Source organism: Mycobacterium sp. NGS29 (genome assembly GCF_059812965.1).
Genome location: NZ_JCALDR010000011.1, coordinates 114,940 through 169,822, shown reverse-complemented (window position 1 = coordinate 169,822; position 54,883 = coordinate 114,940). Strand labels below are relative to the sequence as shown.

Here is a 54,883-nt window from a genome sequence, read left to right as displayed (position 1 = left end):
GCTGAGTCGGGCAGGGACGGACGCCATGCCCAGCGCCACACCGACCCAAATGGCCGGAGCCAGAACGCGGATTTCTCTATCGGGGAGCAACGTTTTATCTATTTACTGCACCGTCAGTCGCCGGATTTGGCGAGCTAGCCGGGTCTTTCACCGGCCGGCGGGCGGTTTCCATACCGGGTCAGCCGGCACACCGCAGACCGCGTAGGCTCGCTCGGAGCAAGCCGACTTACGACGCTATTCCGGGCGTTGACGGCATTCACGCGCCACGCACCTGCCCCTGAAGCGGGTGGCACTGCTGAGGTGCGACGAGCCCGGACACGATTGAGGTGCGAAAACTTGGATACGGTACTTGGGCTGTCAGTTACACCGACCACCGTCGGGTGGGTGCTGGCCGAAGGGCACGGCGCCGACGGCGCGATCCTGGGTCACCACGAGTTGCGTTTGCAGGACAGCGTTCAGGACGGCCGCACGGTGCGTGCGGTGAACACCGCCGAACAAGTGGCCGACGAGGTCATGCGGGCGCGCGACACGGCCACCGCCGGCGATCACCGACTGCGGGTGGTCGGCGTGACGTGGAGCGACGACGCCGCAGCGCAGGCCGCGCTGCTGCAGGAGGCGCTCGCCGACGCCGGCTTCGACAACGTGGTGCCGGTCCGGCTGCTCGATGCCGTCGAGACCCTGGCGCAGGCCATCGCGCCCGTCATCGGATACGAGAAGACCGCGGTGTGCCTCCTCGAGCGGGAATGGGCGACCGTGGTCATGGTCGACACGCACGACGGCCAGACCCAGACAGCCGTCAAGCACGTCCGCGGCGGCTTCGACGGCTTGACGTCCTGGCTGACCGGGATGTTCGATCGCAGCACGTGGCGGCCGGCCGGAGTGGTGGTCGTCGGCTCCGAGGGCGACGTGAGCGATTTCTCCTGGCAGTTGGAGCAGGTCCTGCCGGTGCCGGTGTTCGCGCAGACCATGGCCCAGGTGACGGTCGCGCGCGGCGCAGCGCTGGCGGCGGCTCAGAGCACCGAGTTCACCGACGCGGAGTTGGTCGCCCTGGTGGATGACGCCGTCGAACCGGACAGGGTCGCTGCCGGACAGTCACGGCGATATGCCGGGGCGGCCGGCGCGTTGGCCGCGGCCGCCGTCACGTTCGTCGCGTCGGCGTCCTTGGCTATTGGTCTGCAGCTGGCGCCCGGCAAGGACGCCGGACAGCACGTCGTGACCAAACCCCCTGTCGCCGAAGCCGTGGCGCCGCCGTCCCCGCCCGCGGTGCAGCCTCCGCCGCCGCAGCAGGAGCCGGTGCGTCTCGCGGCCGACGAGCAGCCCGACGAATCCGCGCCAGGCGCCCCGCCGAGCGCCGCCCCGGCGGCACCGGGCCCCGACGGCGGGCCATTCCGGTTGAGCAGGGCCATCGAGAGCCTTCCCGGCACGTTCGCCGAGCCCGGAAGCCCGCCGGAGTAAATCACTCGGGTTTTTGCCGAACCGCATGGAATGACACCGTCACCTCGTCGGCGACCTGCAGCGACCCCAGGAACATCGCGTAGGGCTTGATGCCGTAGTCGGTCTGACGCACCCTGGATTCGGCACCGAGTCGGTACGTATCGCCGAGATCTTCCACGCGTAGCTCGACCACGTGCTCGCGGGACTTGCCGCGGACGAACAGTGTTCCGGCGAGACGGTACCCACCGTCGGTCTGCTCGATCGTGTCGGCGGCGAAGCGTATTTCTGGAAACCGGTTGGCGGACAACGATTTCAGCGCATTGGTGCGCGCTATGACCTGCTCCGGCCCGGACAGGCCCTTGAGGCCCCCGACGCCCCCGGTCACCTCGAGCGAATCCACCTCGACCACCAGTTCAGCGGTATCCGGTTGGCCACCAACCCAATTCACCCCAGCCCGCCACCGGGTGACCGCGATGGTGAGCCGATGGCCCATCCGCGCCGCTCGCCCGGCCACCCCGGTGTGCACGGTCAGTTCGCCGTTGTCCGGACCCAGCGTCCACGCCGTATGTTCCTGCGAAGCCACGGCCGAACTCTACTTGGACTCACACGGTCAACACGGTGCGATAGTGCGCCCGGCCTTCCTCCAATGCCGCGTAGCCGTCGGCCGCCTGCGCCAGCGGCAGCTGCTCAACCCACGCCCGCACACCGGACACCACCGCGAAATGCATGGTTTCCTCGACATCTTTCGCGGTTCCGGCCGGATGGCCGATCACGCTCAAACCGGGAATGATCAACTGCACCGGGCTGATCGGCAGTGGTTCGGGGGTCACCCCGATGGTGACCAGTTCGCCCCGGGGGAGCAGCCCGCCGACGGTGTCGGCCATGGCCTTCGAATTGCCCGCTGTGGCAAGGACAACCGCGGCACCACCCAGGGCCCGCAGCGCTTCGGAGACGTTGCTGCTGGTGGAGTCGATGTAGTGGTGGGCGCCCAGACTCCGGGCGTCCTCTTTCTTCGCAGTACCCCGGGCAATGGCGATGGTCTCGAAACCCATTGCCCGCGCCCACTGCACTCCGAGATGACCGAGTCCGCCGACACCGAGAATCGCCACCCGGTCACCGGGCATGGCCTTGGTGTGACGCAGGGCGTTGTAGGTGGTGACGCCCGCGCACCCCATCGGTGCGGCTTCCACGTCGGTGAGCCCGTCCGGGATCCGGGCCAACGCGGTGGCGGGTACGGTCACGGATTCGGCGTAGCCACCGGGGTACTGCCAGCTGGGCACCTTCGCGTTCGCGCAGTGCATCAGAGCGCCTCTGCGGCACTGATCGCAGTGGTTGCAGTTGCCGCCGAACCAGCCCACCGCGACGCGGTCCCCGGCCGCGAATCCTTCGACACCCGCGCCGAGTTCGGCTATGGTGCCGGCTATCTCGTGTCCGGGGGTGAACGGCCAGGACATGTCGGGGAATTGGCCGTTGACGAAGTGGGCGTCGGTGCCGCAGATGCCGCATGCAGTCACGGCGATCCGCACCTCGCCGCGATCCGGTGCGACGGTTTCGACATCGGCGAACTCCAACGGCGCGCCCTCGGACCGTACCTGGACCGCTCTGTGTGTCGCCACCCGCTCAGCTACCGGATCTCAGTGCGAGACTGGGCATTTGGCGGCCGCCTCACCGTGATAGTTCACTTGCCAGTGTTTGATGCCGTTGAGCCAGCCTGAACGGAGCCGCTCCGGGGCGCCGATCGGCTCCAGGTCGGGCATCGCGTCGGCGATCGCGTTGAACATCAGGTCGATGGTCATCCGCGCCAGATTCGCCCCGATGCAGTAATGCGCACCGGTGCCGCCGAATCCGACGTGCGGGTTGGGATCGCGCAGGATGTTGAAGGTGAACGGATCGTCGAACACGTCTTCGTCGAAGTTGGCGGACCGGTAGACCATCACCACCCGCTGTCCCTGTTTGATCTGCACGCCGGACAATTCGTAATCCTGGAGCGCCGTCCGCTGGAACGAGGTGACCGGTGTGGCCCACCGGACGATCTCGTCGGCCGTGGTGGCCGGGCGGTCCCGCTTGTAGAGCTCCCACTGATCCGGGAAGTCGGTGAAGGCCATCATGCCCTGCGTGATCGAGTTGCGGGTGGTCTCGTTGCCGGCGACCGCGAGCAGGATGACGAAGAAACCGAATTCGTCGTCGGAGAGCTTGTGGCCGTCGACGTCGGCTTCGATCAGTTTGGTGACGATGTCTTCACCGGGGTTCTCGGCCCGGTCCGCCGCCATCTGCATGGCGTACATGATCAGTTCCACCGACGCCGAGAGGGCGTCGTTGCTCTCGAATTCGGGATCCTGGTCTCCGACCATCTGGTTGGACCAGTGGAACAGTTTCATCCGGTCTTCCTGGGGCACGCCGAGCAGGCCGGCGATCGCCTGCAGCGGCAGCTCGCACGACACCTGCTCGACGAAGTCGCCGGAGCCCTCGGCAGCGGCGACCTCGACGATCCGGCGGGCGCGCTGGTTGAGATCGTCGCGCAACCGCTCGACGGCCCGGGGGGTGAACCCGCGGGAGATGATCTTGCGTAGCCGGGTGTGGTGCGGGGCGTCCTGATTGAGCAGGACGAACTTGCCGCGCTCGATCTGCTCGCCGACGGTGCCGTCCTTGTAACGCGGCAGGGCGGTCTTGGCGAGGCTGGAGAAGATATCGCTGCGTCGCGAAATCTCCTTGACGTCTTTGTGTTTGGTGACCACCCAGAAGCCGCCGTCATCGAATCCGCCCGCCCCGTAAGGCTGCTCGTTCCACCAGATCGGCGCGGTTCGACGCAGCTCGGCCAGCTCCTCGACGGGCAGCCGCTCGGCGTGGATGTCGGGGTCGGTGAAATCGAATCCCGGCGGCAGGTTCGGCTGGGCCTGCGGTTCGGCGGCTGGGTGCGTAGTTGACAAGGCCCACTCCTTGAGAGTCCTGGTGGTCGTCTCGTGCCAATACTTCATTGCTACACCCCCATTGGGAAGCATCGGCGGAAACCGAAAAGAAAATGCCGGCGCCGCCGTGGCGCGGCGGTGGGAAATCCGCTGGTCATGCACGCGCACACCGGTATCGGATTCGGCCTTGTGGCTGCTGTGGCAATCGTTATGCTCTTGATGAATGCCGCTGCAGCGCCGCGCCGGCGCCAAGAAGGGAACACCATGATTCGCGAAATGCTCACCGCCACTGCGGTCACGGGTGCGGCGATAGCGCTGGCCCCGGTAGCCGGTGCCGACAACGGCCGCTGGGAGGGCGACGTCCCGGGGATGAACTACGACGCCTCGCTGGGCGCCCCGTGCGACAACTACGAGCGCTTCATCTTCGGACGTGGCCCCAGCGGCCAGGCCGAGGCGTGCCACTTCCCGCCGCCCAACCAATTCCCCGCCGCCACTACCGGGTACTGGGTCATCTCCTACCCGTTGCGCGGCGTCCAGCAGATCGGTTCCCCGTGCCCGAACCCCAAGGTCGCGGCACAATCGCCGGCCGGTCTGCCGATGTTGTGTCTGGGCGCCCAGGGCTGGCAAGAGGGGTGGTTCACCGGAGCCGGCTTCTTCCCGCCGGACCTCAGCGAGTGAGGCACGTCCATGCCGGGCAGCACCGCCCTCGAGTCCCCGATCCCACGGTGGCTGCGGTTCGTCCTGGCCTCTGACCGCGCCGGTTCGGCGTGGTACATCGGGGCCGGGTTCTTCTTCGCACCGGCACTCGCCGTATTGTCGCCGTGGCCGTTGCTGACCACGGTGCTGTGGTGGCTGATCGGGCTGGCCGGCTTATGGCTCGGTCTGCTCGGCATCGCGATGGCCGCCGGGCTCGCGCGAGTGTTGCGGTCCGGCAGGGAAATACCGGAAGAATACTGGCGCACCCTCGTCGACTACTGAACTTTCCTCGGTCGTCGGCCGCCTGCGCCAGGCTCTACAGTCAGATAACGCCGCCAACGAACAGGAGACGCACATGGCCTTCGATCCCAGAGACGCCGTCGACGCAGTCAGGGACATCGCGATCAATGCCGTCGAGAAGTCTTCGGACATCGTCGAGAACGTCACTGCCATCATCCGCGGCGACATCGCCGGCGGAGCCAGCGGCATCGTTCAGAGCAGCGTCGACATCGCCACCGACGCCGTTGACCGGGTCAAAGAGGTCTTCACCGGCAAGGACGACGAAATCCTCGACTAGCGGCGATCAGACCGCGGCGGCCTCGTTGAGCTCGTCGAGCCGCGAGGTCGCCTCGAGGTACTCCTGCACCCAGCGCTCGATCACCGTCGAGGTCTTCTCCACCTTCTGGAACTGCCCGACGACCTGCCCGACCGGGTTGAACGCCACGTCGACGGACTCGTTCGGGTAGCGATTGGTGGCCCTTACCGCCATGCCGGACACCATGTACTGCAGCGGCATGCCCAGCGGCTTCGGGTTGTCCGGCTGTTCCCAGGCCTCAGTCCAGTCGTTGCGCAGCATCCGGGCCGGCTTGCCGGTGAAGGACCGGCTGCGGACGGTGTCCCGGCTGCCCGCCTTGATGTATGCGGCCTGCTGCACCGGGGTGTTGGACGACTCCTCGACCATCAGCCACTGCGATCCGGTCCACGCGCCCTGGCAGCCCAACGCCAGCGCGGCGGCGATCTGCTGGCCGCTGCCGATGCCGCCGGCACCGAGCACGGGCACCGGAGCCACTTCTTTGACGACCTGCGGCCACAACACAATTGAGCCGACTTCGCCGCAGTGACCGCCGGCCTCACCGCCCTGGGCGATGATGATGTCGACGCCGGCGTCGGCGTGCTTGCGGGCCTGCGACGGCGAGCCGCAGAGCGCGGCCACCTGGCGACCCGCGTCGTGGATGTGCTTGATCATGTCGGCGGGGGGGGTGCCCAGCGCATTGGCGATCATCGTCACTTTGGGGTGCTTGAGCGCCACCTCTACCTGCGGGGTGGCGGTCGCCTCGGTCCAGCCCAGCAGCTGCAGGCTGTCACCGTCGCTGTCCTCGACCGGGACTCCATGGTCGGCCAGGATCTTCTTGCCGAAGTCCAGGTGCTCCTGCGGCACCATCGACCGCAGCGAGTTGGTGAGTTCCTCGGCCGACAGGTGCGAGTCCATGCCCTCGTACTTGTTGGGGATGACGATGTCGACGCCGTAGGGATGGTCGCCGATGTTCTCGTCGATCCAGTTCAGCTCGATCTCCAGCTGCTCGGGGGTGAAGCCGACGGCACCCAGCACACCAAAACCGCCGGCTTTGCTGACGGCGACGACGACATCGCGGCAGTGGGTGAAAGCGAAGATCGGGAACTCGATACCGAGTTGATCGCACAAGGGGGTGTGCATGCCTGCTCCTAGGAAGCTTGACCGAGCGGAAAAACTGCAACGTGTTCTAGTTTAGTACGCGGGTCTGCCGCTTGGCCAGCCAGGTCTGGCGCGTACCGACTAATGCCCGTCAGCGTGAAACGGTAGCGTGAGCCGGCATGGGACGCGTCGACAGCAAGGTTGCACTGATCAGCGGCGCCGCCCGCGGCATGGGCGCCTCGCATGCGCGGTTGCTGGTGGCCGAAGGCGCCCACGTGGTGCTCGGCGACATCCTCGACGACGAGGGACGCGCACTGGCCGACGACCTGGGCGCCGCCGCGCGCTACGTGCACCTCGATGTCACCCGGCCTGCGGACTGGTCGGCCGCGGTCGCGGCGGCGGTGGACGGGTTCGGCAAGCTCGATGTCCTGGTCAACAACGCCGGGATCATCAACTACGGCGCGCTGAAAGACTTCGACCTGGCCAAATGGCAGCGGGTGCTCGACGTCAATGTCACCGGCACGCTGCTGGGCATCCAGGCCGTCGTCGACCCGATGGTGGCCGCCGGCGGCGGCTCCATCATCAACATCTCCTCAATCGAGGGCCTGCGCGGCGCGGCCTGGGTGCACGGGTACGTGACGTCGAAATGGGCGGTGCGCGGACTGACCAAATCTGCGGCATTGGAATTGGCGCCCAACAACATTCGTGTCAACTCGATACATCCCGGCTTCATCCGCACCGAGATGACCGCAAAGCTTCCCCAGGACGCGCTCAACATCCCGTTGGGCCGGGCGGGGGAAGCCCAGGACGTGTCGTCGTTCGTGCTGTTCCTGGCCAGCGACGAATCGTCGTATGCGACCGCTGCGGAGTTTGTGGTCGACGGCGGATTGATCGAGGACGTGTCGCACAAGTCGTAGTCCCGCGAGCACCTTGATCTGGTGCGACGCCTCGGGGTAGCGTAATGCCGCAATTACGACACGTCGAGTAGCGTAATTGCCACCGCCACCGGAAGGAATCCGCTTCGATGCGCAGCAGGTACGCCGGGTTACCTTTCACCACGCCCACCGCCGAGATCGCGGCTGCGCTCGAGGACGTCAGCATCCCCACGTTGCTCCTCTCCCTGGTGCACATCACCGGCGATCCCCGGTTCATCCGTGATTTCAAACAGCTGGGACTGTTCCTCAACGAGGTCCAGGGGTTCATGTCCGAGGAGGACAAGGCCCGGGCCCGCGCCGAGGCGCTACCGGTGCTCACCGAGTACCGCGATCGCGGATGTCCCGAGCCCGCGCCACTGAGCTATGAGCTCATCCGGGAAATGATGGACTGGGCGGCCTGCGAGCCGGTCCCCGACGACTACCTACCGCTGGCGCTCGAAGAGATGGATCTCGAGGGCGTGGACCCGCGCCGGCCGGTCGCGCTGCCTGCGGCCGGCATGGCCGACTTCCCGGTCCTGGTGATCGGGTGCGGCGAATCAGGCATCCTGGCCGGAATTCGACTGAAGCAGGCCAACATTCCGTTCACGATCGTCGAAAAGAACGCCGGGCCGGGCGGAACGTGGTGGGAGAACAGCTATCCCGGCGCACGAGTGGACGTGGCAAACCACTTCTATTGCTACAGCTTCGAACCCAACAACGACTGGACCCACTATTTCGCCGAACAGCCGGAGTTGCGCGACTATTTCGTCGACGTGATGCACAAGCACGACCTGATGCAGCAGGTGCAGTGGAACACCGAAGTGCTCGCCGCCGAATGGGACGACGCCGAGGCCCTGTGGACCGTTTCGCTGCGCTCGGCCGACGGCGAGACCGGCACCACGCGGGCCCGGGCCATCATCACGGCTGTCGGCCAATTGAATCGGCCGCTCATTCCCGAGTTCGCCGGCGCAGACACGTTCGAGGGACCGTCCTTTCATTCCGCAGCCTGGGACCACTCCGTCGACCTCACCGGAAAGCGGGTCGCGCTGGTGGGCGCCGGCGCCAGCGGATTTCAGATCGCGCCCGCCATCGCCGGCGACGTCGAGCACCTGACTGTGTTTCAGCGCACCGCGCAATGGATGTTCCCGAATCCGATGTATCACGACGAGGTCGGGGACGGCGTTCGCTGGGCGATGCAACACCTGCCGTGTTACGGGCGGTGGTACCGCTTCCTGCTGATGTGGCCCGGTGCCGACAAGGGTCTCGATGCGGCCAAGGGCGACCCGACCTACCCCGATCAGGAGCACGCTGTCAGCGAGATGAACGCCGCGGCCCGGATGATGTTCAGCCAGTGGATCACCAGTCAGATTCCCGAGGGGGACGATCTGCTGGCCAAGGTGCTGCCCGATTACCCGGCCACCGGGAAGCGGACACTGCAGGACAACGGCAGCTGGTTGCAGACCTTGCAGCGCGTCAACGTCGACCTCGTGCGCACCCCGATCCGGCGCATCATGCCGCACGGCATCGAGACCGAGGACGGTGTCAGTCACGACGTCGACGTCATCGTCTACGCCACCGGCTTCCGGCACACCGATGTGTTGTGGCCGGTGAAGTTCAACGGCCGCAACGGAATCGACCTGCACGAGATGTGGGGGAGCCGACCCTACGCCTATCTGGGCGTCACCGTGCCGGGGTTTCCGAACCTCTTCCTGATCTACGGGCCGGGCACGCATCTGGCCCACGGCGGCAGCTTGATCTTCCAGTCCGAACTGCAGATGCGCTACGTCAACCTGTGCCTGCAACGCATGGCCGAGGAGCGCATCGTCGCCATGGAGCCCACCGCCGAGGCGGCCGCCGACTGGCACCGACGCACGCAGGTCGAGATCAAGAAGATGGTCTGGTCGCACCCGGCCGTCAAACATTCCTACTTCAAGAACGCCGACGGGGAGATCCACACCGTCAGCCCGTGGCGTCTCAATGCATACTGGGCCGCGGTCCGGCAACCTGATTGGTCCAAATTTATTCTCCGGCAAGGAAAGTGAGCGCGATGCGTACGGTGGTCGTCGACGGACCCGCGAGCATCCGGGTCGACACCCGGCCCGATCCCGCCCTGACCGGGCCGGATGGGGTGATCGTCGAGGTGAGTGCCGCCGGGATCTGCGGCTCCGACCTGCACTTCTACGAAGGCGACTACCCGCTGGTGGAACCCATCGCGCTGGGGCACGAAGCCGTCGGCACCGTGGTCGACGCGGGCCGCGAGGTGCGCAGCGTCAAGGTGGGCGATCAGGTGCTGGTGTCATCGGTGGCCGGTTGCGGAGCCTGTCCGGGGTGCGCCACGAACGATCCGGTCATGTGCCACTCGGGTCTGAACATCTTCGGCGGGGGTGTGCTGCCGGGGGCGCAGACCGATCTGCTCGCAGTGCACGCCGCCGACTTTCAGGTCCGCAAGATTCCCGACGGGATTTCCACCGAACAGGCACTGCTGCTCACCGACAACCTGGCCACCGGCTGGGCCGCAGCGCAACGCGCCGACATCCCGTACGGCGGCACGGTCGCGGTGATCGGGCTGGGCGCGGTCGGCCTGTGTGCACTGCGCAGCGCGTTCGCCCACGGCGCGGCAACGGTTTTCGCGATCGACCGGGTACCGGGCCGGCTGCAACGCGCGGCAGACTGGGGCGCGACAGCCATCACGGCACCGGCGGTGGAAGCCATCCTCGCCGCCACGGGTGGCCGCGGCGCCGACGCGGTGATCGACGCGGTGGCCACCGATGCGTCACTGACCGATGCGCTTGCCGCTGTGCGGCCGGGCGGCACCGTGTCGGTGGTGGGTGTGCACGATCTGCAGCCGTTCCCGTTCCCGGCGCTGATGAGCCTGATCCGCAGCATCACGGTGCGATGGACCACCGCGCCGGTGCAGCGCACCTGGCCCGAGCTGATTCCGCTGCTGCAGTCAGGTCGGCTGGATGTCGACGGGATTTTCACCACCTCGTTGCCGCTGGACGAGGCCGCTACAGCGTATGCGACGGCCGGCTCGCGGTCCGGCGAGGTCGTGAAGATCCTGCTGCGGCCTTAGTCCTTGACCGCGATGATGTACTGCGAATGCATGAAGCTGTCGATCTTGACGTCCACTTCCGGTGGCGTCAGCCCGTAGCCGACCTGCAACTCCGGATTGCTGCGGACTGGCTCGACACGCCACCCGTGGGATCCCAGCCACGTCACCGGGTCCATCGGGTTCTCGTAGGTCAGCGACGAGAAGTCGATATCGCCCGCCATGTTGACCCCCGGGTGCTCCTCCTCGAGCGCGGCCAGTTGGTCGTGGTCGAGGCGGGACCCCAGGGCGCCGATGGCCAGCCGACTGCCCGGGGCACTGAACTCAGTGATACCGGCAAACAGCGTCCCGTGGGCTGAGCTGGTCAGGTACGGCAGAATCCCCTCCACCGACCAGGCGCTGGGGCTGTGCGGGTCGAACCCGGCCGCTGCCAGCGCAGCGGGCCAGTCGGCACGCAGGTCGGCTGCCACCTCACGCCGTTGCGCCGCGGGCTGCTTGTGGTGCGCGTCGAGCACCTGCGCCTTGAACTCCAGCACCTTGGGCAGGTCTATTTCGAAAACTGTAGTGCCAGATGGCCATTCGAGACGGTACGCGCGCGAGTCGAGCCCGGCGGCCACAATCACCGCCTGCCGCAGACCGGAATCACCGGCGGAGGTGAAGAAGTCGTCGAAGAACCGCGTCTGCACGCCGTAGAGGCGCGGGAACGCGCTCTCATGTTCGGAGCTTCCCGGTTCGGTCAGCAGTCCGGTCAGGTAGGGATCCTCTGAGGCCTCGATGAAGAACCTGGCGTAATCGTCACGCGCTAACGGTTGCTCACTCATCGCATGCAGCGCACGCCAGGTGGTCACAATCAACGCCGTGTAGCCGACACCGCTGACGATGTCCCATTCGTCGTCGTCGGAACGCAGCGATCCGAATTCAGGCGTCATAGCTGTCGAACGTACTCGTCACAGCTCCAACAGGACGGTCACCGGTCCGTCATTGACCGACTCGACCTGCATGTGGGCGCCGAATATGCCGGTTTCGACCTCAGCACCCAGTCGGCGTAATGCCGTCACGAAACTCGTGACCAGCGGCTCAGCGACCGCACCGGGCGCGGCGGCGTGCCACGATGGGCGTCGGCCCTTGGCGGTGTCGGCGTAGAGGGTGAACTGGCTGACCACCAGGATCGGTGCGTTGACATCGGACGCGGACTTCTCTCCGGACAGGATGCGCAACGTCCACAGCTTTTCGGCGAGCCGCTGAACGTGACCGGGCCCGTCGGTGTGGGTGACGCCGACCAGCGCCAGCAGGCCCTGCCCGGGAGGTTCGATGGCGCCGACCACGCGACCATCCACTGTCACCGAAGCTGACGAGACCCGTTGCACCAGAACCCGCATGGGCGTCGATGCTGCCATGTGCGGTCCCCGCGCGTGGGTACCCTCGTGGCATGTCTGTGCTGGTGGCGTTTTCCGTCACTCCACTGGGTGTGGGGGAGGGTGTCGGCGAGATCGTCGCCGAAGCTGTTCGTGTGGTGCGTGATTCGGGTCTGCCCAATAAGACCGATGCGATGTTCACCGTGATCGAAGGGGACAGCTGGACGGAGGTGATGGCCGTGGTACAGCGCGCGGTGGAGGCCGTCGCCGCCCGCGCACCCCGGGTGAGCACGGTGATCAAAGCGGACTGGCGGACCGGCGTCGCCGACGCGATGACACACAAAGTCGAATCGGTCGAACGGTACCTCGCCGAGGGTCGGGCCGGTCCGGCGTAGCGTGGGGCGGACCGATTTCCCGTGTCCCCGAGGAGGCGCAGCCCATGACCGAAGACGCACCTGACGGCGGCCCAGGCGGCACCGGGGGCCCAGGCGGCAGAGGGGGCCGGGGTGGCGACGGGGGTCGCGGGGGCGCAGGCGGCCGCGGCGGTGACGGCGGTCGCGGCGGTGACGGCGGTCGCGGCGGTGCGGGCGGCGCAGGCGGGCGCGGCGGCGACGGCGGGGCGCCGGGCCGCGACGGAGAACCGGGCCAGCCCGGCCAGCCCGGCCAGCCCGGTCAACCCGGCAGTTCCGGCGAGCGCGGCTTGTCCGACCCGGGCATCCCCGGCCAACCGGGCAGCCCCAGCACCTAGTAACGCGCCGCCGGTGGATGCGTAGGGTCATCACGGTGAGTTCACGCGCGGGCATCGTCGTCACCGGAACCGAGGTTCTGACCGGACGCGTCCAGGACCGCAACGGTCCCTGGATCGCCGACCGGCTGCTGGAACTGGGCGTCGAGCTCGCGCACATCACCATCTGCGGCGACCGTCCGTCCGACATCGAGGCGCAGCTGCGTTTCATGGCAGAGCAGGGCGTGGACCTCATCATCACCAGCGGTGGCCTGGGCCCGACCGCTGACGATATGACCGTCGAGGTGGTGGCTCGATTCTGCGGCCGTGATCTGGTCCTCGACGAGGCGCTGGAGAACAGGATCGCCGAGATCCTCAAATCGTTGAAGGCGCGCAATCCCGCCTTCGCGGCGCTGCTTGAGCCGGGCAAGTTCGAGTCGGTGCGAACGGCCAACCGCAAGCAAGCGATGATCCCGGTCGGAGCACAGGTGCTCGACCCGGTCGGCACGGCTCCGGGGGTCGTGGTGCCCGGCAAGCCCGCGGTGCTGGTCCTTCCCGGACCGCCGCGCGAGCTACAACCCATGTGGCACAAGGCTGTCCAGACACCGGGGGTGCAGGCGGCGATCGCCGGCCGCACCGTCTACCGGCAGGAAATGGTACGGATGTTCGGACTCCCTGAGTCGGGGCTGGCCGAGACGCTACGCGAGGCCGAGACCGCCGTGCCCGGCTTCGAAGCCCTCGAGATCACCACCTGCCTGCGGCGCGGCGAGCTGGAGATCGTGACGCGCTACGAACCGGACGCAGCGGAGGTGTACACACAGCTGACCCGGTTGCTGCGCGACCGCCACGGCGAGCAGGTGTTCTCCGAGGACGGCTCGCAGGTCGACGATCTGGTCGCGGGGCTGCTCGCCGGCCGGCGGATCGCCACCGCGGAATCCTGCACCGCGGGCCTGCTGGCGGCCCGGCTGACCGAACGCCCCGGATCCTCGGACTACGTGGCCGGCGGCGTGGTGTCCTACTCCAACGAAGCCAAGGCGCAGCTGCTCGGCGTGGACCCCGAGCTGATCGAGACGCACGGCGCGGTCTCTGAACCGGTCGCGCAGGCGATGGCGGCCGGCACCCTGAAACGTTTCGAAGCCGACACCGCCGTCGCCATCACCGGGATTGCCGGTCCCGGTGGCGGAACCGAGGAAAAACCGGTGGGCACAGTCTGTTTCACCCTGGCGCTGGCAGACGGCCGGCAGGTCACCCGTACCCTGCGGCTGCCCGGCAACCGCTCCGACGTCCGGGAGCGCTCGACCACGGTCGCGATGCACATGCTGCTACGCACCCTGGGCGGTTAGCCCTCCCCGGGCAGGAAGGCGCTTTCGGCGGTGCCGAAGCGAATTCCGGTGGCGTCTTTGCCGATCAACGTCAGCAACACCACCATCGTCAGCACCGGCACGATGGTCACCGCCAGCGCGAACGGGTAGCCATGCGTTTCGGCCAGGTGTTCCTGGATGGGCAGGTTGAACGCGGCCAGCAGGTTGCCGAGCTGATAGGTCACCCCCGGGTACAGCCCGCGAATGGCGTCCGGCGACATCTCGGTCAGGTGCGCCGGGATCACGCCCCAGGCGCCCTGCACGCACAGCTGCATCAGGAACGAACCCAGGCACAACATGGCTGCGGTGCGCGAGTAGGCGAACAGCGGCACGATCGGCAGGGCCAGCACGGCGCAGAACACGATGGTGTAGCGCCGGCCGAATCGCTGCGACAAGGTGCCGAAGACCAGGCCGCCGATGATGGCACCGACGTTGTAGGCCACCACAATCCAGCGGGTCGTTGCGCTGGACAGTCCCGCACCCTCATCTGCGGTCGCCTTCAGGAACGTGGGGTAGACGTCCTGGGTGCCGTGACTCATCCAGTTGAAGGCCGTCATCAAGAGCACCAGATAGCAGAACCGGCGGATGACCTTCGCCTCGCGCAGCACGTCGCGGACTCTAATCTTGGTCAACCGCATCCGATCCTGTGCGGCCTCCCATACCTCGGATTCCTCGACGCGGTACCGGATGATCAGGCTGACCAGGGCCGGGATGATGCTCAGCGCGAACAGCCAGCGCCACGACAAGTCCAGCCAGTTCATCACCACCAGCGAGGCCACCGTGGCCAGCAGGTAGCCGAACGAGTAACCCTCCTGCAGCAAGCCGGAAAAGAAGCCGCGCCGCTCGGCCGGAACCTTCTCCATGGCCAGCGCCGCACCCAGACCCCACTCGCCGCCCATGCCGATGCCGTACAGCAGACGCAGGATCACCAGCACGGTGAAATTGGGCGCGAACGCGCACAGGAATCCCACCAGGGAATAGAAGATCACGTCGACCATCAGCGGCAGTCGCCGTCCGACCCGGTCGGCCCACAGCCCGAACAGCAAGGCGCCCAACGGACGCATCGCCAAGGTCGCGGTGGTGACGAAGGCGACCTCGGTCTTGCTGCGGTGGAACGTCTCCGCGATGTCGGCGTACACCAGCACGACGATGAAGTAGTCGAACGCGTCCATCGTCCAGCCCAGGAATGCCGCGATGAACGAGTTGCGCTGGTCGCTGGTCAGCCGCTGTCGGGTCACGTGTGCATCGTGCAGTACCGGCCGCGATCCCGCGAGTCTGCTGTGCACCCCTAGCTCGTCGCCGCTGTTGCACATATGCTTATTAAGCCCGTAATCCCGAAGACCACTCCCCGAAACCGGCCAGCACTTACGCTGTCTTTCGACCGTGCCGCCTTCCGAGACGAGGGCATTCCCAACGACCAATACGACGGGACATTGCGAACGATGAAGACTGTCGCGATCAAATCATCGCCGGCTCCTTCCCGCACGCGGCTGAGTTCGCCAGTCAGCGATCCGCAGCACGGTCTGCGCGCTGTCACCGAATGTTCGGGATCAGCCGTGGTCGTTCACGTCGGCGGCGATATCGACGCCAGCAACGAGACCATCTGGCAGCGTCTGGTGAACCGAAGCGCCGCCATCGCGATCGCGCCGGGCCCGTTCGTGATCGACGTCCGCGAGCTCGATTTCCTGGGTTCGTGCGCCTATGCCGTACTGGCTCAGGAGTCGGTGCGGTGCCGCCGGCGCGGGGTGAGTCTGCGAGTGGTCAGCAATCAGCCGATCGTGGCCCGCACCATCGCCGCCTGTGGCCTGCGCCGCCTGCTGCCGATGTACGCCACGGTCGAAGCCGCGTTGGCCCCGGCGGTCTGAGCGCGCTCGGTTTACGGTGCCGGCGGTGGTGGCGGCGCGTGGGGAGCGAGCAGCCCGTTGAGGATGCCCAGGGTGCCTTGCAGTTGAGGCCCTGACAGTGTCGGGGGCGGCGCCTCGCTCGTCGGCTGCCACGGCTGGCAGCCGCTGGTCTTGAACGCCTTGTCAGTCGCTTCGATCTGGACCACCTGCGGGCGCTTGGTGATCGCGTTGTCGATCAACGCACCGTCGGGATTGCCCATCCGCTTCCAGTAGCAGGTGCCGTTGCCGACAGGTCCCGCAGAGCTGTACACCCCGGGTGCGATGTCCTTGCCGACGGTGTAGACACCGTCGTGGTCGATGGTCGTCCGTGGTGCGCCCGCTGCCGCAGGCGCTCCCGACGGGGACGGGGATGGGACCGGAGATGGCGCCGGATCCGGATCAGCTGCGGCGACCCCCAGCGAGCCGGCCCAGCCCGCGACGACCAGCGCCGCTGCGGCGACCCGCGCCGTTTGCTTAGAACCCATAACAAAGCACCCTACCTGGCTCAACTGCGCATTTCGAGTCTCGGCGCCGAGCCGATCCCGTTAGCTCAGCCACACGCTGCCGCGCTCAGTCCAGGCGGCGCACCTTTCCGGCGTAACCCAGCGCGTGCACGTAGGTCGCGAGGTTGTCGCGCGAAATCCGCGCGTGCACCGGGCGCTCCAGCAGAAAGCGCAGCACCGGGTTGTATGCGTGATAGGTCTCGTGGAACGTGAGCACCGTGCTGCCGTCGGGCTGTTCGTCGAGTTGGTGGTAGCCCTCGGCCCGCGACCACAACGGCATGCCGACCGCCACATACCGCGACACCTGGTTAATCCTGGCTTCGGTCACGGTCTCCCAGGACCGCCCCACGCCGCCGGAGAGCAGATATCTGGGCACCGGGAAGATACAGGTGCGGACCAGCCCCTCACCCGCCGCGTCGCCCTCGTTCAGGATTTCCATGCTGCCGGTCGGCCACGTCAGCACCCGTGGCCGCGGCGCGTCGGGCGGCACCGGTGGGTGCAGCACCCGCCATACCTTCGCCGGGGGCGCCTCGACGTGGAAACGCACGGTGTAGGACTGCATCAGCTTTCGTCCCAGGTGTCCCAGCAGGTGATCGATTCTGCCGATGGTCTTGCCGCGGGGCGGAAGTCGCTGCCGATGGTGTAGGCCACCGGGAACAGGGCGGCCTGGGTGACCGAGGGCGGTATCCCGAGCAGCTCGGCGACTTCGCGTTCCTTCGCCAGGTGCATCGTCGTCCACACCGACCCCAGTCCGCGGGACCGCAAAGCCAACAGGAAACTCCAGCCGGCCGGGATGATCGACGCCCAGGCCGAGGCGGCCACCAGCCGGTTGCTCTCCTCGATGGGCTGCAGCAGGCAGGGGATGACGTGCACCGGGACCCTGGCCAACGTCTCGGTCAGGCCCGCCGCGCTGCGGTAGACACGCTGCGTCTGTGGATCGGACGCGGTGGCCGCGGCGTTGGCCAGGTACTCCGCACCGATGCTGCGGTAGATGTCGGCGATCGCCGCGCGTTTCTCGGGGTCGGTGATGACGATCCAGCGCCAGTCCTGGGCGTTACTGGCGGTGGGCGCCTGCATCGCCAGGCGTATGCAGTCCAGGATCACCTCACGACCCACCGGCCGGTCCAGGTCGAGACGCTTCCGGACCGCACGGGTGGTGCTGAGCAATTCGTCGACCGAAGCGATGTCCATTCAGCTCCCTTCCGCGTGCTCAGAAATTACCGCGACGGGCCCGAAAAGAATCGACCGCCCATATTGACGCGCGCGTCGACCCGGTTTGGACAGCGGGAATCGTGCCGGATAACGTCCGTGCCAACGAGTAGTGGGCAGGCGTTCAATAACCTGCGCCGGGATGGAGGTCTTTGGCGTTGCTGTTCATGCATGAGGTTCATACGGTGCGTGGCCGCGCCGAGGACGAGTTCGAGGCCGCTTTCCGGGACGGCTGGTTGCCTACGCTCGCCGCCGGGGACGAGGCCCGACTGCTGTGGTACACCAACCAGGCGCAGGGCAGCGGGCCGGCTTACACCGTCATCACCGTGACCGCGGTTCGCGACGGCGCCGCCTGGGAGCGCCTGACGAAGCGGGTGCAGCAGGGGGACCTGCGGGATTGGATGCACCACACCGACGAATTGCGCCACGGGGTCGACGCCAAGCTGTTGGTGGCGTTGCCGTGGTCGCCGATGCAGCATGTGTCATTCGACGATGTGCCGGCCGACGGTCGCGAACACGAGATGAGCCTCTACATGGAAGACACCATGTGGCCCTACGAGGACAAGTTCGAGGAGTACATTCTGCGCTGCGGCGAGGTGTACGCCCGAAGTCTCGAACAACCGTCGTCGATGTTGCAGATGCACGCGTCGTTTCAGCCCGCTCTGGGCAGCCATTTGCGTCGGGAAGTGATTCTGATGCAACGGATCAGCCGTCCCGAAGCGTTGCTCGATCTGCTTCGCACACACATCCCGGCCGAGTACCGGACTCCCGGCACCTGGTTGCACGACGCGTTGGACCTGCGCGACCAGTGGACCAGCAGGTTGTTGCGGACCTCCACCTGGTCGCCGCTGTACTGAGCTGATGAATCTCGGGACCATCATCGATGCCGCCGCGGCGCACGATCCGCAGCGGACCGCACTGATTATCGACGGTCGCTCCTTCAGTTACGCCGAGCTCGACAGGGCCGTGCACGCGTGCGCCGACGGGCTGGCCGCCCGCGGTGTGACGGCCAGTGACCGGGTCGCCGTCGTCGACACCGCCAGTCTGCTGTCGATCGCGGCGCTGCTCGGCGCGGCGCGCATCGGAGCTGCGGCAGCGCTGATGAACCCGGCGCTGACGCCGCCGGAGCTGCGGGCGCTGCTCGACAACGCGGGCTGCGCCGAGGTGGCGGTGGCGGGGGAGTCCTACGCTGGACGGCTGCGTGACGCCGCGGTGCCGACGGTGTTGACCGATGTGGACTTCACCGGCGAAAGACGTTGCCCGCCAGTCGAATCAGTTGTCGACGAGCAGACCTCGATGGTCTTGTTCACCAGCGGCACCACCGGCCTGCCCAAGACTGTCCCGATCGGCAGCCGGCAGTTGACCGCGCGGCTGGACAGGACGTCCGCGCCGTTCGCGCCGGACGTCCCGCCCGTCGCGGTGATGATGTGCGTACCTTACTTTCATGTCGGCGGGTCACTGGGTTTGATCGCCAGTCTCTACTCGGGCAACACGCTGGTGGTGCAGCGCCGTTTCAACGCCGGCGAATGGCTGCGGCTGGTGTCAGAGCACCGCGTGACCGGGATGTTCCTGGTGCCCACGATGATGCACCGGATCCTGGAACACCCCGACTTCGCCGACACCGATCTGTCCTCGCTGACCGCGATCACCTACGGCGCGGCGGCTGCCCCGATCTCGTTGATGCGCAGAGTGATTGCGGCCCTCCCGCACGTCGCTTTCACCAACGTGTTCGGCCAGACCGAGACCTTGGGCACGTACGCCAACCTGCTGCCCGGGGACCACCACGATCCGGCCCGGGCGGGCTCGGTGGGACGACCCCTGCCCGGGGTCGAGGTGCGGGTGGTCGACCCCGACACCGGTGCCGACGTCGAACCCGGCGCGGTCGGCGAGCTGTGGGTGCGCAGTCCGCTCAACACCGCGGGCGGGTGGCTGCGCACCGGGGACCTGGGCCGCCAGGATGCCGACGGCTACCTCTATCCGAGCGGGCGACTGCGCGACACTATCAACCGGGGCGGAGAGAAGTTCGGTCCGATCGAGGTGGAGGAGGCCCTGCGTTCGCACCCGGCGGTGCACGACGTCGCGGTGGCCGGTGTCGACGACGAAGAGTTGGGCCAGCGCGTGGGTGTCGCCGTGGTGCCCCGCGGGCCGGTGACCCTCGCCGAATTACGTGCGCACTGCGCGCCGGTGCTCGCCTACTTCAAGCTGCCCGAGCGGCTGACCATCGTCGACGATATCCCCTACAACGCCACCGGCAAGGTCAACCGCGCCCAGCTCGCGGCGCTGATCGGCGCCGCTGACTGAAATCTGCACGGCCACAACAAAAATGGCGCATCAGCCTTTTTTGACTTGCAGTACCCGCTTACGCAGGCCGTCCGTCGCCGTTTCCATCAGCCCCTTGGCGCCCTTCTTGACCAGGAAGCCCGGCACCGGCACGCCGAGATCCACGGTGAGCTCGAAATGCACCCTCGTCGAATTCCCTTCGGGCGTCAGCGTGTATCGCGCGTGCTGCCCCTTCTGCGCTTTGGCGCTCACCAGCTTCCAACTGACGCCGTCGTCGTGCACGGTGTAGTCCAGCACCTGTTCGTCGCTCACGCCAACGACTTTGACGACTTGCCGGGATTTGGTCGGATGGCCGTCCTCGTCGCGCTCCAGAACCTCGACTTCGCGATGAGCCGACGACCATTCGGGCAGCGATTCCAGATCGAACAACACCTCCATGATCTCGTCGGGTGTCGCGTCGATGACAACTTCGCGGGACTCGGTGACAGCCATGCGCGATACATTGCCACCGCCGCGGCGGCTAAACCAGCTCAGGGCACCAGCACGACCTTGCCGATGTTCTCTCGGGCAGCCAGGATCCGATGCGCTTCGGGTGCTTGGGAGAACGGCACCGCGGCGTGCACGATGGGCGCGACGACGCCGTCGCCGAGTGCCCGGCGCAGCGGCGTGATCCAGGGTTCGAGGGTGCCGCGATCGTCCCACAACCGCAGCATGTTCAGGCCGATGACGGTCTTGGACTCCGACAGCTGATCCATCAGATTGAACCCGCGCAGCATCGCCAGCGCGTGCGGGGCCGCCTTGCGCAGTGCGCGCTTCTCGCCCTCCTGCAGGTTCGAAATCCCATAGCCGACCAACCGTCCACCCGGACGCAGCAGCCCGTAGGACCGCCGCAGCGACGTGCCGCCCAGCGCATCGAGCACGAGGTCGTAGGGCGGCAGATCCTTCCACCAGCCGTCGCGGCGGTAGTCGATCGCGCGATCGACGCCCAATTCGGTCAGCTTCTGGTGCTTGCCGGGCGATGCGGTGCCGTGTATCTCGGCGCCTGCCGCCTTGGCGAACTGAACGGCCGCGATGCCCACGCCGCCGGCCGCGGCATGGATGAGCACCCGCTCGCCGGCCTGCAACGACCCGTAGCCGTGCAACCCCGCCCACGCAGTGGCGTAATTGACCGGGACCGCGGCGCCCTGCTCGAAGCTCACCGACTCAGGCAGCGGCACCGAGTCGGACTCGGCGACATTGACGATTTCGGCGTACCCACCGAATCGCGTTCCGGCCAAGACCCTACCACCGACACGGCCGCCGTCGAGGCCGTCGCCGACAGCCACCACCGTGCCGGCGACCTCGTAGCCGACGACGGCGGGAGCTTGGGCGCGTCGGGATACAAGCCGACGCGGGCGAGATGATCGGCGAAGTTGACGCCGGCCGCCCGGACCTCGATGCGCAGCTGACCCGGGCCCGGGCGCGGCGGGTCAGGGCGTTGCTGGACCTGCAGCACCGAGGGACCACCGTGTCTGGTGATGACGACTGCGCGCATCGTGTTTCTCCTTGCTCGGGACGAATGGCGGTTCAGCTCGCATCGGGATCACGCCGAGATGGCCTGCTCGAACACCTCTCCGTAATACACTCCCGGGACTGATGAACCACGACTGGGAGCAGTTGAGCGCCAGGGTGCATCGCTGTCGGCTGCCGTTCTGCGATGTCACGGTCGGCCTGGTGTACGGCGCGCGCGGGGCCTTGTTGGTCGACACCGGGACGACGTTGCCAGAGGCCGCCGCCATCGCGGCGGACATCCGGGAGATCGCCGACTGCGACGTGACCGATATTGTGTTGACGCACAAGCACTTCGACCATGTGTTGGGATCCTCGCTGTTCGCCGGGGCCGAAATCCACTGCGCGCCGGGAGTTGTCGAATACCTGCTGGCAGGTACCGACCAGTTGCGCAGTGATGCGCTGCGCCACGGAGCCGATGCCGCCGAGATCGACCGTGCCATCACCGCGCTGCGACCACCTGCGCGCGGAATCCACGACGCCGTGGTGGACCTCGGGGATCGCGCGGTCACCATCGCCTATCTCGGTCCAGGCCATACTCATTCGGACTTGGTCGTGCTGGTTGCGGCTGACCGCGATGGTGGTCCGTCGGTGGTTTTCACCGGCGACCTCGTCGAGGAGTCCGGAACGCCCGCGATCGACGGCGACTCCGACGTGGCCGCCTGGCCCGCGACCCTCGATCGGCTACTGGCGCTGGGCGGCCTCGATGCCCGCTACGTCCCGGGGCACGGCCGTGTCGTCGACGCGGCGTTCATCCGGCGCCAACAGGGTTGGCTGCGGGCTCGTGCGGCTGGGTCGACCGGTGACCCAGCTCACTATCCAGGGGCATAGACTTTCAGCGACAAGGGGAATTGGCGCTGAGAAGGAGCGGAAGGCCATGGCCATCGCCGAAACGGACAATGCAGTCCAATCGAAGTTCGAGCAGGAGGTCGCCGACACGCAGCGCTACCTCGACAGTCCGCGGTTCGCGGGCATCACGCGCCTGTACACGGCCCGCCAGGTCGTAGAGCAACGCGGCACGATTCCCGTCGACTACACCGTGGCGCGCGAGGCCGCCGCCGCCTTCTACCCGCGCCTGCGTGAGCTCTTCGAGCAGAAGAAGAGCATCACCACATTTGGCCCGTACTCGCCCGGCCAGGCCGTGAGCATGAAGCGGATGGGCATCGAAGGGATCTACCTGGGCGGCTGGGCCACCTCGGCCAAAGGGTCCACGACCGAGGATCCGGGCCCAGACCTGGCCAGCTACCCGCTCAGCCAGGTGCCTGACGACGCCGCGGTCCTGGTGCGCGCCCTGCTCACCGCAGACCGCAATCAGGAGTACCTGCGCCTGAACATGACCGAACGGCAGCGGGCGACCGCCACGTTCTACGATTACCGGCCATTCATCATCGCCGATGCCGACACCGGCCACGGCGGAGATCCGCACGTGCGCAACCTTATTCGGCGTTTTGTGGAGGTCGGCGTCCCGGGCTATCACATCGAGGACCAGCGTCCGGGCACCAAGAAGTGCGGCCATCAGGGCGGTAAGGTTCTGGTGCCGTCCGACGAGCAGATCAAGCGACTCAACGCCGCTCGCTTTCAACTCGACATCATGCGGGTGCCGGGCATCATCGTCGCCCGTACGGACGCCGAGGCAGCCAACCTCCTCGACAGCCGCGGCGACGAACGCGACCAGCCTTTCCTGCTCGGGGCCACCAACCTGAAGGTTCCGTCCTATAAGGCCTGCTTCCTGGCGATGATGAAACGCTTCTACGATTCGGGCGTCGAGGAGCTCAACGGCCATCTGTTGTACGCCTTGAGCGACGGCGAGTACGCGGGAGCCAACGCATGGCTGGAGCGCCAGGGGATCGCCGACCTGATCTCCGAGGCGGTCAAGACGTGGCGGGAGAACGGCGAGACTTCGATCGACGACGTCTACGACGAAGTCGAATCCCGCTTCGTGGCTGCCTGGGAGGACGACGCCGGGGTGCTGACCTACGGCGAAGCCGTGGCCGAGGTCCTGGAATTCGGTGAGAGCGACGACGAGCCGCGCGGCATGAGCTCCCAGGAATGGCGGGAGTTCGCTGCGACCGCGTCGCTCTACGAGGCCCGGCAGAAAGCCGCCGAGTTGGGTGTCGACCCGGGGTGGGACTGCGAGCTCGCGAAAACCCCTGAGGGCTACTACCAGATCCGCGGCGGGATTCCGTATGCGATCGCCAAGTCCCTGGCCGCCGCGCCGTTCGCCGACATTCTGTGGATGGAGACCAAGACAGCCGATCTGGCCGATGCCCGGCAGTTCGCCGAAGCGATTCACGCCAAGTTCCCTGACCAGATGCTGGCCTACAACCTCTCGCCCTCGTTCAACTGGGACACCACCGGCATGACCGACGAGGAAATGCGGGAGTTCCCAGCGGAACTGGGCAAGATGGGCTTTGTCTTCAACTTCATCACCTACGGCGGACACCAGATCGACGGTGTCGCTGCCGAAGAGTTCGCTACCAACCTCACCCAGGACGGGATGCTGGCGCTGGCCCGCCTGCAGCGCAAGATGCGGCTGGTCGAATCGCCTTATCGCACACCGCAAACCCTGGTTGGCGGGCCGCGCAGCGACGCAGGCCTGGCGGCGGTCTCCGGCCGTACGGCGACTACGAAGGCGATGGGCAAGGGGTCCACTCAACACCAGCATCTGGTGCAGACCGAGGTGCCCAAGAAGCTGCTGGAGGAATGGCTGGCGATCTGGAGCGAGCACTATCAGCTGGGCGAGAAGCTTCGGGTCACGTTGCGGCCCCGTCGCGCCGGCTCGGATGTGCTGGAACTGGGCATCTACGGCGACGGTGACGAGCAGCTGGCCAACGTCGTGGTCGACCCCATCAAAGACCGCCACGGCCGCAGCATCCTGCAGGTGCGTGACCAGAACACCTTCGCTGAAAAGCTGCGTCAGAAGCGGCTGATGACTCTGATCCATCTGTGGCTGGTGCATCGGTTCAAGGCCGACGCGGTGTACTACGTGACGCCGACCGAGGACAACCAGTACCAGACCGAGAAGATGAAGTCGCACGGCATCTTCAGCGAGGTCTATCAGGAAGTCGGTGAGATCATCGTCGCCGAGGTCAACAAGCCCCGCATCGAGGAGCTGTTGACCACCGACCGCGCGGCGTTGAAAAAGTTGATTCTCAAAGAGAACTGACTAATTCGGGGGTCGGGCCTGGTTATGTGGTGCCCCTGAAGAACAGGCCCGACAGGTTGTTGCCGAGGTTGCCGATGCCGGAGACGAGACTGGTCAGAGCCAGGTCCAGAACGCCGGCGTTGGCAAGACCGGAAACGCCGCTGCCGACGTTGTTGAAGCCCGAAATCAGGCCGCCGAAGTTCTGGTAGCCGGAGCCGCCTAGAAGCCCGGGACCGTTTGAGTTGTACCAACCCGACAGTCCCGCACCGTTGTTGCCGAATCCTGAGTTGCCACCGATCCCGGTGTTGAAGAAGCCGGATGACGGGTTGATCGTTGTGTTGAGGTAACCGGGGCCGCCGGGGACGGGGAAAGTGGCCAGGACCTGTGCGGGTAGGTGGATGCTCGGGATGACCAGCGGCGGCAGGGTGAATTCCGCCAGACCGAACGGTGGGATGTCGAGCGCCGGGGTGGTGAAACCCACTGTGGTGAGGTTCGGCAACACCAGATCACTGAGGCCGATCGGATCGATCGTAAACCCAGGAATCGACACCGGCGCCGTCGTGATATTCGGCAACACCAGATCACTGAGCCCGATCGGATCGATCGTGAACCCAGGAATCGACACCGGCGCCGTCGTGATATTCGGCAACACCAAATTACTCAACCCGATCGGATCGATCGTGAACCCAGGAATGGATATTGGCTGCGTACCAATCGCGGGCAGCTGGAAGGGCTTGACCTCGATCGGATCCACATTGATGCCTGGGATGGTCAAGCTGGGAAGGGAGAAGCCAGAGATCCCGATGGGGGAAATGCTGAAGGCGGAGAGTCCGATGGGGCCGACTGAGAAGCTTCCGGTTTCAAGGAAGGCGCCCGGCATCCCGTAGAACGTGCCAATGGCCGGATATTGACCAGCAACGCCCGTTTGCAGGGCAATGATGTTATTCGGCAGGAATAACCGGATCGGGATGCTGATCCCCGGGAAATCTAACCGGGGCCCGTTGATGTAAGGGGTAGAAATCGTCGGGGTGTAGAACGGGTCCGTCTCGATGCCCGGCACAAAAATCTGTGGTGTCTCGATTCCGGGCAGGAAGAATCCACCGATTTGGCTACCGGCGGGGATAGAGATCCCCGGGATCGTCAGGTTCGGAATCGTCAAGCTCGGCAGGTTGAAGGCGGCCAACGTCGTACCCGCCGCAATCGAAATCGGCGGAATCGTCAAGTCCGGAATCGTCAAACTCGGCAGATCAAACGCACCCAACGCCGTACCCGGCGCAATCGAAATCGGCGGAATAGTCAAATCCGGAATCGTCAAACTAGGCAGATTGAAGGCGGCCAACGTCGTACCCGCCGCAATCGAAATCGGCGGAATAGTCAAATCCGGGATGGTCAACCGCGGGAGATTGAATGCGGCCAACGTCGTGCCGGCGGGGATGACAAAGGGCGGAACGTAAATTCCCGGAATGTGCAGTGCCGGCAGCTCAAAGGCGGGGACGGTGATCGCCTGTATCTCCAACGGCGGCAACGTGATGTCGGGAGTTGCGATCGAGAAGAACAGGTTGCCCTGGCCGGTGCCCTGGTAGAAGACGCCGTTGTTCAATTGGCCGGTGTTGAACAGGCCGTTGTTCATGTCCCCGAGGTTCAGGAACCCGGTGTTCAGGTTTCCTTGGTTGAAGAAGCCGGTGTTAGACGCACCGTTGTTGAAGGAACCTGTGTTCGAGGAGGCGGTGTTGAAGTCCCCCATGTTGAAGTTGCCGACGTTGTAGGTGCCGGTATTCGCGTTGCCGACGTCCAGGAACCCGGTGTTGAACGATCCCGCATTCAAAAAGCCGGTGTTGGCCCGGCCGGAGTTCCACAAACCGGTGTTGAAGTCGCCGGAGTTGCCGATGCCGAAGTTGCCGCTTCCGGAGTTGAAGAAGCCGATATTGCCGTTCCCCGAGTTGAACAACCCGAAGTTGCCAGAGCCGGAGTTGAGACCGCCGATGCCGATCTGACCGTTGCCGGCCAGCCCGATACCGATGTTGCCGTTACCCGTGTTTCCGAAGCCGAAGTTACCGACGCCGATGTTGCCGAAGCCGATATTGCCGCTACCGAGGTTGCCGAGCCCGAAGTTATTGCCGCCCAGGTTTCCCCAGCCGAAGTTCGAGCTACCGAGGTTCCCGGAACCGAGGTTGAAGTCGCCGAAGTTTGCGTTGCCGAAATTAGTCAGGCCGACATTCCCGAAACCGAGATTTCCAATGCCTGCGATGGGCGGGATCAGGCTCAGATTGAGGGATCGCTCCGGTACCGCGGCGGCTGCCAGTGGACCTACCATTGCCGCTCCAGCGCTCATGCCTCCGACCAGACTCTGTAGCGGTTGCACGAACGGCGTCAGCGCGGATACCGCAGCGGAGGCGCCGACGTGGTAGGCGGACATCACCGAGACGTCCAGCGCCCACATCTCCTCGTAGAGCGCTTCCGCGGACGCGATCGCGGGAGCGTTCTGTCCGAAGATGTTGGACAACACCAGTGACACAAAGGCGTTGCGATTAGCTGCAATCAGCTCCGGATGCACGATCGCCGACGCGACGGCCTCGAACTCGGCCGCCATGGCACCTGCCTGCGCCGCGGCTTGTCCGGCATGCGATGCCGTGGCACTGAGCCAGCCGGCATAGGGGGCTGCGGCAGCCATCATCGCCGCGGCCGCCGATCCCTGCCAAGCTCCATCGACCAATCCGGCCGTTACTGATTCGAAGGTCGCTGCGGCAGAGGACAATTCATCTGCAAGACCCTCCCAGGCTGCCGCAGCCGCCAGCATCGGCTCGGTTCCCGCGCCGGCGAATATCAGTGCCGAGTTGACCTCGGGCGGCAGCACTGAATAGTTCATCGTCTCAACCTCTCTCAGGGGACAAGCGCCAATCGCAGTTTGTGACAACCGGATACGGGCCCCCCGACCCACAGTCGCCAGCAAGCTGTGTCGTAGCCGACAAGCTACGGGCGACCCCCAGGCCGAGGAGTCTTATTTATCAAATCGCTATTCAACCGTTATCTAAATGTGATTATCTTACGGTCTCAGTGACAATCTGCTTTACAAATCGACATTGGAGCAGAAGTTCCACCCCCTGATGTCAACGGCGAGAGCTGCCGCGTGCGGTGGGCCTTCAAGCACCCCAACGGAACTCAGCCACCAGCAGTCACCCTGCGTGTGCCGCGAAGTGGGCAGGGCTGCGCAACATAGCGCCACATATGTGACTCAAATACACTGCAAATTGACGCAATGGAAAAATGCGATTAATTGCGCTTAATGGACACCGCGCCGATGTGAACCGAATTGACTTGCGTCAAGCCACGTGAGCGCCGAATTTCCCGCAGAAACCCGTGGCAACGGACCTGCGCACGCGCAGCCCACGACCCGCGCCGAAACCCAAGTCCAGACAATGTGACTCATACGACCACGGCAGGCAGGCCGGAAACCGAGGGCGCCGCCCCCGAGTTTCCGGCGTCAGATTAGGGGGTATGCGACCCCGGCACATGCGCGACAAGAGTGAAGATTGGTGAGTCTGATGAGATCTCAAGTCAAGACGGCGTTTGCCGCCTTCGGCGGTGGCGCCATGCTTCTTATGGCAGTGGCCTGCGGTGGCGGCGACAACAAGTCCCCGAGTAGCAGCACTACGCCGACGACAACCCCGGCCACCAGCACCACGGCCCCGTCCGGCGCACCGACCGAAACTTCGCCCGGTGGTACCGGTGGTCCCGGCGGTGGCGGCGGCAGCGTCCCGGGCGGCCCCACCGGTGGCGGCGGGCCCGGCGGTGGCGGCGGCACGGTACCCGGCGGCCCCGGCGGCGGTGGTGGACCCGACGGCGGCGGCGGCAGCGTGCCTGGCGGGCCGACCGGTGGCGGCGGGCCGGGCGGCGGTAGCGGCACCATTCCCGGGGTCGGCGGTGGCGGCGGCGGACCGGGTGGCGGCGGCGGTTGCGTCGGCAACCTCTGCGGGGGCTTCCCGTGATCATCCGACGTCGTTGACGGAGACGAACGAGGACCGGTAACTACCGGTCCTCGTTTGCGTTGTCGGCCCAACCCGACTGCCCGACTCCTCAACCCGCCATCCCGGCGGGCATCGTCGTCGGCCCGACCCGACTGCCCGACTCCTCAACCCGCCATCCCGGCGGGCATTGTCGTCGGCCCGACCCGACTGCCCGACTCCTCAACCCGCCATCCCGGCGGGCATCGTCGTCGGCCCGACCCGACTGCCCGACTCCTCAACCCGCCATCCCGGCGGGCATTGTCGTCGGGCTAAAGTTCGTCCAGGCCGATCGCAAGGGAGCCCCGATGGAGAAGCTCAGGTTCGGATACTTCATCGCGCCATTCCACCGCGCCGGCACCAATCCCACGCTTGCGCTGCAACGTGACTTGGAGTTCGTCGAGCACCTCGACTCCCTCGGTTTCGATGAGGCGTGGATCGGCGAACACCACTCGGCAGGCAGCGAGATCATCAGCTCGCCAGAGGTTTTCATCGGAGCAGCGGCTCAGCGCGCCAAGCGGATACGATTCGGCACCGGAGTGATTTCGCTGTCCTATCACAACCCGCTGTGGGTCGCGGACCGGCTGATGCTGCTCGACCATCTCACCCACGGACGCATCATCGGCGGAGTTGGCCCCGGATCACTGCCGACCGACTCCGCCATGATCGGGCTGACCCCGACAGACACACGCGAGCTACTCGAGTCCAATCTCGACATCGTGGTGCGTCTGCTGGCGGGGGAGACGGTGAGCGCCAAGACCGCCACCCACCAATTGTTCGACGCTAAATTGCAGCTCGCTCCCTACTCGGCCAGCGGGATTCCCTTGGCGGTGGCCGCGGTCGCGTCGCCGACGGGAGCGCGGTTGGCCGGCAAGCACGGCATCGGGCTGTTGTCGATCGGAGCGACCCTGACCATCGAAGGGTTCGACGCGCTGGCCTACCACTGGGGCATCGTCGAGGAACGCGCCGCCAAATTCGGTGCCCACGTCGACCGCAGCAACTGGAGCCTGGTCGGACCGATGCACATCGCCGAGACCGACGAACAGGCCCGTGCCGACGTAAAATTCGGCATCGAGCCCTGGTTCCGCTACTTCCAGAAGGTCGCCGCATTCCCGCAGATGACGATGCCGGGCGACCGGCTCGACGAGATGATCGACATGATCAACGGCAACGGCGCCGGCGTGATCGGCACGCCCGAACGCGCCCGCGAACAGATCCAGCGGTTATGGGACCAATCGGGCGGATTCGGCTGCATGCTGCAGATGGGTCATGAGTGGGCCAACCCGGCAGCGACCAGGCGGTCAGCCGAGTTGTTCGCCGCCGAAGTGATGCCGCACTTCCAGGGACAGGCCCAACCCACCTTAGACGCCGCCGCGCGAGCCGGACAGATGCGCGACAGCCTGGCTCAGACGCAGTTGCAGGCCATCGAGCACATGACCAAGAAGTACCAGGACGAGGTCGGATAGCCGCCAGGACCGCTACCTTGGCCAACCCGTCCAGGAACGGCGAAAAGTGTTGCGCGGCAGGACTACCGAGCGCCAGATTGCCGCTCGGCAGCCTTTACCAGCTGGCCTGCGAAGAATTTGACTGCGCCGCCCATCGCCGCGCGGGCGGCTGGTCCGGTACCCCGGGCCTTCTCGATGAACGAGCCACTCCAACGGATGTCGGTGCCACCCGACGAGTTCGGTGTGAGGACCACTTCGGCGACATAGTCGGTGACCGGCTGCCGCGGACCCACCAGCTTGTAGGCGTGCCGCCGATCCTGCTCATAGGCAGTGGTTTCCTCCTGCACGAACACCGGCCACATCCCCAGCTTGCGGACCGCCCCTACGCCCCCGGGAGCCGGGTCGCCCTGGCGGACCCAGCTCGACGACACGACGATCGGTTTCGCCCAGCTGGACCAGTTGCCACCGTCGGCCACCAGCTGGAATACCGTCGCGGGGGGCGCGCTGGTGGTCTTGTTGACCTCGAACGTGAACTTCCGACCCGACATGGCTGACTCCTGAGGTATCCGACCTGGAATGGTGCTGCCGCGTACCCTATCGCGCACCCGCGCACCACCGATCCGGGCGGGTCACGTACCACAGGTCGCGGAATCGTCCACGCGGCGCCGGTGCCGGGGCATACTCACGGTGTGCCGAACGCCGATGCCGTCGAGATAGCACCCACACCAGGCCGACATCGCTGCGATGCTCACGTTGGTGAAGCCGCTGCGCAGGCTGAACGTTCAAGGGCCGGGAAGCCGACGGCCACGCAGCGCGCAAGGTCCGTGAACGCACCGCGGCGGCGATTGAAACCGGCATCGAATTGATGATCGCCGAGCGCGAAGCCGACCCGACCCGATCGGTTGTCGGACGGCTCTCCAAAACCGACACCTGACCGGGAATATGGCCAATGAGATTGCGGGACAACATATGAGATCCTCACTACCTTATCGCCGCAGCGGCGCGTTGCTGGTGGCAGCGCTGCTTCTCGGCGGGTGCAGCAGCCCAGCCCGCACGCCAGCCACTCAATCCAGCACCGGCAGCACCGCGGCAGCCTCCGTCGCCCAGGCGGGTGATAGCCAGAATGTGCTGGACTCTGCGGTCAAGGCCGACGGGCCAGGCTGCTCGGCGGCCGTCGGGGTCGAGGGCCGGGTGGCGTGGACCGGGGTTGCCGGACTTGCCAACCTGAGCAACAAAGCCAAGATCACCGCGGACACGGTTTTCGATATCGCTTCGGTCTCAAAGCAATTCACCGCCACCGCAATCCTGCTCCTGGTTCAGGCAGGCAAGCTGACCTTGGACGATCCGCTGTCCAAGTACATCACTGAAATGCCGCCGTGGGCCGCAAACGTCAGCCTCGCGCAACTGATGCATCACACCAGTGGGATCCCCGAATACACCAGCCTGCTTCAAGAGCAGGGGTTGAACTTCAGCGACCGCACCACCGAGGCCCAGGCCCTGCAGGCCCTGGTCGCGGTACCGGAGTTGACCTCTAAGCCCGGCGCGCGCTACGAGTACGTCAATTCCAACTACCTGTTGCTCGGCGAGATTGTGCACCGCGTCTCCGGCCGGTCCCTCGCGGACTTCCTCAGCACGGAGATCTTCCGTCCGCTCGGCCTGACCATGGTGCTCGAACCGGTGGCGGGCGTTCCCAATAAAGCAGTGGCATACAGCAAGGGCGACAACGACTTTCAGGCCACAGATTTCAAGTGGGAACAAGTAGGCGACCGCGGCATCCAGACCACCATGAGCCAGTTGGTCCGGTGGGCCGACAACTACCGCACCGGTAAGGTCGGCGGCCCGACTCTACTCGAGGCACAGCTGGCCGGAGCCGTGGAAACCGACCCCGGCGGCGGCGACCGCTACGGCGCCGGAATCCAGTCGCTCGCCAACGGCATGCTCGACCACCCGGGCACCTGGGCCGGTTTCCTCACGGCATTCCGGGTCAGCAGCGACCGTCGCACTGCGATCGCCGTCAGCTGCAACGTCGACAGTCAGGATCCGGGCGCCATGGTCGAGTCGCTGGGAAGCATCTGGATGCCGGGGTCATAAGTCCGTTCGCGACAGCGCGCAATTCCTATACGGCGCGCGGCGCGGCTGCCATGATTCACGGTATGGCGCAACCGTCGATTCTCACCACCGACAACGGCTTACCGTCGAGCGTGCAGGGTGCCTGCGACTCACGCTTTCTCAATGTCATCCGGGCATTCGCCGGGTTGTATCCCGGGCGCATATTCGGCGGCGGTGCGCTCTCGGTCTTCATCGACGGCCGGCAGGTGGTCGATGTCTGGACAGGCTACTCGGACCGCAAGGGCAACGAACCGTGGACCGCCGACACCGGGGCCATGGTGTTCTCCGCGACAAAAGGGTTAGCCGCCACCATTATTCATCTCCTCGTCGACCGCGGCCTGTTGTGCTATGACGCACCGGTCGCCGACTACTGGCCCGAGTTCGGCGCGAACGGCAAATCCGAGATCACCGTGAGCGACATGCTGCGACACCGCGCCGGACTGTCACACCTGAAGGGTGTGGACAAGGACACGATCATGGATCACCTGTTGATGGAGGAGCGGCTGGCCGCCGCGCCGGTGGACCGTGCGCACGGCAAGATGGCCTACCACGCGATCACCTACGGCTGGCTGTTGTCGGGCCTGGCCCGTGCGGTGACCGGCAAGGGCATGCGGGAACTGTTCCGCGAGGAACTCGCCCGACCGCTGGACACCGACGGCCTGCACCTCGGCCGGCCACCCGCGGACTGCCCGACCAAAGCGGCGCAGACGTTGTTGCCCCAGGCCAAGATCCCGACGCCGCTGCTGGACTTCATCGCACCCAAGGTTGCCGGACTGTCCTTTTCCGGGTTGCTGGGCTCGATCTACTTCCCGGGCATCATGTCGATGCTGCAGGACGACATGCCGTTCCTGGACGGCGAGCTGCCCGCGGTCAACGGTGTGGTGACCGCGCGTGCCCTGGCAAAAACGTACGCGGTGCTGGCCAACGACGGTGTCATCGACGGCACGCGACTGTTGTCGTCCGAGGCGGTATCAGGCATGAAAGGCAAAGCCGAGTTGTGGCCGGACCTGAATCTGGGACTGCCCTTCACCTATCACCAGGGTTATCAATCATCGCCTGTCCCAGGCTTTTTGGAAGGTTACGGCCACATCGGTCTGGGCGGCACCGTGGGATGGGCCGATCCGGAGACGGGCAGCTCGTTCGGATACGTGCACAACCGTCTGCTGACGCTGCTGCTGTTCGACGTGGGTTCGTTCGCGGGGTTGGCCCCGCTGCTCACCAACGCCGTCGATGCGGCGCGCAAAGACGGACCGTTGGAGGTGCCGCGTCTCGGTGCGACGTATCACGATCCCGGCGAGCACGAGCCGGCCGCGGGGGAGTAGCGCCCGCACCGCCCGAGGGCGCCAAGGACGATTTATAGACTTCGGTTATGGATGGCGGTGTCCGACCGGAGCCTGCAGTGCGTGATGGGCTACTGCAGATCGAGGATTGCCTGGCCACGGACGGCAACATCGCCCTGCCGCCGGACACCACGCTGATCTCGTTGATCGACCGCAACATCAGGTACGTCGGCGACGAGATCGCATACCGCTACCTCGACCACAGCGGCCTGGGCGCCGGGCGCGCGCTGGAAGTGACCTGGACTCAGTTCGGGGTGCGCCTGCGCGCCATCAGCGCGCACATCCAGCAGCACGCGGGACCCGGCGACCGGGTCGCGATCCTGGCACCCCAGAGCATCGACTGGGTCGCCGGCTACTACGCCGCAATCAAAGCGGGAACCATCGCGGTGCCACTGTTCGCACCGGAACTGCCGGGCCACGCCGAGCGGCTGGAAACAGCCCTACTGGATTCGACCCCGAAAGTCGTGCTCACCACGACCGCGGCGCGCGACGGGGTGCAGCAGTTTCTGGCAAACGTCAGCCGGTTGCAGGCACCGCGCGTGCTGGTCATCGACGAAATTCCCGACTCGGACCAGGACCGGTTTGCTCCGGTCGCGCTGGACATGGACGCGGTCTCATACCTGCAATACACCTCAGGTGCCACCCGGGCCCCTGTCGGCGTGGAGATCACCCACCGCGCGGTGGCCACCAACCTGGTGCAGATGATCTTGTCGATCGACCTGCTCAACCGCAACACCCACGGCGTGAGCTGGCTGCCGCTGTATCACGACATGGGCCTGTCGATGATCGGCTTCCCCACCGTCTACGGAGGCCACACCACCCTGATGTCCCCGACGGCGTTCGTGCGCCGGCCGCAGCGCTGGATCCAGGCTCTCTCGGCGGGATCACGCACCGGTCGCGTCGTCACCGCGGCGCCGAACTTCGCCTACGAATGGGCCGCGCAGCGCGGACTTCCCGCACCCGGTGAAGATATCGACCTCGCCAACGTCGTGCTGATCATCGGTTCCGAACCGGTCAGCATCGAGGCGGTGACCGCATTCAATAAGGCGTTCTCCTCATATGGGTTGCCGCGCAAGGCATTCAAACCGTCCTACGGTATCGCCGAGGCGACCCTGATGATCGCGACCATCGACCACGCCGCCGAGACGTCGGTGATCTATCTGGACCGCGAGCAGCTCGGTGCGGGCCGGGCGGTCCAGGTAGCTGCCGACGCTCCCACCGTCGTCGCACAGGTGTCCTGCGGGCAGGTGGCCCGCAGCCTGTGGGCGGTGATCGTGGATCCGGAGACCGGAGCAGAACTGCCGGATGGCCAGGTCGGCGAACCGTGGCTGCAAGGTGACAACGTCGGCCGCGGTTACTGGCGTCGGCCGGAACAGACGCGGCTGACCTTCGGAGCCAAACTGGGGGCCACCCTCCGAACGGGTAGCCATGCCGCCGGATCAGATATCGGCGGTGACTGGCTGCGGACCGGGGATCTGGCCGTGTACGTCGACGGCGAACTGTACGTCACCGGCCGGATCGCCGATCTGATCACCATCGACGACACACACCACTACCCGCAGGACATCGAGGCGACCGTCGCGGAAGCATCGCCGATGGTGCGCCGGGGCTACGCGACGGCGTTCACGGTGCCCCGCGAGGGCCGCCACGCTCTGGTCATCATCGCCGAGCGCGCCACCGGCACCGGGCGGGCTGACCCGGCACCTGCGCTCGACGCGATCCGCGCGGCCGTGGCGGCCCGCCACCGGTTGTCGGTCGCCGATGTGCGGTTCCTGCCGGCCGGGGCCATCCCGCGTACCACCAGCGGCAAGCTCGCGCGGGTGGCCTGCCGCGTCCAGTATCTGAGCGGCGCGTTCGGCGGGCACGACGCCGTGTCACCATGATCCGATGACCACCGACCCGTCGGCCGAGGGATCCGATCGGGTCCCGAAGCTGGCGGGGTTCCCGGTGAGACCGCCGCCCCTGATCCGTCCGGTCACCTTCGACCAGCACTGGGCCGATCTGACGTTCCTGCACTGGCCGGTGACGCCTGCCAGCATCGCGCATCTGTACCCGCCCGGCACCCGGCCCGACGTCTTCGCCGACGGCCTGACCTACGTCGGGCTGGTGCCGTTCACCATGACCAGCACCAAACTTGTTGCAGCGCTGCCACTTCCATACTTTGGAACGTTCCACGAGACCAATGTGCGGCTGTACTCGGTCGACGATGCCGGACGCCACGGAGTGCTGTTCCGGTCGCTGGAGACAGCGCGTCTAGCAGTCGTGCCGGTCACCCGGATCGGTCTGGGCGTCCCCTACACCTGGGCAAGGATGCGCATCGCCCGGTCCGGCAACCAGATCAGTTATCACAGCGTTCGGCGCTGGCCGCGGCGTGGGCTGCGCAGCCTGGTGACAGTCACCGTCGGCGAGCCGATCACCCCGACACCGCTCGAGGTGTGGCTCACCGCCCGCTGGGGCGCGCACACCCGCAAGGCCGGACGCACCTGGTGGGTCCCGAACCAACACGCGGAATGGACGGTGCAGGCCGCCGAGATCGTGGAACTGCACGACGAGCTGGTGGCGGCTGCCGGAATCACGCCCAGCGGCGACCGGCTGCGCGCGCTGTTCTCCCCAGGGGTACGGACCCAGTTCGGCCGGCCCTGCCTGGTTGCGTAGCAATCCGGCTCACGGACAGGTGTATCCGCCGTCGATGATCAGGTCGGATCCGGTCATATAGCTGGAAGCCGCGCTGGCCAGGTAGAGGTACAGGCCGGTGAGTTCTTCGGGCCGGCCGATCCGTCCCATCGGGATCTTCGGCTCCCACACGCGGTGATAGTCGGCGAGCGGCTCGACCAGCTCGGTACGGATATACCCGGGACTGATGCTGTTGACCCGGATCTCGTATGGCGCGAACTCGACCGCCATCGCTTTGGTGAGGTGGATGACCGCCGCCTTGGTGGTGCAGTAGTGACCCACCTGCTGCGGGACGTTGATGATATGACCTGACATCGACGCGGTGGTGATGATGGACCCGCCGCGGCCCTGCCGCACCATTGCCTTGGCGGCGGCCTGGGCGGTGAGGAAGACCCCGGTCACGTTGGTGTCCTGGATCCGTTGAAACTCCTGCAGCGACATCTCCAGCATCGGGGTGTCCGAGACGATGCCGGCATTGCACACCGCGATGTCGATGCCGCCCAGCTGCTCAGTGAGCTGATCCACCATGGCGGTCACCTGATCTTGCCGGGTCACGTCGCACACGATGGGCACCGCCCGGCCTCCCATCGCGGCGATCTGCTCGGCCAACTCCGTCAGAGCATCCAAATGCCTTGCGGCAATCGCCACTTCGGCTCCGGCTTCGACGTAGGCCAGAGCCACCTGCTTACCGATACCGCTGGAGGCTCCGGTCACCAAAGCCGTCTTGCCGTGCAAGTCGAACAGATCCAACACCGTCATGGGATCTAGTCTGTCCGGTATGGGCAAGTTCGCCAAAGCAGAGATCGAGGAAGCCGTCCGCCACTACACGACCGTCGTCGAAGGATGCTCCGCGTCGGGCGATTGGCGCCCCTTCGCGGATCTGTTCACCGAGGACGTGGTCTACACGGAGCATCACTACGGGACCTTCCACGGTCGCGAGGAGGTGCGCGAATGGATCGTCTCCGTGATGGCGCCGTTCCCGCACATGCGGTTTCCCTCGGACTGGACCGCCTACGACGAAGACAACGATGCCGTGGTGATCATGATCAGGAACCTGCTCGATCACCCCACCGACCCCGACGGAGAGCCGTTCTGGTTCCCGAACTGGACCCGGCTGGTCTACGCCGGCGACGGTCTGTTCAGCAGCGAAGAGGACATCTACAACCCCAACCGTGACGCGCCCGGCATCGTCGGCGCCTGGCTGGAGGCCGGCGGCCGGTTCGCGTCCACGAGGTTCCCCGAACCCAAGGCCTAGCTCGAGGCCGATGACCGCTTGCGCCGGCGCGAGCGGGCAGCGTTCAGCGCCTGCTGCCAGGCCAACGATGTCGCGGCTTTGAGCATGGCCGGCCGGGCGCTGTCCCTGGACAGCAGCGCGGTGGCGGCGGCTTTGGTGGTGGCCGATGCCTTGGACAGATGGCCGCTGTCGAACGGTGGCTGCGGGTCGTACTCGAGGGCCAGCTGGATCGCCTTGGCGCGGCCTTCCCCGCCCATCTGACCGGCCAGCCACAGGCCGAGGTCGAGACCCGCGGAAACTCCCGCGCTGGTGATGATGTTGTCCTCGTGCACAATTCGTTCGTCGGTGACGGGAATCGCGCCAAACGCTTTCAGTGCCGGGATGGTCAGCCAGTGCGACGTCGCGCGCCGGCCCTTGAGCAGGCCGGCGGCCGCCAGAATCACCGATCCAGAGCACACCGACGTGGTCCAGCTCGCCGTCCGATGTGCTTGGCGCAGCCACTCGAGCAGCTTCTCATCGCGGGCGTGCACCGGTGTCCCGGGCCCGCCCGGCACCAGAATCACGTCGGGGGAGGGCGTTTCGGCCAGCGAGTGCGTGGCGCCGATCACCAGCACTCCGGAGTCGGCGGTGACCGGCCCGACGTCGTGCCAGACGAAGCGCACCTCGGTGTGCGGCAGCTGGCGCAGGATCTCGTAGGGCCCGATCATGTCGAGTGCGGTGAAATCCGGGTAGGCCACGAAGGCGATCTGGGTCATCGGGATTCTCCTAGCGTGTGGTTACGGGTCAGACGAACGCTTTGCGGTACTGGTCGGGCGGGATGCCGATCCGGCGAATGAAGTTGCGCCGCATGGTTTCCGCCGTCCCGAAGCCGCAGCGCGAAGCGATTGCCACGACGGTGTCGTCGGTCTCCTCCAACTGACGACGCGCGGCCTCGGTGCGGATCCGCTCGACGTACTGCCCGGGCGCCTCACCGATCTCCTCGGTGAACACCCGGGTGAAATGCCGAGGGCTCATCGCCGCCCGCCGGGCCAGGTCCTCGACGCTGTGCGATGCGCCGGGCTCGGACTCGATGGCCTCCTGCACGTCGCGGATCGACGTCCGTTTCGCGCGCGGCATCCACACCGGTGCGGCGAACTGGGTCTGGCCCCCGGGCCGGCGCAGATAGAGCACCAGCCAGCGGGCCACCGTCTGCGCAATCTCGGTGCCGTGGTCGTCCTCGACCAGCGACAGCGCCAGGTCGATGCCCGCGGCGACACCGGCGGCTGTCCATATCCGTTCGCTGCTGCGCACGAAGATCGGGTCGGGATCGATCTCGATGTTCGGGAACTCTGTGGCCAACCGGTCGGCGAACGCCCAGTGTGTGGTGGCCCGATGCCCGTCCAACAATCCGGCTTCGGCGGCCAGGAATGCTCCCGTGCAGACGGTGACGACGCGTCGTGCGGTCCGGGCCACTGCTTTGATCCAGTCCACGAATCCGGCGTCGGCCCGTGCGGCGTCGACGCCGCCACCACCGGGCAGCACCACGGTGTCGATGCGTTCGCGCGGGGCGGGAAGGGGCGCGGCGGTGAAGCCCAGCCCGGTAGCCGTGGTGACCGGTTGTCCATTGGCCGCGGCCACCACGACGTCGTATCCGCCTTCGGTCAGCAACGAAGCGCCGGTGAACACTTCGTAGGGCCCGATCACATCGAGCGCCTGCACCCCCGGGAAGCCGACGATGACGATTTTTCGTGCCATGGCCTCAGTCTTGGCCAACAAAACCATGTCGTCTACGCCATGGTGCCAACAAAATAAGACATGCGGACCCGGGCACAGCCCCGGGCCGGCACCTTGGCAGACTGTGGGCATGGCACAGATAACCTTGCGCGGAAATGCGATCAACACCGTCGGCGAGCTTCCCGCCGTCGGGTCCCCGGCACCTGACTTCACCCTGACCGGTGGCGATCTGGGCCCGGTCAGCAGCGATCAGTTCAACGGTAAATCCGTGCTGCTCAACATCTTTCCCTCGGTCGACACACCGGTCTGCGCCAAGAGCGTGAAGACGTTCAATGAGCGCGCCGGCGCCACCGGGGCATCGGTGGTGTGCGTATCCAAGGACCTGCCGTTCGCGCAGAAGCGGTTCTGCGGTGCCGAGGGCACCGAGAACGTTACGACAGGATCGGCGTTCCGGGACAGTTTCGGCGAGGACTACGGCGTCACCATCGCCGATGGCCCGATGGCCGGACTGCTGGCCCGCGCCGTCGTGGTGATCGGTGCCGACGGCAAGGTCGCCTACACCGAGTTGGTGCCTGAGATCGCGCAGGAGCCCGACTACGACGCGGCGCTGGCCGCGTTGGGCGGGTAATCCGGCCTAACCCCGCGAGGACCTGTCCAGCCGGTCTGCGGTCGCGGTCAGCACCTCCCGGCAGCCGGCCCACATGGCGGTGATGATGTCGGCGGCCGACGGCAGATCCTCGATACGGCCGGCGACCTGACCGGTGTTGGCGACACTGGCGTCCATGTCGCCGTCGAAGTAAAGCCGTTGCACCCGCTGCAGGGCGGCACTGCCCTCGGCCAAAGACGCTGAAGTGTCCAGCTTTTCGGCAGCAGCGGTGCGGATGACCCGCATCATTCTTCTGCCGTCCAGGGGGAGCAGCACGGTGCCCGTCTCGTCGGCGCGCACCACCGCCTCCTTGAGGTTGCCGTGCACCGGCGAGTCCGCCGAGGCCAGTAACCGGGTGCCCATCTGCACGCCTTCCGCCCCGAGGACGAGCGCGGCGGCCATCGACCGCGCATCGCAGATGCCTCCCGCGGCCACGATCGGGATGTCGACGTGGGCCGCGACCAACGGCAACAGCACCATGGTCGAGGCGCCGAACCGGTTCTTGAAGCCACCGCCTTCGACACCTTCGACGATGAGGCCGTCCACGCCGGCGTCGACGGCTTTCCGGGCGGCAGCCAGGGTACCCACCACGTGAAAGACGGTGATACCCGCGTCGTGCAGGCGAGCAGTGAACAGCGCGGGGTCCCCGGCTGAAGTGGTCACGAAGCGAATTCCGTTGTCTACCAACAGATCTACCATGGCCGGGTCGCGGTTGAACAGCAGCGCGATGTTGGCCCCGACCGGCCGATCGGTGAGGTCGCGCACCCCGCGCAGATCGGCGCGGCCCTGCTCGGAGGTGGTCTCGATGATGCCGAGACCACCGGCGTTGGACACCGCCGCGGCCAGTTGCGCACCGGCGATGTAGGTCATCGGCGCCTGCATGATCGGGATAGCGATCCGCGCGAGCGCCGCGACCCGGTTCGTAGTCCGGGCCCTGTCAATCACGATGTGAGCCTCCGGATTCGGCGCCGCGTGGATCGATGAGGTCGCGAAAACTCTCCGCTCGGTGCACGGACGCACCGAGACTGCGGACGCGGTCGGCCAGCCCCTTGTCCGATGTCACGACACGAATCTCGCCGGGTCGGGCGGCTGCCTGCACCAGCCGGACTATCTCGTCGTCGGCTGAGTTCGCCGCCGCCCTAGGTGCATGCGCCACATCGATCACCGAGGAGCCGATCGCGGTGGCCGGCGGGCGTTCGAAGACCACCGTCACCCGGTCTGCCGGCGGCGCCCACTTCTCGAGTCGCTGCACCAGCACGGTCATGGCGCGCTGGCGGTCTTTCCACCATCCGTCGGGGCGACAGCCGATCACATTCATCCCGTCGATGATCCAGCGCACACCTCACGGTACGAGACGCTTATAACCACCTGCGTTTGCGGGACCGCTGGGCGACTTGAGCCTGGACGTTCTCCTCCATGACGCCCAAGGCATTGATGACTTCCAGTTGAGACAGAATCATCAGTCCGTTGAGCTGTTTGAGTCGTTCCGGGTTGTTTTCGATCGACTCTTCGTCGTCGACGTAGACAAGCAGAAAGTTGCGCAACGCCTGGCTGCCGGTCATCCGCTCGGGGACCTTCATGTTCCGCAGGATGGAAACCATGTCAGGTTCGTCGGTCACAACATCGCTCCTTCGCGATCGAGTGTCAGCCCCCTAGCGTAGGAGACCGCCGTCACGCTCAGAGCAGGCGCTCACCGGCGTCGTCGGTAACCTCCCGACGGTCGTCGTCCTGATTCTCAGCCGGCCCGTTGGCGGAGGCCAATCCCGCTTTCGAGGCGCCACCGGCGGGTGCGCCGGCACCCATTCCGCTTCCCAGGGGGGCACCCCCACCCATCGCCGACGAGCCCGCGCTGGCCACCGCCGATGTCATCGGCGACGACGCTGCTTCAGCGACGCCGGCAACCACCGGGCTCCCGGCGGCCGCGCTCAGCGGGCTCTGCAACGCCGCTGCGCTGGCCACTCCGCTGCCGCTCACACCGCTCATCGAGGCCAACCTGGACATCGGCGTCGAACTGAACGCCAGCGCGCCCGCAGCGACGTCGTCGGACTCGCCGTACATGCGCGCGATATCGGTCAGCGCAGTCCCGGTGCGCATCAACTCTTCCTGAGCGGCGGTGTTGGAGGCCAGCATGGTGGCAGCTTCCTGCGCGAAGGCGAGCACCGCTTGCGCTGACACCTCTTCACCGCCGGCGGGGATGAGCCCGCTCAGCACCGACATGGCTGCAGTCGAGGCGGCGCTGATGCCCTGGCTACCGATGTCGACCAGCTGCGAACCGATATCACCGGCGGCAGGATTGTGGGACAGGGAATCCATTGCCATTGCGTGCTGCTCCTGTGTTCTGTAGGCGACTCCGACATGGTGATCGCAAGCGCGGCGGGGCCGCGCGTGACGGGTCACCCTCATCAGGTCACCGCGCTATAACACATCAATTCTAAGGTGCTCCTGGCCACCCGGATGCACCTTTTCGAGACCATGAGCACAATGCGCAAAACCGCAGAATCGTCGCTTATTCCGACTATCGCCCACAAGCGGGACATGTCGGTATCGGCCCCCTAGTTTCGATCTCAGCACGCATCGCAATTGTCGCGGTGCCGAATGGCAGAGTCGCCGATTTCAACACGCGGAGGAAATTCTGCACTGCAGGAAATCAGGAGTACACACATGCAGACCATGACATTTCATCCGGTCGTCGGCGACATTGGCGGCCAGGTGGTCCAGATCGGCATCAGTTCCCTGCAGGCCGGGGACCGGGCGGGCATGTCGGTGACCGGGCTCGCCCCGGCCGGCGCCGACGAGGTGTCGATGCAGGCAGTCATGGCATTTCACGCCGAGGCCGCTGCGATGTTGGACTTGCACCGGGCTGCCCAGCAAGAACTCATCCGGGCCGGTGCGGCATTGACCCAGATCGCGCAGACCTACACCGCCGTCGACCAAATGGCCGCCAATTCTGTGGCCATTCCGATGTCGAATCCCTGGATCGGCGAATAATTGCCGAGCCGGTGGTGACTGCCCGCAATTCTCAGTGCGGAATCCGAGCCGCGCGGTTGGCATTCGCAGAGAATTCCTGCTCGGGACGACCGGTGGTTCCGTAGCGCAGCCCGACGGAGACCTCCCCGGTGGTGGCCAGCGAGGCCAGGTACCGCTGGGCGGTAGCCCTCGAGATGCCGATCGCCGCGGACACCTCGGCCGCCGACATCGGCGTGGACGCAGCTTGCAGCGCTTGCACCACCAGTTTCTTGGTGGGGGAGGCCACAGCGGTGGACGACTGGACCGCGGCGACCCTGGGCCGCAACGCCTCCAGCGCGGCATCGACGTCACTGGCACCCAGATTGGGGCTGGACAGGATTTTCCGGTAGCGGGCATAGCCGGCGAGCCGGGCGGCCAATTCAGTGGTAGGGAACGGCTTGACCAGATACGTCAGCGCGCCGGCGGCCAACGCGGCGCGGATCGTCTCTGCCTCGGTAGCCGCCGTCAACATCATTGCGTCGCTGCTCAATTCGCGCACGAAGTCGACGCCGGAGCCGTCAGGCAGGTACACATCGACCAGTGCCAGGTCGACGGCTGCCGCCTCGCGAGCCGCCGCGAGCGTGTTGGCACTGGCGACCACCGTGAAACCTGGCATGGCATCGACGATTCCGGCATGCATGTTGGCGACCCGGAAGTCGTCGTCGACCACCAACACGGTCAGGTCTGCGCTGCCCACTGCTCCTCCTCAGTCATCACACCCGGAAGCCGGGCGATGAACTCGGCCCCGGTGAGCCGTTGTTCGGCAACCGGATTCCCCGGACTCGCCAGCCACAGGTCGCCACCCAGCGCGCGGCTGATCTGCCGCGACAACGCCAGTCCGATGCCGCGCCCACCCGGTATCCCGGAGTCCGGCTTCGTCGAGGTGCCCTCGGTGAAAAGCTGTTCGACGAAGTCGCCGGCCACCCCGTCACCGCTATCGGCGACCGTAATGTGCAGCGTCGAATCCTCCTGCAGCAGCTCGACTTCCACTTCCTTGCGGGCATTGTTGCCGGCACGGGCAGCGTCGATGGCGTTGTCCACCAGGTTGCCCACCACGGTGGTCACGTCCACCGGCAGTTCCAGCCGGCCCGATACCCAGGTGTTCTCGCCGATCACCAGCGTGACACCGGCCTCGCGCGCGGTCGCCGCCTTCGCCGCCAGAAATGCCTGCAGATGCGTGTCGTGAATCGCTTCGAGGCCGGGGACCGCCGAACCGAGCGGACCAGAACCGAGCAGTTCCTCCAAATATTGCAGACCCTCCTGGACATGGCCGGTGTGCAGCAGTCCGTTCAGCAGATGGAGCCGGTTGGCGAATTCGTGGCGCTGTGCCCGCAACGCGGTGCTCATCACCTGCACCGCGTCGAGTTGCCGGGTGAGCGACTCGACATCGGTGCGGTCGCGTACCACCAGCACGGTTCCCAACTCGCGGCCATCGCGCTGCACCTTCCGCGCCGAGACAACGACGATGCGCTGACCGACGGTGGCCAGAGTCGGCGCGGTCGCGGCCTGCTCCGAGGCAGCTTTGAACACGTCGAGAACACGTGGTGTCAAACCGATTTCGACGATATTCCTCCCGAGTTCGTTCCCGATCTGCAGCAGCCGGCAGGCCTCGTCATTGACGAACGTGATGCTGCCGCCCTGGTCGGTGGCCAGCACCCCCTCACCGATGCCGTGCAACACGGCCGCCTGGGTACGGACCAGCTCCGCCATTTCCGCCGGCCGCAGACCCAGGGTGAGCCCACGCCATCGCCGCGCCAGGGCCACCGAGCCGACGACGCCGATCAGCAAGGCCGCGCCGCCCAGCGGCGCGAGTACGCGCAGGTTCTTGGAAAACTGCTCGTCGAAAGCCTTGGTGGAGATACCGACGCTGACCATGCCCAGCACTCGAGTGCTGCCCGGTTCCACCACCGGCACTTTGGCGACGATGGAACGTCCGAGCGTGCCTGACTCATGAACAACCTGTTCGTGTCCCGCGAGTGCCTGGCCGGGATCGGTGCTGACCCGGCGGGCCAGTTCGTCGCGGTGGGGGTGCGCCAGCCGGATGCCGTCGGCGTTGCTGATGACGACGAACAAGACGTGGGTGCGCTGCTGGACCCGGGAAGCGACGGTCTGCAGCGGACCGGCTGCGAGTTCGTCGACGGTCGCAGGGTCGGCGGACACCGGGGTGGCGTCGTAGCGCGAGATCGTATTCAGCACGGTCGGGGATGACGCCACGACGCGGGCGATATCCATTGCGTGAACGCCGTATTGAAGGTCCAGGCGGTGCCGGTTGAACTGAGCGAACAACACGAACGCGACGATCAGGGTCAGGGTGACCAGGACCAGTTGCAGCAGCAGGATGCGGCTGGCGAGCCGCAGGTCGATGCGCCCCCGGGTGGGCATGAGGGGACGCTACCACGTTAGCTGAGCAGAATGCGCAAAAGTCGCTGGCTGCTAGAGATGTCAGGACCCTTCGGGATAGGTCTGGTCCCGGCGGGCGTCCATGAACTCGACACCGGCGGCTGCCCTACGATCGGCCCATGCGTGACTCGACGATCCTGATCACCGGGGCCACCGGCCAGGTTGCCGCCCCGATCGCCCAGGCCCTGGCGGCCGACAACGAGGTGTGGGGCATCGCCCGGTTCACCGACCCGGTCGCGCGCACCCGCCTCGAGCAGGCCGGCGTGCGCTGCGAGACAGTCAATCTGGCCGCCGGAGATTTCACCGCGCTGCCCTCAGACTTCGACTATGTGCTCAATCTGGCGGTGGCCAAGAGCGGACGGTGGGATAAGGATCTGGCCGCCAACGCTGAATCCGTCGGCCTGTTGATGGCCCACTGCCGCACCGCAAAAGCGTTCCTGCACTGCTCTTCTGCGGCTGTCTACGACCCGCCCGACGACGAAGTACGCACCGAGCGCGCGGCCCTGGGCGACAACCACAAACCTCTGTTCCCCACCTATTCGATCTCCAAGATCGCCGGTGAGACCGTCGCGCGCACCACCGCGCGCATCCTCGGAGTGCCGACCACGATCGCCCGCCTCAACGTTCCGTACGGCGACAACGGTGGCTGGCCGTTCTACCACATGGAGATGATGCTGGGCGGCATCCCGATCCCGGTCCCGCCCGGCGGCCCGGCACTCTACAACCCGATCCACCAGGATGACATCATCGCCACCATCCCGAAACTGCTTGCTGCGGCATCGGTTCCGGCCATCACGGTGAACTGGGCCGGCGACCAGATGGTCAGCATCCAGGACTGGTGCGGCTACCTCGGCACGCTCGTCGGTCGCGAGCCGACGTTCAACGAGAGCGACCAGGCACTCCGCGGCAACCCCGTGGACGTGACCTTCCTGCACGAGCTGACCGGCACCGGCAGCACGGTGGACTGGCACGACGGCTTGCGTCGCATGGCGGCCAAGTTCCATCCGGATCTCGTTGAGGCATAGGGGACTCGGTACCTGTACCGAGTGTGGGACTCCGACTCCGCTGCAGCCGAACGTATTCGGCTGTTCGCGCGTCGCTCATCGGCAATGCAGGCCCGCTTTCGTCAGTAGATCGAAACAGCCCAGGGTTGGGTGCAGAATGAGCCGAATCCAAGGAGAGTCAGATCCGCTGCAATTCGATGACCGGGATGACGCGGTCGGTCTGGTGCTGGTACCCGCCGAAGCCCGGCGCCTGCTCGACGATGCGCGGGTAGATGTCGTCACGCTCGTCACGCGGCAATTCGCGGGCCTGCACGTCGTAGGCGTCGGTGCCGATTTCGATGTGCGCCTGCGGGTGTGCCCGCAGGTTGTGTAGCCAGGCGGGATCCACGTCGGCGCCGGCGTACGAGCCGACGATGAAGCGTTTGCCGTCGATGTCGAACGTCATCACCGGGTTGACGCGCTCCGCGCCGGATTTGGCCCCGGTGGTGTGCAGAAGTAGCAACGTGGCTCCTTCGAACGGCCCGCCGACCTTGCCCCCGTTTGCGCGGAACTCCTTGATGATGTCAGCGTTTCCTGACACCTCGGGCTTATCTGCCATCTCGATCTCCTTGCTCAACCGTTTTCAACGATGAAGCTCGACAGAACGTCGGCGAGTTGCTCCCCGCGGTCCTCCTGCAGGAAGTGCGCCGCACCCTCGATGCGTACCTGTTCGTCAACGCTCGGAATCAGATCGCAGAACAGTTGTCCCGACCTGGGGTAGGGGAAGACCGGGTCGGTATCCGAAAACGCTACCAGTGCAGGCTTATTCCAGCGCGACAGCTCGTCGGTGACCATCCGCATCTGCTCGACGCCGGGCGCATCGTCAGTAATTGGGACTAGTAGCGGGAACTGGGCGGCACCCGCTTTCGACTCGACGGTCGGAAACGGCGCGTCATATGCCGCAACCACATCGTTGGGCAACTCGGTTGTGGTGCCGGTCTGAATGACGAAGCCGACCGGCAGATCCGAGTTCTTCTCGGCAAAGTCGCGCCAGGCCAGGAATCCTTTCGAGACCCGGCCGGTGAACAGGCCGGTGTTCATGATCATGAGCGCGCGGACCCTGGCCGCGTTCTGCACCGCCCACCGCAACCCGATCGGACCGCCCCAGTCCTGAACGACCACGGTGGCATCGTCGATATCAAGTGCGCCGAGCACTGTGGCGATGCACTCGCTGTGCCGGTCGTAGGTATACCAACGGCGGTCGGTGGGCTTGTCGGAGCGTCCGAATCCGACGAGATCGGGCACGATCACCCGGTGCCCGGCAGCGACCAGCGGCGGAAGCATCGTGCGATACAGGAACGCCCAACTCGGCTCGCCGTGGAAGCACACGATCGGCGACCCGTCGCGCGGACCTTCGTCGAGATAGTGCAACCGCAGACCGTCGACATCGCAGTAGTTCGGCGCGAAGTCGTATCCGGGCAGGCCCTCAAACCTCGCGTCGGGGGTGCGGTACACCTCGGAAATGGGCATCCAGGACGCCTCTAGGTGATTTTCACCATAAGCTTGCCGACGTTCTTGCCGTCGAAGAGCATGTTGATCGCTGTCGGCAACTGCTCGAAGCCTTCCACCACCGTCTCCAGCGGGGTGAGTTTGCCATCGGCGATCAATCCGGCGATCTCACTGATCGCCTCGGGTGCGCGGCCGAAGTGGTCCAGGACGATGAAACCCTGCACGGTCGCGCGCTGGATGAGCAAGTTGCCGAACGCACGCGGCCCGGGCGGTGGTGAGGCATCGTTATACCCCGATATCAGGCCGCACAACGCAACCCGCGCACCGATATTCAGGCGCGCGAAGATGGCGTCCATGATGTCGCCGCCGACATTCTCGAAGTCGATGTCGATGCCGTCGGGCGTCGCCGCGGCCAACTGGGCGTTCCAGTCGTCGGCCTTGTAGTCGACAGCGGCGTCGAAGCCCAGTTGGTCGGTCAACAGCGCGCACTTCTCCGGGCCGCCGGCAATCCCGACGACGCGAGCACCGTCCGCCTTGGCGAGTTGGCCGGCCACCGAACCCACCGCACCGGCGGCCGCCGATACCACCACCGTCTCACCGGGCTTCGGCTTGCCGATGTCCCGGATGCCGATCCAGGCGGTCAGCCCGGTCATCCCGAGCGCGCCCATGTAGGCGCTGGGGGAGACGCCGTCGGCAACCTCGACCGGCATCAACGGCGTGGTGTCGGACGCGACCACGTACTCCTGCCAGCCGACCAGCCCCTGCACGATCTGGCCGACCGAATAGTTGGGGTTGTTCGACGCGACGACCTCGCCGATCCCGCCGGCACGCATGACTTCGCCGATGCCGACCGGAGGAAGGTAGGTCGGAGTGTCAGTGATCCACATGCGGTTGGTCGGGTCGAGTGAAATCCAGTCGACCCGGACCAGCGCCTCCCCGTCGGTGATGTCGGGGACCGGTTGCTCGCTGAGCTCGAAGGTGTCCGGTCCGATGCGTCCGGTGGGGCGTTCGCGCAGCAGAAAACGTCGGTTGGCCATGAGCGAAACGGTACCCATCGCAGCTCGGGGACTTGTCACCGGTGAGTGCTACAACGTGAGCTATGTCAGAAACCGGCTCAAATCAGCGCAAGGCAACGTGCCATGAGTGATGCAGATAACTGCCCGATTGCAAATTCACGGCAAATTCTCATCTTCTGACACGGTTAGGTCACAGCTTTGCTGGGCATGCTTGCGTAGCAGAGCAACAAAAGGCAAGTCAAATCATCGCTCGGGGAATCTAGAAGGAGTTGACAATCGTGGCGAATGCATCAGGTGCGACGGTGATCGACCTCCAATCGCACCCGCTCTGGACTGCAGCTCAGCGTCGGGAGCGCCAGCTCCAAGACGCGATGCGTCGCCACCCGGCTTATATCGGCAGGCAGCGCGCGCTCGCCGCGGGGCAGATTCCACCGGCCGACGGCCACGGCGCTCGGCGCTACCGCACCGCCAACGAGCCCGCTTAGTACCCGCGCTCGACATCGCGCGCACTTTTGCGCACCATCTGACGAACTGTATCTCCTTCGGCGGGACGGCTCACCGCCGCACATACGGATTTGCTGCGGAATTCGCAGCGCGTCACCCCCTCTATCCTGTTGCGGACAACCAGGGGAGACCAGCATGCCCGATACGCCGGCCACCACGCGCGCCGCATTTACCGGGATCAGTTCCCGGGCCTGGGAGCATCCCGCCGACCGAACTGCCTTGTCGGCGCTGCGACGGCTCAAGGGTTTCGACCAGATACTCAAGCTGCTGTCCAGCGCGCTGAGGGAACGACAACACCGGCTGTTGTACCTGGCCAGCGCCGCCCGAGTGGGATCCCGCCAGTTCGCCGACCTCGACGTATTGCTCGAACAGTGCACTGACGTCCTCGAAGCGCCCGGCAAGCCGGAGCTATTCGTGATCCAGTCACCCGAGGCCAACGCCTACACGATCGGGATGGACGAGCCGTTCATCGTGCTCACCTCTGGGCTGTACGAGTTGATGACCCACGACGAGCTGCGCTTCGTCATCGGCCACGAACTCGGCCACGCTTTGTCCGGTCACGCGGTGTACCGCACGATGATGATGCATCTGATGCGGCTGACGCGGTCCTTCGGCTTCATGCCGATCGGCGGTTGGGCGCTGCGGGCGATCGTCGCGGCGCTACTGGAATGGCAGCGCAAGTCCGAGCTGTCCGGCGACCGTGCCGGGCTGTTGTGCAGCCAGGACCTGGACACCGCGATCCGCGTCCAGATGAAGCTCGCTGGCGGAAATCGACTGGACAAACTGGACTCGCAGGCTTTCCTGGCCCAGGCACGCGAGTACGAAAAGGCCGGCGAGATGCGCGACGGGGTGCTCAAACTGCTCAACTTGGAGTTGCAGACCCACCCGTTCTCGGTACTGCGCGCCGCCGCCTTGACTCAGTGGGTCGACACCGGCGGCTACGCCAAGATACTGGCCGGCGACTATCCCCGCAGGGTCGACGACGACAACGCTTCGTTCGCCGAGGACCTCGGCGAGGCGGCCCGCCAATACAAGGACGGTTTCGACCAGTCCGACGACCCGCTGATCAAAGGCATCCGCGACGGTCTCGGCGGCATCGTCGACGGCGTGGGCCGGGCTGCGACCAGCGCGGCTGATTCCTTGGGCCGCAAGATCAACGAGTGGCGGCAGAAACCAGGCACCTGAACCGCCGACAGCTACCAGACGCGCACGTAGTCGACGAGCATCTGCGCGGGGTAGGTGCCCGGCCCCGGATCGCCACCACCCGAACCGGCGACAGCCAGGTTCAGGATCGGGAACACCTGGTAGCCGGGGTTGTTGAACGGCCAGTCAGCCAGGGAGTTCGCTGGCACCGTGAAGTACGGCGCCGCACCATCGCTGTAGTCCTGCCAGAACCGCATTCCGGTGTCGTCCCACTGGACTCGCCAGGTGTGCCATGCGCTGTCCAGCGCGAGATTGTGCGTTTTCCACTCCGAGCCGTTCGCTTTCGCGTGCACGGTGGTAGCCGCCGGCCACTTGCCGTTGCCGTACCACTCGACGATGTCGATCTCACCCTGGGCGTCACTGGACAGCCAGAACGCGGGCCACGCACCGGGAGTCAGGCAGTCGAATTTGATCCGGGCTTCCCAGGTGTGCCCGATGCCGCCCTGCCAGGGGCTGAAGATCTTGCCGCCGTAGTAGGTATTGCCGTCCTTGGCCGCACGAATGACGAGATTGGAGTTGCCGTCGATGAATACGTTCTGTCGGTCATCGCGGTATTGCCCGACATGCTCGGGCAACTCCCAGTACGTCGGGTCCTTCATCGTCTCGCGAGCTTTGGACACCGTCCACTTGGCCGGATCGGGAGCTGAGCCGGCCGGACCGTCGAACTCGTCGTGGAAGAGGTAGGTCCCGGCACCGCTGGGCGCTGCCGCAACCTTCGGAGCGGGTACCGCGCTCAGCGCGGCACCGGTCAGCAGGCCCGCCATCTTGAGCATGTGGCGACGATCCATTCCAGGCATTAGCAAGGCACCCTAGCAGCCACGACGAGCGTGGTGAAAGTTCACGGGCAGCCCACCGGATCGTCAGCCGGCCGCCGGCGGCCGGGTCATGAACGTCAATCGGTGCCCGTATGTCGGCGTCTTGCGGCCGTTGCCGGCATTGAAGAACTGGCCGAACGGCGGCGCCATCGGACCGCTGCCGACGGCGGCACCCACGGGCGTCGTCTCCAAGGCGGGGACTGCGTTCCCGGCAGCCGTCGCACCCGAAGCGCCGGTGGCGGTGGTCCAGCTCGCCGGCACCGACAACCCGCTGAGCGGAACCGACCTGCCCAGACTTGCCGTCACGCTGCTGACCTTCGTACCGATATTCGCAGCGGCTGCACCCGCGGCCTTGGCGGCACCTTCGGCTGCCTTGGCCGCGGGGCCCAGGAAATTGGTGATCGCGATAGAACCGCTGCTGGCCTGGCCGAGGGCCTGACCGGACTGGAAAACCGCGGTGATCGACGAGACGTACGGGGTGACGTACTTGGAATACAGCGGGACGATGTCGTCCAACGGCGTGTTGGCTATCAGCCACTGGTCGATGGTGGTGCCGTTGCCGTTCAGGGGCGCCGAAAGCGTCTTGAGCACGTCGGCGACCCGCGGGCTCAACTGCGATCCCAGGTTGTCGAGTTGAGTCTGAATCAGTTGTCCCTCGGACTTGACGACCGCGATGGCCTGGTCGACCAACCCCGTGGGGTCCACCACTTCAGCAGGTGCCGGTAGCTCCGTTAACTCGGTCGCCGCCGCCGAGCTGCCGGCGTAGGTGTACATCGCCGCCGCATCCTGCGCCCAGAATTCCAGGTAGAGCGCCTCGGTCGCCGCGATCGCCGGGGTGTTCTGCCCGAAGAAATTCGTCGCCACCAACAGAGCGAGTAACGCGCGGTTGGCCGCGATGACCGGCGGCGGCACCGACGCGGTGAACGCCGCTTCGTATGCCGCTGCGGCGGCATAGGACTGGCTGGCGGCCAGCGCGGACTCGTCGGCGCTCAGATCCAGCCAGGCGATGAACGGCGTCACCGCCGCAACCAGCGCCTCGGAGGCCGGCCCCAACCACGGGCCGCTGGTCAGCCCGGTGATGACAGCCCGATGACCCGCCGCGGCGCTTTGCAGGTCAGCGGACAGACCACTCCACGCCGCCGCGGCGGCCAGCAACGGGCCGGAGCCCGGCCCGGTATAGATGCGCCCGGAATTGATTTCGGGCGGCAAAAGGCCAAAGTCGAACATGGCTTCGTCCGGTGAATCCGGGCGTCAGCCGGCGGCGGGGGGCTTGGCCATGACCGACGGCTTGAACCCGTAGGTCGGCTGGTTCCGGCCGTAGCCGCCGTTGACGAACTGCCCGAATGGCGGAGCCATCGGAAAGCTGTTGCCTTCGGCGGCAGCCGGGATCGCCGAGGCGACCCCCGGGTTGGTGGTGGCATGCCACGGCACCCAGTTGGCCGGCGCGGAGAGCCCCCCGATCGGAATCGCCTTGCCCAGACCCGCGGCCACCCCGGCGGCGTTGCCCGCGGCGCTGGCTGCGGCCTGACCGGCTCCGGATGCGGCGGCGCCGGCTGCGGAGGCTGCGCCTTCGGCTGCCTTGGCCGCCGATGCCGCGGGTTTGGCAAAGTTCGCCATCGCGGTCAGGCCGTTGCTGACCTGACCGAAGGACTGCGTCGACTGAATCATCGCGGCCAGCGAACTGACGTACGGCTGCAGATACTTGTTGAAAATCGTGAGTATGTCATCGAGAGGCGTATTGGCCACCAACCACTGATCGATTGCGGCGCCGTTGCCGTTCAGCGGTGCCGACAGTGTCTTCAGGATGTCGCCGACACGTGGACTCACATACGAGCCCACCTCGTTGAGCTGGGTTTGGACCGCTTGACCCTCGGCTTTCAACACCGCGATGGCCTGGTCGACGAGGCCGGTCGGGTCAGCGACTTCGGCCGGCGCAGCCAACTCGGTCAACTGCGTGGCCGCGGCCGCCCTGCTGGCATAGGAGTACATCGCCTGGGAATCCTGCGCCCAGAACTCGGCGTACTGGGCTTCGAGTTGCGAAATCGCGGCGCTGTTCTGACCCAGCAGGTTCGAGGTGATCAACTCCTGGACCAGGGTGCGATTTGCCGTGATCAATGGTGGCGGGACGCTGGCTGCGAATGCCGCCTCGTAGGAGGCCACGGCGGCGCTCGCCTGGCTTGCCGCCTCAGCCGCCTGATCAGCACTGTTGCTCAACCACGCGATGAACGGCGAGACGGCGGACGCGAGGTGCGCTGCGGCGGGCCCGAGCCACGGGCCGCTGGTCAGACTTTCGATCACCGAGCGATGCCCGGTAGCCGCAGCCTGCAGGTCGGCGGCCAAGTCGCTCCAGGCCACCGCGGCCGCGGCCAACGAACCCGCGCCCGGGCCTGCGTAGATGCGCCCGGAGTTGATCTCGGGCGGCAACAATCCGTAGTCGAACATCGTCAGTAACCCCCTGGTGCTTCGGCGCGCTCAGCCAGCCGCAGCGGCATTGGCCGCTTCGGTCTCGGCGTAGGAATTTCCGCTGGTGCCCAGCGTCGCAGCCAGTGCCGCCTGGATCCGGGCTGCTTGTGCACTGAGCTCCTGGAATCGCTGACCGTGGGTGGCGAATTGAGCTGCGGTCAAGATCGACACCTCGTCGGCGGCCGCGGGCACCACCCCCGTGGTGGGAGCGGCAGCCGCTGCGGTGCCCACGTTCAATGCCGCGCCGAGCGACTGCAGGTTGCTGGCCGCAGCGGTCAGGTGCTCTGGATAAGTGCGAACGAAAGACATACAATTCCTCCAACTGGCATTGGGAAAAATCGAACGCGAACACGCCTGTGTGTCGTCGCGTCGTTAAACGACACGCTATTGACTTGGCGCCGACCGGAGCTACGTATCCATTTCGAAATCGGACGCTGATCTTGTCGTTTAGCTAGCATTCATGTTGATTTTTAGTCACAGACACTTCATAGGATTCGTCCGGCCGATACTCGGTTTCGCATGGCAGAATCGCGGGGCGCAGCCCCAGCGGGCGCCCCAGCGGGTGCCGGGCTGCTCGGGCCGCTGCCGGGGCACTCGCAAACCCGCAGCCGACGCCCGCGCAACGGCTTGATCAGTCACCTTGTCCTACATCGGTTTTGGTGTCGTAACTAGGCCCGCGCAGGACAACTCGTCAGGCATGAAAGATTGTCGCGGTGCGCATGCTCGCGGCAGATTGGCGACATCGGCGCGGCGGAAAAGTGAACTGGGTTGCTCCCTGTCGCAGCCGCGCCAGGTTTTACCACAGCAATCGCGAAATGTTAATAGAAGTGCGCAGCGCGCGCATATGAAAAAGCATCCGCAAGGGATAAATTCAGTAGGAGTTTATGTATAGCGTGGTCGCCAGCGTAGTCGGCCGACCGGGATCTTTATCTCAGGCTGATTTTATTAAAAGCTCCCACGGGCGTGTGGCTTTGCGTTAGCTGGACGCCACGAATTGGTGGCCGAGGCGTGCCTGGTTTGAGATCAGGCCGCGATCGCAACCGTGGACGCTCTATCAACATGGCGGCGCTCCTGATTGGCTTCGCGCTGATGACGGCGCTGGGTACCGGGTACCGGTTCGGCCGGCGCGCCGGCACGCGAGGGA

The 54,883-nt window shown here is 66.0% G+C and carries 54 protein-coding genes and 3 pseudogenes; 27 read left to right on the top strand and 30 right to left on the bottom strand.

The annotated features are described in order from the left end of the window. Positions 1-336: 336 nt before the first annotated feature. The gene (locus tag AC5Y5Z_RS16625; protein WP_463824228.1) at positions 337-1,455 is read left to right on the top strand and encodes a DUF7159 family protein; all 1,119 of its coding nucleotides are present in this window, start codon (positions 337-339) and stop codon (positions 1,453-1,455) included. Position 1,456: 1 nt separating this feature from the next. Here the strand turns inward: AC5Y5Z_RS16625 and AC5Y5Z_RS16620 are convergent, their stop codons facing one another. Genes AC5Y5Z_RS16620 through AC5Y5Z_RS16610 form a run of 3 tightly spaced genes read right to left on the bottom strand, consistent with a single transcriptional unit; the run spans position 1,457 to position 4,361 of the window. Continuing rightward, a complete protein-coding gene (locus tag AC5Y5Z_RS16620) occupies positions 1,457-2,017 on the bottom strand; it encodes a YceI family protein (protein WP_463824229.1) in 561 nt (186 codons plus the stop codon). A gap of 19 nt (positions 2,018-2,036) precedes the next feature. Beyond that, positions 2,037-3,050 (bottom strand): alcohol dehydrogenase catalytic domain-containing protein, encoded by a 1,014-nt coding sequence (locus AC5Y5Z_RS16615; protein ID WP_499926369.1) that lies wholly within the window; start codon positions 3,048-3,050, stop codon positions 2,037-2,039. An 18-nt stretch (positions 3,051-3,068) separates the two neighbouring features. Next, positions 3,069-4,361, bottom strand: a complete 1,293-nt coding sequence (locus AC5Y5Z_RS16610) for a cytochrome P450 (protein WP_499919441.1) — start codon at positions 4,359-4,361, stop codon at positions 3,069-3,071. Between the two features lie 243 nt (positions 4,362-4,604). On the opposite strand from AC5Y5Z_RS16610, the gene AC5Y5Z_RS16605 reads away from it, so the two are divergent. The 3 genes from AC5Y5Z_RS16605 to AC5Y5Z_RS16595 all read left to right on the top strand — a co-directional run bounded on the left by AC5Y5Z_RS16605 (position 4,605) and on the right by AC5Y5Z_RS16595 (position 5,613). Beyond that, entirely contained in the window at positions 4,605-5,018 is a 414-nt protein-coding gene (locus AC5Y5Z_RS16605; protein WP_463824902.1) for a hypothetical protein, read from the top strand. Between the two features lie 9 nt (positions 5,019-5,027). After that, positions 5,028-5,318: a hypothetical protein gene (locus tag AC5Y5Z_RS16600; RefSeq protein WP_463824232.1), complete on the top strand. Its 291-nt coding sequence runs from the start codon at positions 5,028-5,030 to the stop codon at positions 5,316-5,318. A gap of 73 nt (positions 5,319-5,391) precedes the next feature. After that, complete coding sequence (locus AC5Y5Z_RS16595; RefSeq protein ID WP_463824233.1) at positions 5,392-5,613, top strand: Rv1893 family protein; 222 nt, start codon at positions 5,392-5,394, stop codon at positions 5,611-5,613. A gap of 6 nt (positions 5,614-5,619) precedes the next feature. Here AC5Y5Z_RS16595 and AC5Y5Z_RS16590 read toward each other — a convergent pair whose 3' ends face one another. Continuing rightward, positions 5,620-6,750: a nitronate monooxygenase gene (locus tag AC5Y5Z_RS16590; protein WP_463824234.1), complete on the bottom strand. Its 1,131-nt coding sequence runs from the start codon at positions 6,748-6,750 to the stop codon at positions 5,620-5,622. A 137-nt stretch (positions 6,751-6,887) separates the two neighbouring features. Here AC5Y5Z_RS16590 and AC5Y5Z_RS16585 point away from each other — a divergent pair, with 137 nt between their 5' ends. The 3 genes and pseudogenes from AC5Y5Z_RS16585 to AC5Y5Z_RS16575 form a co-directional block, all read left to right on the top strand. Continuing rightward, positions 6,888-7,625: a glucose 1-dehydrogenase gene (locus tag AC5Y5Z_RS16585; RefSeq protein ID WP_463824235.1), complete on the top strand. Its 738-nt coding sequence runs from the start codon at positions 6,888-6,890 to the stop codon at positions 7,623-7,625. A 107-nt stretch (positions 7,626-7,732) separates the two neighbouring features. Next, on the top strand, positions 7,733-9,664 hold the full coding sequence (locus tag AC5Y5Z_RS16580) for a flavin-containing monooxygenase (protein ID WP_499926365.1): 1,932 nt from the start codon (positions 7,733-7,735) through the stop codon (positions 9,662-9,664). A 5-nt stretch (positions 9,665-9,669) separates the two neighbouring features. Next, a pseudogene (locus AC5Y5Z_RS16575) lies at positions 9,670-10,817 on the top strand (zinc-binding dehydrogenase); the annotation flags it as partial. A gap of 9 nt (positions 10,818-10,826) precedes the next feature. On the opposite strand, the pseudogene AC5Y5Z_RS16570 reads toward AC5Y5Z_RS16575, so the two are convergent. Together AC5Y5Z_RS16570 and dtd are read right to left on the bottom strand one after the other, a co-directional pair. Then, positions 10,827-11,492 (bottom strand): annotated as a pseudogene (locus tag AC5Y5Z_RS16570) (SAM-dependent methyltransferase); the annotation flags it as partial. Positions 11,493-11,618: 126 nt separating this feature from the next. Continuing rightward, the gene (gene dtd, locus AC5Y5Z_RS16565; RefSeq protein ID WP_463824236.1) at positions 11,619-12,050 is read right to left on the bottom strand and encodes a D-aminoacyl-tRNA deacylase; all 432 of its coding nucleotides are present in this window, start codon (positions 12,048-12,050) and stop codon (positions 11,619-11,621) included. Between the two features lie 50 nt (positions 12,051-12,100). Here dtd and AC5Y5Z_RS16560 point away from each other — a divergent pair, with 50 nt between their 5' ends. Genes AC5Y5Z_RS16560 through AC5Y5Z_RS16550 form a run of 3 tightly spaced genes read left to right on the top strand, consistent with a single transcriptional unit; the run spans position 12,101 to position 14,093 of the window. Next, complete coding sequence (locus AC5Y5Z_RS16560) at positions 12,101-12,421, top strand: MTH1187 family thiamine-binding protein (protein WP_463824237.1); 321 nt, start codon at positions 12,101-12,103, stop codon at positions 12,419-12,421. A gap of 44 nt (positions 12,422-12,465) precedes the next feature. After that, positions 12,466-12,774, top strand: coding sequence for a hypothetical protein (locus tag AC5Y5Z_RS16555; RefSeq protein WP_499926363.1), 309 nt, complete (start codon positions 12,466-12,468; stop codon positions 12,772-12,774). 35 nt (positions 12,775-12,809) lie between these two features. Beyond that, a complete protein-coding gene (locus AC5Y5Z_RS16550; RefSeq protein WP_499926361.1) occupies positions 12,810-14,093 on the top strand; it encodes a competence/damage-inducible protein A in 1,284 nt (427 codons plus the stop codon). Here AC5Y5Z_RS16550 and AC5Y5Z_RS16545 read toward each other — a convergent pair. Beyond that, on the bottom strand, positions 14,090-15,349 hold the full coding sequence (locus AC5Y5Z_RS16545) for a sialate:H+ symport family MFS transporter (protein ID WP_499926359.1): 1,260 nt from the start codon (positions 15,347-15,349) through the stop codon (positions 14,090-14,092). The two genes, AC5Y5Z_RS16550 and AC5Y5Z_RS16545, sit on opposite strands and share 4 nt — an antisense overlap. Before the next feature lie 204 nt (positions 15,350-15,553). Here AC5Y5Z_RS16545 and AC5Y5Z_RS16540 point away from each other — a divergent pair, with 204 nt between their 5' ends. Further along, positions 15,554-15,976: an anti-sigma factor antagonist gene (locus AC5Y5Z_RS16540; RefSeq protein WP_463824241.1), complete on the top strand. Its 423-nt coding sequence runs from the start codon at positions 15,554-15,556 to the stop codon at positions 15,974-15,976. Positions 15,977-15,987: 11 nt separating this feature from the next. Here AC5Y5Z_RS16540 and AC5Y5Z_RS16535 read toward each other — a convergent pair whose 3' ends face one another. From AC5Y5Z_RS16535 to AC5Y5Z_RS16525, 3 genes are all read right to left on the bottom strand, one after another. Next, the gene (locus tag AC5Y5Z_RS16535; RefSeq protein WP_463824242.1) at positions 15,988-16,479 is read right to left on the bottom strand and encodes an Rv1352/Rv1906c domain-containing protein; all 492 of its coding nucleotides are present in this window, start codon (positions 16,477-16,479) and stop codon (positions 15,988-15,990) included. Positions 16,480-16,564: 85 nt separating this feature from the next. Next, the gene (locus tag AC5Y5Z_RS16530; RefSeq protein WP_499926356.1) at positions 16,565-17,059 is read right to left on the bottom strand and encodes an SRPBCC family protein; all 495 of its coding nucleotides are present in this window, start codon (positions 17,057-17,059) and stop codon (positions 16,565-16,567) included. Continuing rightward, on the bottom strand, positions 17,059-17,688 hold the full coding sequence (locus AC5Y5Z_RS16525) for a nitroreductase family protein (RefSeq protein WP_463824244.1): 630 nt from the start codon (positions 17,686-17,688) through the stop codon (positions 17,059-17,061). Before AC5Y5Z_RS16525 ends, AC5Y5Z_RS16530 begins: the two co-directional genes overlap by 1 nt. A 185-nt stretch (positions 17,689-17,873) precedes the next feature. Between AC5Y5Z_RS16525 and AC5Y5Z_RS16520 the strand changes: the two genes are divergently transcribed. Next, complete coding sequence (locus tag AC5Y5Z_RS16520; protein WP_463824245.1) at positions 17,874-18,563, top strand: hypothetical protein; 690 nt, start codon at positions 17,874-17,876, stop codon at positions 18,561-18,563. 4 nt (positions 18,564-18,567) lie between these two features. Beyond that, on the top strand, positions 18,568-20,007 hold the full coding sequence (locus AC5Y5Z_RS16515; RefSeq protein ID WP_499926353.1) for a class I adenylate-forming enzyme family protein: 1,440 nt from the start codon (positions 18,568-18,570) through the stop codon (positions 20,005-20,007). Between the two features lie 30 nt (positions 20,008-20,037). Here AC5Y5Z_RS16515 and AC5Y5Z_RS16510 read toward each other — a convergent pair whose 3' ends face one another. Together AC5Y5Z_RS16510 and AC5Y5Z_RS16505 are read right to left on the bottom strand one after the other, a co-directional pair. Next, positions 20,038-20,478, bottom strand: coding sequence for an SRPBCC family protein (locus AC5Y5Z_RS16510; protein WP_463824247.1), 441 nt, complete (start codon positions 20,476-20,478; stop codon positions 20,038-20,040). 38 nt (positions 20,479-20,516) lie between these two features. Further along, positions 20,517-21,520, bottom strand: a pseudogene (locus tag AC5Y5Z_RS16505) (zinc-binding dehydrogenase). A 101-nt stretch (positions 21,521-21,621) separates the two neighbouring features. On the opposite strand from AC5Y5Z_RS16505, the gene AC5Y5Z_RS16500 reads away from it, so the two are divergent. Further along, complete coding sequence (locus AC5Y5Z_RS16500; RefSeq protein WP_499926351.1) at positions 21,622-22,365, top strand: MBL fold metallo-hydrolase; 744 nt, start codon at positions 21,622-21,624, stop codon at positions 22,363-22,365. Between the two features lie 46 nt (positions 22,366-22,411). Then, positions 22,412-24,700 (top strand): isocitrate lyase ICL2, encoded by a 2,289-nt coding sequence (gene aceA / locus AC5Y5Z_RS16495; RefSeq protein WP_463824250.1) that lies wholly within the window; start codon positions 22,412-22,414, stop codon positions 24,698-24,700. 22 nt (positions 24,701-24,722) lie between these two features. Here the strand turns inward: aceA and AC5Y5Z_RS16490 are convergent, their stop codons facing one another. Then, positions 24,723-27,545, bottom strand: a complete 2,823-nt coding sequence (locus tag AC5Y5Z_RS16490; protein ID WP_499926346.1) for a PPE domain-containing protein — start codon at positions 27,543-27,545, stop codon at positions 24,723-24,725. Between the two features lie 676 nt (positions 27,546-28,221). Between AC5Y5Z_RS16490 and AC5Y5Z_RS16485 the strand changes: the two genes are divergently transcribed. After that, a complete protein-coding gene (locus AC5Y5Z_RS16485) occupies positions 28,222-28,665 on the top strand; it encodes a hypothetical protein (RefSeq protein ID WP_463824252.1) in 444 nt (147 codons plus the stop codon). 323 nt (positions 28,666-28,988) lie between these two features. Then, positions 28,989-30,146 carry an LLM class flavin-dependent oxidoreductase gene (locus AC5Y5Z_RS16480; protein ID WP_499926344.1) on the top strand — a complete coding sequence of 386 codons (1,158 nt, stop codon included), beginning with the start codon at positions 28,989-28,991 and terminating at the stop codon, positions 30,144-30,146. 62 nt (positions 30,147-30,208) lie between these two features. Here AC5Y5Z_RS16480 and AC5Y5Z_RS16475 read toward each other — a convergent pair whose 3' ends face one another. Continuing rightward, positions 30,209-30,673 (bottom strand): SRPBCC family protein, encoded by a 465-nt coding sequence (locus AC5Y5Z_RS16475; protein ID WP_499926342.1) that lies wholly within the window; start codon positions 30,671-30,673, stop codon positions 30,209-30,211. Positions 30,674-31,094: 421 nt separating this feature from the next. Between AC5Y5Z_RS16475 and AC5Y5Z_RS16470 the strand changes: the two genes are divergently transcribed. The 4 genes from AC5Y5Z_RS16470 to AC5Y5Z_RS16455 all read left to right on the top strand — a co-directional run bounded on the left by AC5Y5Z_RS16470 (position 31,095) and on the right by AC5Y5Z_RS16455 (position 36,229). Further along, the gene (locus tag AC5Y5Z_RS16470; RefSeq protein WP_499918787.1) at positions 31,095-32,216 is read left to right on the top strand and encodes a serine hydrolase domain-containing protein; all 1,122 of its coding nucleotides are present in this window, start codon (positions 31,095-31,097) and stop codon (positions 32,214-32,216) included. A gap of 62 nt (positions 32,217-32,278) precedes the next feature. Continuing rightward, positions 32,279-33,556 carry a lipase LipD gene (gene lipD, locus AC5Y5Z_RS16465; RefSeq protein ID WP_499918789.1) on the top strand — a complete coding sequence of 426 codons (1,278 nt, stop codon included), beginning with the start codon at positions 32,279-32,281 and terminating at the stop codon, positions 33,554-33,556. A 47-nt stretch (positions 33,557-33,603) separates the two neighbouring features. Continuing rightward, entirely contained in the window at positions 33,604-35,457 is a 1,854-nt protein-coding gene (locus AC5Y5Z_RS16460; protein ID WP_499926339.1) for a fatty acyl-AMP ligase, read from the top strand. A gap of 4 nt (positions 35,458-35,461) precedes the next feature. After that, positions 35,462-36,229, top strand: coding sequence for a YqjF family protein (locus AC5Y5Z_RS16455; RefSeq protein WP_499926337.1), 768 nt, complete (start codon positions 35,462-35,464; stop codon positions 36,227-36,229). Between the two features lie 9 nt (positions 36,230-36,238). Here the strand turns inward: AC5Y5Z_RS16455 and AC5Y5Z_RS16450 are convergent, their stop codons facing one another. Next, positions 36,239-37,006, bottom strand: coding sequence for an SDR family oxidoreductase (locus AC5Y5Z_RS16450; protein WP_499926335.1), 768 nt, complete (start codon positions 37,004-37,006; stop codon positions 36,239-36,241). A 19-nt stretch (positions 37,007-37,025) separates the two neighbouring features. Here AC5Y5Z_RS16450 and AC5Y5Z_RS16445 point away from each other — a divergent pair, with 19 nt between their 5' ends. Then, on the top strand, positions 37,026-37,502 hold the full coding sequence (locus AC5Y5Z_RS16445) for a nuclear transport factor 2 family protein (protein WP_499926333.1): 477 nt from the start codon (positions 37,026-37,028) through the stop codon (positions 37,500-37,502). On the opposite strand, the gene AC5Y5Z_RS16440 is transcribed toward AC5Y5Z_RS16445, so the two are convergent. Together AC5Y5Z_RS16440 and AC5Y5Z_RS16435 are read right to left on the bottom strand one after the other, a co-directional pair. Continuing rightward, positions 37,499-38,236, bottom strand: a complete 738-nt coding sequence (locus tag AC5Y5Z_RS16440) for a DJ-1/PfpI family protein (RefSeq protein ID WP_499918793.1) — start codon at positions 38,234-38,236, stop codon at positions 37,499-37,501. The genes AC5Y5Z_RS16445 and AC5Y5Z_RS16440 overlap by 4 nt on opposite strands. A gap of 28 nt (positions 38,237-38,264) precedes the next feature. Further along, positions 38,265-39,215, bottom strand: a complete 951-nt coding sequence (locus AC5Y5Z_RS16435) for a GlxA family transcriptional regulator (RefSeq protein ID WP_499926330.1) — start codon at positions 39,213-39,215, stop codon at positions 38,265-38,267. Positions 39,216-39,324: 109 nt separating this feature from the next. On the opposite strand from AC5Y5Z_RS16435, the gene tpx reads away from it, so the two are divergent. Beyond that, positions 39,325-39,822, top strand: a complete 498-nt coding sequence (tpx, locus tag AC5Y5Z_RS16430; RefSeq protein ID WP_463824263.1) for a thiol peroxidase — start codon at positions 39,325-39,327, stop codon at positions 39,820-39,822. Positions 39,823-39,828: 6 nt separating this feature from the next. Here the strand turns inward: tpx and AC5Y5Z_RS16425 are convergent, their stop codons facing one another. The 4 genes from AC5Y5Z_RS16425 to AC5Y5Z_RS16410 are packed head-to-tail and all read right to left on the bottom strand — an operon-like array spanning position 39,829 to position 42,159. Continuing rightward, positions 39,829-40,785: an NAD(P)H-dependent flavin oxidoreductase gene (locus tag AC5Y5Z_RS16425; RefSeq protein WP_499926328.1), complete on the bottom strand. Its 957-nt coding sequence runs from the start codon at positions 40,783-40,785 to the stop codon at positions 39,829-39,831. Then, positions 40,778-41,179 (bottom strand): NYN domain-containing protein, encoded by a 402-nt coding sequence (locus tag AC5Y5Z_RS16420; protein ID WP_499918799.1) that lies wholly within the window; start codon positions 41,177-41,179, stop codon positions 40,778-40,780. Before AC5Y5Z_RS16420 ends, AC5Y5Z_RS16425 begins: the two co-directional genes overlap by 8 nt. Before the next feature lie 19 nt (positions 41,180-41,198). Continuing rightward, a complete protein-coding gene (locus AC5Y5Z_RS16415; protein ID WP_463824265.1) occupies positions 41,199-41,459 on the bottom strand; it encodes a hypothetical protein in 261 nt (86 codons plus the stop codon). Positions 41,460-41,517: 58 nt separating this feature from the next. Beyond that, positions 41,518-42,159, bottom strand: coding sequence for a PE family protein (locus AC5Y5Z_RS16410; RefSeq protein ID WP_499918801.1), 642 nt, complete (start codon positions 42,157-42,159; stop codon positions 41,518-41,520). A 342-nt stretch (positions 42,160-42,501) separates the two neighbouring features. On the opposite strand from AC5Y5Z_RS16410, the gene AC5Y5Z_RS16405 reads away from it, so the two are divergent. Further along, a complete protein-coding gene (locus AC5Y5Z_RS16405; RefSeq protein ID WP_499926325.1) occupies positions 42,502-42,828 on the top strand; it encodes a PE family protein in 327 nt (108 codons plus the stop codon). A gap of 31 nt (positions 42,829-42,859) precedes the next feature. Here AC5Y5Z_RS16405 and AC5Y5Z_RS16400 read toward each other — a convergent pair whose 3' ends face one another. After that, positions 42,860-43,543 (bottom strand): response regulator, encoded by a 684-nt coding sequence (locus AC5Y5Z_RS16400; RefSeq protein WP_499926323.1) that lies wholly within the window; start codon positions 43,541-43,543, stop codon positions 42,860-42,862. Continuing rightward, positions 43,525-45,228 (bottom strand): sensor histidine kinase, encoded by a 1,704-nt coding sequence (locus AC5Y5Z_RS16395; RefSeq protein ID WP_499926321.1) that lies wholly within the window; start codon positions 45,226-45,228, stop codon positions 43,525-43,527. The genes AC5Y5Z_RS16400 and AC5Y5Z_RS16395 overlap by 19 nt, the downstream gene beginning before the upstream one ends. 137 nt (positions 45,229-45,365) lie before the next feature. Between AC5Y5Z_RS16395 and AC5Y5Z_RS16390 the strand changes: the two genes are divergently transcribed. Next, positions 45,366-46,271 (top strand): NAD-dependent epimerase/dehydratase family protein, encoded by a 906-nt coding sequence (locus AC5Y5Z_RS16390; protein WP_499926319.1) that lies wholly within the window; start codon positions 45,366-45,368, stop codon positions 46,269-46,271. Positions 46,272-46,428: 157 nt separating this feature from the next. Here the strand turns inward: AC5Y5Z_RS16390 and AC5Y5Z_RS16385 are convergent, their stop codons facing one another. From AC5Y5Z_RS16385 to AC5Y5Z_RS16375, 3 genes are read right to left on the bottom strand one after another with little or no spacing between them, the layout of a single operon-like run. Next, complete coding sequence (locus AC5Y5Z_RS16385; RefSeq protein WP_463824271.1) at positions 46,429-46,848, bottom strand: nitroreductase family deazaflavin-dependent oxidoreductase; 420 nt, start codon at positions 46,846-46,848, stop codon at positions 46,429-46,431. Between the two features lie 14 nt (positions 46,849-46,862). Next, the gene (locus tag AC5Y5Z_RS16380) at positions 46,863-47,759 is read right to left on the bottom strand and encodes a haloalkane dehalogenase (RefSeq protein WP_499926317.1); all 897 of its coding nucleotides are present in this window, start codon (positions 47,757-47,759) and stop codon (positions 46,863-46,865) included. 11 nt (positions 47,760-47,770) lie between these two features. Continuing rightward, on the bottom strand, positions 47,771-48,775 hold the full coding sequence (locus tag AC5Y5Z_RS16375) for an NADP-dependent oxidoreductase (RefSeq protein WP_463824273.1): 1,005 nt from the start codon (positions 48,773-48,775) through the stop codon (positions 47,771-47,773). 257 nt (positions 48,776-49,032) lie between these two features. Between AC5Y5Z_RS16375 and AC5Y5Z_RS16370 the strand changes: the two genes are divergently transcribed. Beyond that, positions 49,033-49,239 (top strand): hypothetical protein, encoded by a 207-nt coding sequence (locus tag AC5Y5Z_RS16370; RefSeq protein ID WP_499926314.1) that lies wholly within the window; start codon positions 49,033-49,035, stop codon positions 49,237-49,239. A gap of 154 nt (positions 49,240-49,393) precedes the next feature. Then, a complete protein-coding gene (locus tag AC5Y5Z_RS16365; protein ID WP_499926312.1) occupies positions 49,394-50,443 on the top strand; it encodes a M48 family metallopeptidase in 1,050 nt (349 codons plus the stop codon). An 11-nt stretch (positions 50,444-50,454) separates the two neighbouring features. On the opposite strand, the gene AC5Y5Z_RS16360 is transcribed toward AC5Y5Z_RS16365, so the two are convergent. The 4 genes from AC5Y5Z_RS16360 to AC5Y5Z_RS16345 all read right to left on the bottom strand — a co-directional run bounded on the left by AC5Y5Z_RS16360 (position 50,455) and on the right by AC5Y5Z_RS16345 (position 54,048). Beyond that, positions 50,455-51,258 (bottom strand): glycoside hydrolase family 16 protein, encoded by an 804-nt coding sequence (locus tag AC5Y5Z_RS16360; RefSeq protein ID WP_499918811.1) that lies wholly within the window; start codon positions 51,256-51,258, stop codon positions 50,455-50,457. Positions 51,259-51,321: 63 nt separating this feature from the next. Then, on the bottom strand, positions 51,322-52,503 hold the full coding sequence (locus AC5Y5Z_RS16355; RefSeq protein WP_499926310.1) for a PPE family protein: 1,182 nt from the start codon (positions 52,501-52,503) through the stop codon (positions 51,322-51,324). A gap of 24 nt (positions 52,504-52,527) precedes the next feature. Beyond that, entirely contained in the window at positions 52,528-53,718 is a 1,191-nt protein-coding gene (locus tag AC5Y5Z_RS16350) for a PPE family protein (protein ID WP_499918813.1), read from the bottom strand. Positions 53,719-53,748: 30 nt separating this feature from the next. Further along, positions 53,749-54,048, bottom strand: a complete 300-nt coding sequence (locus AC5Y5Z_RS16345; protein WP_463824279.1) for a PE family protein — start codon at positions 54,046-54,048, stop codon at positions 53,749-53,751. Between the last annotated feature and the right edge of the window lie 835 nt (positions 54,049-54,883).

Coding starts and splice junctions, on each gene's coding strand:
- AC5Y5Z_RS16605 (WP_463824902.1), top strand. CDS start 4,605: ATGATTCGCGAAATGCTCACCGCCACTGCGGTCACGGGTGCGGCGATA.
- AC5Y5Z_RS16600 (WP_463824232.1), top strand. CDS start 5,028: ATGCCGGGCAGCACCGCCCTCGAGTCCCCGATCCCACGGTGGCTGCGG.
- AC5Y5Z_RS16595 (WP_463824233.1), top strand. CDS start 5,392: ATGGCCTTCGATCCCAGAGACGCCGTCGACGCAGTCAGGGACATCGCG.
- AC5Y5Z_RS16590 (WP_463824234.1), bottom strand. CDS start 6,750: ATGCACACCCCCTTGTGCGATCAACTCGGTATCGAGTTCCCGATCTTC.
- AC5Y5Z_RS16585 (WP_463824235.1), top strand. CDS start 6,888: ATGGGACGCGTCGACAGCAAGGTTGCACTGATCAGCGGCGCCGCCCGC.
- AC5Y5Z_RS16580 (WP_499926365.1), top strand. CDS start 7,733: ATGCGCAGCAGGTACGCCGGGTTACCTTTCACCACGCCCACCGCCGAG.
- dtd (WP_463824236.1), bottom strand. CDS start 12,050: ATGCGGGTTCTGGTGCAACGGGTCTCGTCAGCTTCGGTGACAGTGGAT.
- AC5Y5Z_RS16560 (WP_463824237.1), top strand. CDS start 12,101: ATGTCTGTGCTGGTGGCGTTTTCCGTCACTCCACTGGGTGTGGGGGAG.
- AC5Y5Z_RS16555 (WP_499926363.1), top strand. CDS start 12,466: ATGACCGAAGACGCACCTGACGGCGGCCCAGGCGGCACCGGGGGCCCA.
- AC5Y5Z_RS16540 (WP_463824241.1), top strand. CDS start 15,554: ATGAAGACTGTCGCGATCAAATCATCGCCGGCTCCTTCCCGCACGCGG.
- AC5Y5Z_RS16535 (WP_463824242.1), bottom strand. CDS start 16,479: ATGGGTTCTAAGCAAACGGCGCGGGTCGCCGCAGCGGCGCTGGTCGTC.
- AC5Y5Z_RS16530 (WP_499926356.1), bottom strand. CDS start 17,059: ATGCAGTCCTACACCGTGCGTTTCCACGTCGAGGCGCCCCCGGCGAAG.
- AC5Y5Z_RS16525 (WP_463824244.1), bottom strand. CDS start 17,688: ATGGACATCGCTTCGGTCGACGAATTGCTCAGCACCACCCGTGCGGTC.
- AC5Y5Z_RS16520 (WP_463824245.1), top strand. CDS start 17,874: ATGCATGAGGTTCATACGGTGCGTGGCCGCGCCGAGGACGAGTTCGAG.
- AC5Y5Z_RS16515 (WP_499926353.1), top strand. CDS start 18,568: ATGAATCTCGGGACCATCATCGATGCCGCCGCGGCGCACGATCCGCAG.
- AC5Y5Z_RS16510 (WP_463824247.1), bottom strand. CDS start 20,478: ATGGCTGTCACCGAGTCCCGCGAAGTTGTCATCGACGCGACACCCGAC.
- AC5Y5Z_RS16500 (WP_499926351.1), top strand. CDS start 21,622: ATGAACCACGACTGGGAGCAGTTGAGCGCCAGGGTGCATCGCTGTCGG.
- aceA (WP_463824250.1), top strand. CDS start 22,412: ATGGCCATCGCCGAAACGGACAATGCAGTCCAATCGAAGTTCGAGCAG.
- AC5Y5Z_RS16490 (WP_499926346.1), bottom strand. CDS start 27,545: ATGAACTATTCAGTGCTGCCGCCCGAGGTCAACTCGGCACTGATATTC.
- AC5Y5Z_RS16485 (WP_463824252.1), top strand. CDS start 28,222: ATGAGATCTCAAGTCAAGACGGCGTTTGCCGCCTTCGGCGGTGGCGCC.
- AC5Y5Z_RS16480 (WP_499926344.1), top strand. CDS start 28,989: ATGGAGAAGCTCAGGTTCGGATACTTCATCGCGCCATTCCACCGCGCC.
- AC5Y5Z_RS16475 (WP_499926342.1), bottom strand. CDS start 30,673: ATGTCGGGTCGGAAGTTCACGTTCGAGGTCAACAAGACCACCAGCGCG.
- AC5Y5Z_RS16470 (WP_499918787.1), top strand. CDS start 31,095: ATGAGATCCTCACTACCTTATCGCCGCAGCGGCGCGTTGCTGGTGGCA.
- lipD (WP_499918789.1), top strand. CDS start 32,279: ATGGCGCAACCGTCGATTCTCACCACCGACAACGGCTTACCGTCGAGC.
- AC5Y5Z_RS16460 (WP_499926339.1), top strand. CDS start 33,604: ATGGATGGCGGTGTCCGACCGGAGCCTGCAGTGCGTGATGGGCTACTG.
- AC5Y5Z_RS16455 (WP_499926337.1), top strand. CDS start 35,462: ATGACCACCGACCCGTCGGCCGAGGGATCCGATCGGGTCCCGAAGCTG.
- AC5Y5Z_RS16450 (WP_499926335.1), bottom strand. CDS start 37,006: ATGACGGTGTTGGATCTGTTCGACTTGCACGGCAAGACGGCTTTGGTG.
- AC5Y5Z_RS16445 (WP_499926333.1), top strand. CDS start 37,026: ATGGGCAAGTTCGCCAAAGCAGAGATCGAGGAAGCCGTCCGCCACTAC.
- AC5Y5Z_RS16440 (WP_499918793.1), bottom strand. CDS start 38,236: ATGACCCAGATCGCCTTCGTGGCCTACCCGGATTTCACCGCACTCGAC.
- AC5Y5Z_RS16435 (WP_499926330.1), bottom strand. CDS start 39,215: ATGGCACGAAAAATCGTCATCGTCGGCTTCCCGGGGGTGCAGGCGCTC.
- tpx (WP_463824263.1), top strand. CDS start 39,325: ATGGCACAGATAACCTTGCGCGGAAATGCGATCAACACCGTCGGCGAG.
- AC5Y5Z_RS16410 (WP_499918801.1), bottom strand. CDS start 42,159: ATGGCAATGGATTCCCTGTCCCACAATCCTGCCGCCGGTGATATCGGT.
- AC5Y5Z_RS16405 (WP_499926325.1), top strand. CDS start 42,502: ATGCAGACCATGACATTTCATCCGGTCGTCGGCGACATTGGCGGCCAG.
- AC5Y5Z_RS16395 (WP_499926321.1), bottom strand. CDS start 45,228: ATGCCCACCCGGGGGCGCATCGACCTGCGGCTCGCCAGCCGCATCCTG.
- AC5Y5Z_RS16390 (WP_499926319.1), top strand. CDS start 45,366: ATGCGTGACTCGACGATCCTGATCACCGGGGCCACCGGCCAGGTTGCC.
- AC5Y5Z_RS16385 (WP_463824271.1), bottom strand. CDS start 46,848: ATGGCAGATAAGCCCGAGGTGTCAGGAAACGCTGACATCATCAAGGAG.
- AC5Y5Z_RS16380 (WP_499926317.1), bottom strand. CDS start 47,759: ATGCCCATTTCCGAGGTGTACCGCACCCCCGACGCGAGGTTTGAGGGC.
- AC5Y5Z_RS16375 (WP_463824273.1), bottom strand. CDS start 48,775: ATGGCCAACCGACGTTTTCTGCTGCGCGAACGCCCCACCGGACGCATC.
- AC5Y5Z_RS16365 (WP_499926312.1), top strand. CDS start 49,394: ATGCCCGATACGCCGGCCACCACGCGCGCCGCATTTACCGGGATCAGT.
- AC5Y5Z_RS16360 (WP_499918811.1), bottom strand. CDS start 51,258: ATGCCTGGAATGGATCGTCGCCACATGCTCAAGATGGCGGGCCTGCTG.
- AC5Y5Z_RS16355 (WP_499926310.1), bottom strand. CDS start 52,503: ATGTTCGACTTTGGCCTTTTGCCGCCCGAAATCAATTCCGGGCGCATC.
- AC5Y5Z_RS16350 (WP_499918813.1), bottom strand. CDS start 53,718: ATGTTCGACTACGGATTGTTGCCGCCCGAGATCAACTCCGGGCGCATC.
- AC5Y5Z_RS16345 (WP_463824279.1), bottom strand. CDS start 54,048: ATGTCTTTCGTTCGCACTTATCCAGAGCACCTGACCGCTGCGGCCAGC.